This is a genomic window from Shewanella inventionis (assembly GCF_014641855.1).
GTDB classification, from domain to species: domain Bacteria; phylum Pseudomonadota; class Gammaproteobacteria; order Enterobacterales; family Shewanellaceae; genus Shewanella; species Shewanella inventionis.
Window position 1 is genome coordinate 921 of record NZ_BMII01000012.1, and the last position, 57,671, is coordinate 58,591.

The following is a 57,671-nucleotide window of genomic DNA, read 5'->3' on the forward strand; positions in this document are numbered from 1 at the left end:
TTATATGTACTGTAGTCTTATATGTACTGTAGTCTTATATGTACTGTAGTCTTATATGTACTGTAGTCTTATATGTACTGTAGTCTTATATGTACTGTAGTCTTATATGTACTGTAGTCTTATATGTACTGTAGTCTTATATGTATAGTAACGATGTTTTAGCAATCTAGATTAAAAGCTTTAGTCCTATACATACGTAAGCTAATTTCTGACAGACTTCAACTGGTTTTATACAGACGTTAACTCTAGTAGATAAACGATTTTAAACAGATGTTAACTATAGTACATAAACCGTTTTTGGGATCGCAAAGTCGAAATTTACAAAAAAGCACCATCGAATAAATAGTGCTGCTTATACAACCCAACAGGTATTTGCTGCGCGATACTATTGATGATTATCTTTTGGTGGACTGGCTTGGGTTTTGTCTTCACCAAGAGGGGTTACAGTGTCTTGCTGGAGTTCTGCTTTATCAGCATCAACTGATTCATCCCCCACAATATGCTCAACCTTTAACTTTTTAATGGTCTTGATAGTGATAAATGGCCCAGACAATGCGTATAGGTAAAACCCTAAACATAAAATGATTGCGGGCTCCACTGAAACAACAACAAACACCCCAACGAGTAACAACATAACGATAAAGTTTACTTTACCTCGCCAGTCTACTTCTTTAAAAGAGTGATATCTAAAGTTGCTCACCATTAATAAGCCGCTTACCGCTGTTATTAGTGCTGCGAGATAACTAATATCAGTAGGGTCGATTTCGTACTTGCTACCACTCCAAATACTACCAGCAATTAACGCTGCAGCGGCTGGACTTGCAAGCCCTTGGAAAAAACGTTTATCTGCAACACCAACTTGCGTGTTGAAGCGAGCCAATCTCAATGCAGCAGATGCGCAATAGATAAACGCTGCGAGCCAACCTATTTTACCTAAATCTTGTAAAGCCCAATTGTAAACGAGTATCGCTGGAGCCATTCCAAACGACACCATGTCTGCCATGCTGTCGTATTCGGCACCAAAGTCACTTTGGGTATTAGTGAGCCTTGCGACTCTTCCGTCTAGTCCATCACAAATCATCGCAATAAAGATTGCTATTGCGGCTGATTCAAAGTGACCATTCATAGATGAAATCACGGCATAAAACCCAGAAAAGAGCCCTGCCGTGGTAAATAAGTTAGGTAATAGGTAAATACCTTTATTTTTTACTGTTTGATTTGATGAATTTTGCATACACTTTAAACAATATTGTTTTAGATGTTGGATTTATATTCAAGATAGCATATTTTGGAATAATCAAGCATAGCGTCATTTAGCTTTGGGAACTCACATGAACATTTTTCGTTTAGTTATTAGTTTAGTCATCATCGTATTTAGTAGTGTGTTATCAGCGGCAACTATTTATACGTGGGTTGATAAATCAGGTGTTGTACATTACAGCCAACAACCACCTAAAGATGTTGATGCAAAAAAGATTTATACTGAAGATATGGAACCGGCAAAAATCGGGACAAATACACCGCAGAGAAAAACAGCGCAAAAGCCTGAAGAATCTGAACTAGCCAAGTCAGCTAAAATGATTAACGAAAAAGATAAGCAACAGGCTAAAGAAATTTGCGACAGTGCAAAACACAGTTTGAATGTACTTAATACCCATACAAGTCTTAGTCAGCAAAATAAACAAACTGGCGAAACGACGAAGATGACAGAAGAGCAACGCCAAGCTGCTATCGCAGAAAATAATGAGCGGGTTAAATTGTTTTGTAAATAAACGAAATATTTACCCTGTTAGGCATAAATAAAAAAGGGAGCACTAGCTCCCTTTTGTGTTGTTAGTGTTTGTTATTGTTCAAACGTCAATTGGCCATCGACGACATCGACATTAATCATTTTACCTGGCAGTAATTGTCCACGAAGGAGTTTTTGCGCCAATGGATTTTCAACCTCTTGCTGTAAGGCACGTTTTAATGGCCGCGCACCATAAACAGGATCAAACCCGGCTTCGGCGATTAGCGATAACGCCGCATCAGTTAACTGAATATCAAACTCTTTTTCTACCAAGCGTTTACGCAATAGTTCAAGTTGAATACTGGCGATATGTTTAATGTTCTCGGCATCCAAAGGATGGAACACCACAGATTCATCCACACGGTTTAAAAACTCTGGACGGAAGTTTTGCATCACCACCTCCATCACGCTTTGCTTCATTTCATCATAACTAGCACGACCAAAGCTTTCTTGGATACGATCTGAACCTAAGTTAGATGTCATGATGATAACGGTGTTTTTAAAATCAACCGTACGGCCTTGACCATCGGTTAACCTGCCGTCATCTAGCACTTGCAGTAAAATGTTAAACACATCTGGGTGCGCTTTTTCGACCTCATCGAGCAAAATAACCGAGTAAGGTTTACGACGAACCGCTTCTGTTAGATAGCCGCCTTCTTCATACCCGACATACCCGGGAGGTGCGCCGACTAAGCGTGACACGGTATGTTTTTCCATAAACTCGGACATATCGATACGCACCAATGCCGATTCGGTATCAAACAAAAACTTAGCCAGTGATTTACAGAGCTCTGTTTTACCGACACCCGTTGGCCCAAGGAATAAAAATGAACCAATCGGGCGCTGTGGATCTGCAAGACCTGCACGGCTACGACGAATGGCATTCGACACTGCATCAACGGCTTCATGTTGTCCAATAACCCGCTCGTGTAATGCATCTTCCATGTGCAAGAGTTTTTCGCGCTCACCTTCAAGCATTTTTGAAACGGGAATGCCTGTTGCTTTTGACAACACTTCTGCAATTTCGATATCAGTAACCTTATTACGTAATAAGGTCATATCTTGCATTTCAGCTTGTGACGCTAAATCGAGCTGCTTTTCAAGCTCGGGAATACGACCATACTGTAACTCAGACATGCGAGTTAAATCGCCTGCACGTCTTGCCACTTCTAAATCGAGGCGAGCTTGCTCAAGGTCTGCTTTAATATGCTGCGTACCTGCAAGAGCGGCTTTTTCGGTATGCCAAATTTCATTGAGCTCTGCTGCGTGACTTTCTACTTCTTTCAACTCTTGTTGTAAAAAGTCTAAACGTTTACGGCTGGCGTCATCGGTTTCTTTACTGAGCGCTTGCTCTTCAAGCTTTAACTGAATAGCACGACGCTCTAATTTGTCTAACGCCTCTGGCTTAGAGTCTATTTGCATACGAATACTCGATGCCGCTTCATCAATTAAGTCGATAGCTTTATCGGGTAACTTTCTGTCTGAAATATAACGATGTGACATGGTTGCTGCGGCAACAATGGCAGGATCGGTAATTTCAACATGATGATGCAACTCATAGCGCTCTTTTAACCCACGTAAAATAGCGATGGTGTCTTCTACACTGGGCTCATCAACAATCACTTTTTGGAAGCGGCGCTCAAGTGCTGCGTCTTTTTCAATGTATTGACGATATTCATCCAACGTTGTGGCGCCAACACAATGTAAGTCACCACGGGCTAAAGCAGGTTTTAACATGTTGCCAGCATCCATGGCGCCTTCACCTTTACCAGCACCCACCATGGTGTGCAGCTCATCAATAAACAAGATGACCTGCCCTTCTTCTTGCGACAATTCGTTTAATACTGCTTTTAAACGTTCTTCAAACTCACCGCGATATTTGGCGCCGGCGATTAGCGAGCCCATGTCGAGTGATAACACTCGCTTGTTTTTAATGCCCTCTGGCACCTCGCCATTAATGATACGTTGAGCAAGTCCTTCAACAATGGCCGTTTTACCGACACCTGGCTCACCAATTAATACCGGGTTGTTTTTACTGCGACGTTGCAAAACTTGAATGGTGCGGCGAATTTCATCGTCACGACCAATCACGGGATCCAGTTTGCCTTGCTCTGCACGTTCGGTTAAATCGACGGTAAATTTTTTCAACGCCTGGCGCTGATCTTCAGCATTTGGATCATCAACTTTTTGACCACCACGCATGTCCTCAATGGTTTTTTCCATGAGTTCTTTGCTAGCACCCGACTCTTTTAACGCTTTTGACAGTGCATCGTTGTTTTCTAGAGCGGCAAGCACAAACAATTCAGACGAAATGTATTTGTCTTTACGTTTTTGGGCGAGCTTGTCGCATAAATTCAGTAGACGGATTAATCCCTGAGACAATTGAACATCGCCACCGGTACCATCGACTTGTGGTAAACGCTCTAACTCTTGAGTCACTGCAGAGCGAAGCGCGCTAACGCGAATGCCTGCTTGAGTTAATAATGGATGAATAGAGCCAGAATCTTGATTTAATAGCGCCATCATTAAGTGAATGGGTTCGATAAATTGATGATCGCGCCCCAAGGCTAATGATTGGGCATCAGAAATGGCAATTTGAAACTTATTAGTCATACGATCGAGTCTCATATAACCTCCTAGGATCTGATACTTATGTAAAGGGTAATTAATTCAGAAATGAATAATTTGTTATCTTAAAGATGGGGGCAATAAATATGATTTCAAGCTTAAAACTTAATCTAGATCAAAAAATCGTTCGTTTTTTGAACTTTACAAATCAGTTAAGATTTTAACCAAATAAGCGACGCCATTCGACCAGTGTGATGATCGCGACGGTAAGAAAAATAATCAGGATTGGTAAAGGTACACACGTTTGCATTAAATACTTGTGTTACACCAAGGTGCGACAAACGAAGCATCGCAATACCCGGTAAATCGGCAAGGTACTTGTTATTATGAGGCATAAAATATTGCGCGGCTTGAGGGTGTTTTTGCATAAAAGCATCGCGTACTTCTGCACCAACTTCAAAAGCCTGTGGCCCAATCGCTGGGCCTAAATACGCCATCAGCTCATTAGGAGGCGTGTTAAATAGTGCAACTGTTTGTTCAATAACACCCGCACACAACCCACGCCAGCCAGCATGTGCTGCTGCAACTTCAGTACCTTGTTGATTGCATAACAACACAGGCAAACAGTCTGCAGTCATTACAGCACAAACATCACCGGCTTTATTGCTATAACTTGCGTCGGCTTTAATAGGTAAATCAAAGGTTGGCTCATGCGGTTTTAGATGCGCCATATTCACTACATCTACACCATGCACTTGCTCGAGCCACAATGGCTCTGCAGGTAAAGATAACCGCTGGCGTAAAGAAGCACGATTAGCCAAAACATGCTGTTGATTATCACCAACATGTAACCCTAAATTTAAACTGTCAAATGGCGGTAAACTCATACCACCATGACGATCAGTCATCGCTATTGCGACATTGTCAGGTAAGGGCCAATCGTGCTGGAACATTACAAATACTCAATAGGGTTTAATTGAGTATCAACGCGTAACGCTTTGGTCAGTTCAACCATGTCATCAGGAATTGGCGCATGCCAAGTCATGATTTCGCATGTAAATGGATGCGCTAGCTCTAAACGAACTGCGTGTAATGCCTGACGGTTAAAGCCTTTGAGTAATTCAAAAAACTCTGGGCTAGCATTTTTTGGCGGTCTTGGGCGGCCACCATAAACAGGATCGCCAACCAACACATGACCAATATGCGCCATGTGTACACGAATTTGGTGAGTACGGCCGGTTTCTAGGCGTAAACGTAAACGCGTATGAGCACGGAACTTTTCAGCCACACGATAGTGCGTTACTGATGGGCGACCACCATGAATTACCGCCATTTGCGTACGTCGTGTAGCATGACGTTCAATCGGCTCATCAACAGTGCCACCAGCCGTCATCGTACCCAGCACAATGGCTTCGTATTCACGCACGATGTCACGCGCTTGTAATGCTGCAACCAAATGAGTTTGCGCTTCAACGGTTTTAGCCACAACCATTAACCCGGTTGTGTCTTTATCTAAACGGTGCACGATACCCGCTCTTGGTACATGCTCAATATCTGGGCAATGATGCAACAACGCATTCATTAACGTGCCATCGGCATTACCCGCACCTGGATGAACAACCAAACCAGCTTGCTTATTCACAACAATGATATGGTCATCTTCGTATACAATATTTAAATCGATATTTTGTGCCTTAGCACGTACTTCTTCTTCAAGTGTTGCAGCAACTTCTATCAATTGAGACTCGAAAACCTTTTCCCGAGGCTTATCAACTGTGATACCGTCAACAGTAACTGCACCAGATAGGATCCATTCCTTGATGCGTGTGCGCGAGTAGTCAGGGAACAAACCTGCTAGTGCTTGGTCTAATCTCAGACCGGTTTGTGTTGCTGTTATCTCGCTTTTTAGATTAATCTCTTGTGTCATAGGAACCGTACCCCAGTTTAGGGGTCCAAAGTGAATGTGCTATCTGTTACAATCGGATGTTTTCTATTTTACCGTGAAATGGAAAAATTCTTAACAACAACTTAAAAAGAATTGAATTCAAGTATGTATAAATTTGCCCAAGGTGCCGCCCTAGTATTACTTTCACTGGCTATAACAGCCTGTAGCAGCAGTCCAGAAGAAGATGAATTCACAAGAAAAGCATCACCTGATCAGCTGTATACCCAAGCAAGAACGTCAATGGAATTAGGGAATTACTCTAAAGCCGTACGTTCACTTGAAGCATTAGACTCGCGTTATCCATTTGGCCCGCACAAAACTCAAGTTCAATTAGACTTGATTTATGCGTATTACAAAATGGACGATGCAGCCTCTGGAATTGCCAACATTGATCGCTTTTTACGCCTCAATCCAACGCATCCAAATATTGATTACGTGCATTATATGCGTGGTTTAACCAATATGCAGGCAGATAATTATTTATTTCACGATTTAATGAATATCGATCGTACTGATCGCGACCCTAAAAATGCACAAGATGCATTTAAAGATTTTGATCGCTTAATTAAATCTTACCCAGATAGTAAATATGCCGTCGATGCACAACATCGTATGCAGTTTTTGAAAAACCGTTTAGCACAGTATTCTATTCAGGTAGCCGAGTATTATATCAAAATGAATGCTTGGAGTGCAGCTGCCGTTCGCGCTCAAACTGTAATGGAAAAGTTTCCAGGCACACCTGCTACAGAGCGTGCATTAGAAATTATGTCTGAAGCCTACGGCGAATTAGGCCAAGACAAGCTACAACAGCATGTAAAAATGGTGATGAAAGCCAACTTCCCTAATAATGAAACACTCACTAACTAGTGATGACACAATATTGAATAAAACGCTCTTCGGAGCGTTTTTTATTTGCAAACACGGCGAAACCATTAAATGAATCGCGAAACACATCTCGCTAAAAATGGATAAATTAACGCCGATACGGGCAAAATACGTTCAAACGAATCGAATTTTAAGATAAATAGTAAAAACAAGTTGACTCAACAGGCCAAAACCCTTTAAATTGCGTCCGTCGCCCGAATAGCTCAGTCGGTAGAGCAGAGGATTGAAAATCCTCGTGTCCCTGGTTCGATTCCGGGTTCGGGCACCATATTTAGATTGGTGGCTAACGCGACTAATAAAAGATTTACAAAAAGGCCTCGCATTGCGAGGCCTTTTTGTTTTCGGCTTTCAGTAAGTCATACCAATCAGGTATAAATAAGTGATCAGAGATTGCCTAGGAAAAATCGCTTAGAATAAGGCAGAAATTTTGAAGTTAGTAGTTCTACCTTCAAAATTTCTAACAATGTTATTAGCGATGTTAACCAGTAAGAATGATCACATTCTTGTGCTGGTTGGTATCATATCAAGATAAGACTTCACAAGCTTTAAATCGGCTCTATGTAATCCACCATAAGCTGCACAGTTTGATTTCCACGAAATTCATTTACATCTAATTTATATACAATTCTAGCTTGCTGTATCGTGGCATCTGGCCAAATGGCAAGATCGATATTAAATGCAATACCATCTAACATTAATGAACCACATGGCGTTTCAACCAGTAATTTAAGATGCTTTTCACCCACAATGCGCTGCTGAACGATATTGAAAACACCATCAAATAGCGGCTCTTCAAAAGACTGCCCCCAAGGGCCAGCATTGCGCAAAATAAACGCCGTATCAAGACAGAGCAACTCCGGAGGCAACTCGCCATCTGACATTAACTCTCCGGTCAATTGCTCGTAATCTAAAATGTCTCGTACTGCATTATCATATGCCTGCTTAAACTGCTCAAAAGCATTAGCGTTAAGCGATAATCCAGCCGCCATAGCATGGCCACCAAATTTAATGATCATACCAGGATACTGGCTATTAATGCGCTCAAGTAAATCTCGCATGTGCAAGCCTTTAATGGAGCGGGCAGAGCCTTTAATTTCGCCGTCACCTGCATCAGCAAATGCAATGACTGGACGGTGATAACGATCTTTAATCCGCGATGCCAAAATACCAATCACCCCTTGATGCCAATCATCTTGAAAAATAGCAATGCCCCAGGGTAAATCTTCTTCGTTAAGCGACACTTTTTGTAAACTGTTAAGTGCTTCTTGCTGCATGCCGGTTTCAAGTTCACGACGCTCTTGATTTAATCCGTCAAGCTCGGCCGCCATTCTTCTAGCTAGCATAATGTCTTCACACAATAGCGTTTCAACACCTAGCGCCATTTCATCTAAACGTCCTGCAGCATTTAACCTGGGGCCAACGGCAAAACCAAAATCTGCTGCAACGATTTTCTCAGGGTTTCGTTTAGCCACCTCTAACAATGCGGTAATACCAACTCGACAACGGCCACTTCTTACTCTCTGTAAGCCCGCATTCACTAAAATGCGATTATTGGCATCAAGTGAAACCACATCAGCAACTGTCCCTAACGCCACAATATCCAATAAAGAACCAAGGTTAGGTTCGCTAATGTGATGTTGTTGATACCAATCTCGCTTACGTAACTCTGCCCGCAAAGCTGACATTAAATAAAAAGCCACGCCAACACCTGCAATCGATTTACTGGCAAACTCGCAACCAGGCTGATTTGGATTCACAATCACATCAGCATTAGGCAACGTAGCGCCGGGTAAATGATGGTCGGTGACCACAACTTGCATACCTAACAACTTGGCAGCAGCAACCCCCTCAATAGATGAAATACCATTATCGACAGTAATCAATACATCTGCGGATTTAGAATAGGCAACCGCAACAATCTCAGGGCTGAGGCCATAGCCATAGTCAAAGCGATTAGGGATTAAGTAATCCACCTTGTTCGCGCCCATCATCTTTAATGCCAGCATACAAACGCTGGTTGATGTCGCGCCATCGGCATCAAAATCACCAACGATTAATATCGACTTATCTGCTGCCATTGCGTCGGCAACTAATGCTGCGGCCTCTGACAAGCCTTTCATGGTATCTGGGCGCAATAATTGGGTTAATGCTAACTCGCAATCATTTTCACGCACACCTCGACGGGCATAAAGCTGCTTTAAAAAAGGCGGGATTGTGGCAGGTAAATGTGAATCATCAACCTGAGGACGACGGACTATTTTGTGTGACAAAAGGCAACCTTAATCTAACAGTAATTGGTTCGCTCAGCTCAAAAATCAAATGATAATCCAATAACAAGCTGGTTTGTTTGGCTCACTTAATTTACCTGACTTGAGGTACAAATAAAAAGGTGAGCCTGAGCTCACCTTAGATTTTACGCTGTAAATATTGTATTGACGATAATGAATTATAAATTTGATTCAATCGTGCGTAATAGATCTGCAGGAGATTGATAACCTGGCACCATGGTGCCATTTTCTAGTATCAGTGCTGGCGTACCATTAATGCCAAAAGACATACCTAATTGATACTGCTTGGTAATATCAACATCACAGCTTGCCGCTTTAACATTGCCACCATTTTTGGCCTCTGTCATCGCTTTTAATGGATCTTTTGCACACCACACAGCTTGCATTTCATCGGCATTTGCAGAAGGTATTCCAGCTCGTGGGTATGCTAAGTAGCGCACTGTTATGCCTAAATCGTTATAACCTTGCATTTGATTGTGCAGCTTACGACAGTAGCCACAATCAACGTCAGTAAACACTGTCACAACGTGTTTCTCATCTTTTGCCTTGTACACTAGCATGTCTTTTTCTATAGGCTTAAGCATTGCTAAACGAGGTCCGGCAAGTGCCGCTTCAGTTAAGTTTTTCATGCCCTGCTTCATATCATATAAATTACCATGAAATAGCTTGCTGCCATCTTTAGTCACATATAACACACCACGATCAGTAAAGACTTGATACAAACCATCTACAGGAGAAGGTTGGATCAATGAGACATTCACCCCTAAGGTATCGCTTAGAGTTTGTTTTAACACTGATTCATTTGATACATCGGTTGCTGGTGCAGCAAACACGGTAGGAGCAATAACAAGACTGGCAACGAGGGCAAATGCTTTGGTTAACTTCATGATAATTCCTAAATTACACGGGTTCAAAATGAATAGACCCGACTTCGTAAGCAAAACTTACAGATTTAATTCCTGTAACGCAACTAATACCGAGCATCTTAAATGTAAGGATTTGAAAGCTCACCGCAACTACTATCCACGGGGATGATGCTGGCTATGCAATTGTTGTAATCGCACTTTAGCCACATGGGTATATATTTGCGTTGTAGACAAATCACTGTGGCCCAATAACAATTGTACCACACGTAAATCCGCACCATGATTGAGCAAATGAGTCGCAAAAGCATGGCGCAGTGTATGTGGGGACAAATGACAAGTAATCCCAGCCCTTGCAGCATAAAGCTTAATACGATGCCAAAAGGTTTGCCTGGTCATCATTTGCCCACGACGTGATGGAAACACCACATCTGACTGCTTCATGTTTAATAACTCACCACGAGCAAAACGCATATATCGCTCAACTTCGGCAACCGCCAACTCGCCAAGCGGAACCAATCGCTCTTTCCCGCCTTTTCCCACCACCCGAACCAACCCTTGTCGCAGACTGATTTGCTCCATTGTTAAACTCACTAATTCGGTTACGCGTAATCCCGTCGCATACAAGAGTTCCAACATAGCTTTATCGCGACATTCTAGCGGATCGTCACTATTAGGTTCAGCCAACAAACTGTCAATTTGAGCTTCAGACAACGAGTCGGGTAACTGGCGCGACAATTTGGGAGATTTAATCAGTGCAGTGGGGTCATGGCTCACAAGTTTATTTACCAATAAATAAGCATAAAAACGCCGTAAACTGCTCATCATCCTGGCTGTACTGCTTTTGGCAAAGTGTTGTTCAAAACGGATGCTTAAATAATCGCGTAGCATGTCTTGGTTAACCGTAAGTAACTCCCCACCTTGAGACAACACAAAGCGCTCTACATGCTGCAAGTCAGTTCGATAAGAAGCCAAGGTATTATCACTTAAGCCTTTTGTTGACCAAAGGTCGTCCAAAAACTGGTTAATTAGCGGATTGGGTTGATAAGCAGGTTTTGTCAAAATAAATTCTCAATCACTCATAAAAAACGACGTTAGATAAAATATCATAACGTCGTTTGTTTTACTGTTAATTAGCGCCTGTTGAGCACTCAACCTGATGTTGAAACCCAAATAAGCCTTAACGTAAGCAGAGCGGTGACTTGCTTAAACTATGCTGTAACCGCTTTATTTTTAGGAATAAACAAACACACAATAGCAGTAACAACTGTGGGTAGTAACCACGCCACACCTTCTTTATGTAAGGGCATAAAATCAAGAAAGCTCATGTCCATACCCGCGGTTTGCAAACCATCAAAAATACCAAAAAACAGCGCTACACTTAAAATCACTCGATGCGAAAAAGCAGGACGAGCAAAACGCTCAGTTAAAAATGTCACTAACACTAAAGCAATCGCAACCGGGTAAATGGTCATCAATACCGGAATACTAATACTGATTAACTGCGCTAAACCAACGTTCGCCACAGTGGCACAAATGCAGCTAAGTACTACAACTAGCAATTTATATGACAAACTTGGCATAAGTTCATTGAAAAACTCAGCACATGCAGTGACTAAGCCCACCGCCGTGGTTAAACACGCTAAGGTCACAACTGTTGACAACAATAGCGTACCTAAGCTGCCAAAATGATGTGTTACATAGTTTGTTAAAATTTGGCCACCATTATCAGCGCCAATGGCAAAGTCACCGGCCGATGCACCAAGATAAAATAACGATACATAAACAAATGCTAGGCCACCTGCGGCAATAAAAGCTGCACGAACTAAATACTTAGTTTGATCAGCAGCGTCATTTACCCCTTTCTTACGCAGCAAATCAATAATCAACATACCAAACATCAAAGATGCCAGTGTGTCCATGGTGTTATAGCCTTCAATAATCCCTTTAGTCAGCGGGCTATTGATGTACTCTCCAACGGGCTGATTGACTTCAAACCCAGGTAAAATGATGACTGAACTGGCTAATCCAACTAATAATAATATTAATACCGGCGTGAGCACCTTACCCACGTTATCCAATAACTTGCCTGGGAATAATGACAAAAACATCACGATAGCGAAAAACACTAAAGTGTAAATAAGCTGCGCGATGTTAAACTCTTTACCACCAAGCATCATCAACGCATCAGGATTACTGATAAACGGCCGAGCGCCAATTTCAAATGCCACCAACCCCGTTCGTGGTGCCGCAAATGCTGGCCCAATAATAATGTAAATTGCAATTGCCAACGCAGTGGCGGCAAAAGCGGGCAATAACGCCATCACTTTACCGTTTGCTTTAGCAACGGCAATTAAGCCAATTAATGGCATACCTACTGCGGTAATCAAAAAGCCCAGCATGGCAAACGACATGTTCTCGCCTGCCAACATGCCAGCAAATGGAGGAAAAATTAAGTTACCTGCGCCCAAAAAAAACGCAAAGGTCATAAACCCTAACCCTACGGTATCGGTCACACTCATCTTGGTTGTTTGCACTACTCGCCTCTTTTTATTGTTATGTTTTTTAACAAACCTAATTGATTACGGCATAATTAGCTACTATTGACCAGAATGCTGCCAATTTTTGTAAAGTTAAAAATACACTCGTAAATTGTAAATTTTGCTTTAACCGTTAACAAAAATGAGTACAAAGCCCGGTTTTATTCGCTACATCCTTGTCAAAATAGCTGAACTTAGACTTTTTACTCAGTTTTACTGATTAAAATCGGCCAAACTAATATCAAACAACGCCAAACCACACAAGCTTTAGCCCGCAAAAAAATAAAAAAAAGCGTTTTATGATTAAATTATGTCAACCCTTGTGTACATATTAGCCAAGTCATTATATTTAGTTCATTTTTGTATAACAAAATATCAACCATTTATCGTAGAAAATATTTAACCGACGACATCATTGATTAAAGCGATTATGATCTCAGCTAACTTATTTAATAACCTGCCATCACAACAACTTTATGCCTTTTACGTTTAAACAATTTCATATCGATGACGCAGCTTGTGGGATGGCAGTAAGTACAGATGCCGTTATTCTTGGGGCCTGGGCTGAATTAACTCAAGCTGAGCATATATTAGATATTGGTGCAGGCAGTGGCTTACTCAGTTTAATGGCGGCACAACGCAGCCTTGATCACGCTAACATTACTGCTGTTGAAATTGACAATGCGGCAGCCCACGCTTGCAAACATAACATTGAACAAAGCCCTTGGCCTGAAAAAGTCCGGTTATTTCACGGAGCTATTCAAGACTTTCAGCAGCAGTTTAATGACAGTACTAAGCCTTTATTTGACCACATTATTTGTAATCCACCTTATTTTGAGCAAGGTACTCAAGCCAAAAATGCGGCTCGAGCAGATGCCAGACACACCAATACCTTGTCATTTTCAGCATTACAGCAAGCAATAAGTCAACTGTTAGCACCTAAAGGCAATACCAGTATCATTTTGCCACAACAAAGTTTAGCCAGCTTTATATCGCAACTGGACGGCCATAAATTGTATGTGGCAAAACACTTAGAAATCATCAGCGTAGAGGGCAAGGTGCCTAATCGTTCGATTTTGGTTATTCAACACACACCATTAACCGCAGATCAGCAACACCAAAATAAACTCTGCCAAACTGAATACCTGCAAATGGCGATTCGCAATAAACAAGGCGAGTATAGCCAGACGATGATAGAATTATGCCGCCCTTTTTACTTAAAGCTTTAGCCTGCTCATTAGGTCAGCTATAATACTCAACTATTTTTCAGCGAGACCAGTGCATGCAATTTGAAGATTTCCAGCTAGACCCTAGCTTATTAGAGTCACTCAAGGCCATGGGACACAACAGCCCAACCACGATTCAACAACAAACTATTCCATTGGCCATGGATCAGCGGGATATTTTAGCGCGTGCGCCAACTGGCACCGGTAAAACTGCCAGTTTTTTACTGCCTGCATTACAGCATTTAATTGACTTTCCTCGTCGCTTTGAAGGTCAGGCACGTATTTTGGTTTTAACACCAACGCGAGAACTTGCCAGTCAAATTCACCGTTATGCCTGCCACTTAGCCACAGGGCTTGATTTCAATATTGCCATCATTACCGGTGGTGTACCTTACGGCCCGCAAGAAGAAGCGCTAGAAGATAACATCGACTTGCTTATCGCCACTCCTGGGCGGTTGATGGAATACCTAGATAAAGATAAATTCGATGCAACTGAAGTTGAAATTTTAATCATCGATGAAGCTGACCGTATGCTCGATATGGGCTTTTCATCTGTGGTGCAAACCATTGCGATTGAGGCTCAAGGTCGTAAGCAAAACATGTTGTTTTCGGCCACGCTAGAAGGTAATGGCGTAAACCGTTTTGCCAGAGAGCTGCTAAACGATCCTGTGATGATTGATGTTGAATCCCCAAGAAGCGAAAAAGCCAAAGTGCATCAATGGATCCACCTTGCTGATGACAGTGCACACAAATTTGCTTTGCTTTGCCACATTCTGCGTCAAGAAAACGTTAAGCGTGCCATCGTGTTTGTTAAAACCCGTGAAATCGTGGCCAGCTTAGAAGGGCAATTACTTAAAGCCAATATTCCATGTGCTTTTATGCGTGGTGATATGGAACAGAAAAAACGCTTTCAAGCCTTAGGTCGTTTTTCAAAAGGCGAAGTCAACGTATTGTTAGCAACAGACGTAGCGGCTCGCGGTATTGATATCGATGATATTACTCATGTAATTAACTTTGACATGCCCCGCTCAGCCGATGCGTACGTTCACCGCATTGGTCGTACCGCACGAGCTGGCGCAAAAGGGACAGCAATATCTTTAGTTGAAGCTCACGACATGCGTATAGTGTCTAAAATTGAACGTTACATCGAACTGCCACTTAAGCGTCGTGTGATTGAAGAACTTCGTCCAAAGCACAAAGAAGCAAAAGTGCCGGGCAAGAAAAAGGCAAATGCCAAAGACGCAAAAGTAAAGTCAAAGAAATTTAAGAAAAAGTAATTTTAAAATTTATCCATAAAAAGCGAATTATTGATTAATTCGCTTTTTTTATCGCTAAAGCAATATAAATCACAATTAACTAGATGTCATACGGCTAAAAACGTCAAGAAATGTAAAGATCTGCGCAAAAAACACCCAGTAAAATCACCTGCATAACCACATGATAAATAGAACTAAATCTACAAAAGGCAAACTTGCCCTCGACAACAAACATGCACAAAAGCAGCATTAAATAATTTCAGCATTAAAAATGCCAAGTTGAAACATTTTATTTACATCAATCTATTTAGATCAACCCCAGAGTCTGTTAATTTAGAGGCAATGAGTAATAAAAATAATCTGAATTAACAAGTTAGCCAACGTAGTTAACTGTCTTTAGCATTAAAAAAGCATGGATACGCAATAAAAATGATGAAAAAAATAAAAATCATACTAAGAAGATTGTCACCCCTCCTAATTGTTATTGTATTTGCCGGTTTAGCCAAAGTGCTAATAAACAGCCAAGAAGCACCTGAGCAAAAAGATGAGCCAATCAGCGTGCCCATTATTGATGTTCAAACTGTCGTGCCACAAACCTTATCACTAAATTTGCCATCTTATGGTGTAGTTAATCCAAAATATAAAACGCAATTAGTGACCGAAGTGCAAGGCCGCATGATTAACATATCGCCACAGTTTGTTGCTGGGGGAGTCGTTAAACAAGGCGAACAATTGGCCATTATCGAACCCTCAGATTATGAAGCCGATCTTATCCAAGCAGAAGCGACATTGGCACAAGCAACTGCTGCATTAAATGAAGAAAAAGCCCGTGGCGAAGTCGCCAAGATTGAATTTAAAGGGTTCACTAACGGTGTTCCTCCAGAGCTTGGATTACGTATTCCGCAGCTCAAGAAAGAGCAAGCCAATGTGAAATATGCCCAAGCCGCATTAGCGCGAGCCAAACGAAACTTAGAACGTACCGTTATTCGAGCACCGTTTGATGGCATCATCAAAGCGCGCAATGTCGACTTAGGTCAATACGTTACCTTAGGTACCAATCTTGGGGAGCTTTACGACACCAGTATTGCCGAAATAAGACTACCATTGGCAAATGAAGACCTCGCCTATTTAGAATCGGTCGATAATCCAGACACCAATGTAACACTCACCGCTCAACTTGCAGGTAAACAAGTCACCTGGCAGGGTAATATTGTTCGCAGCGAAAATGTCATCGATGAACAAACCCGCATGGTTTACCTGGTGGCTGAAATTCGCGACCCTTATCTTCGTAACACCAAAACCTCTGGTCAATTACCCTTAAAATACGGCAGCTTTGTTAATGCGGTTATTACCGGTAAAACAGTTGATGAGGTTGTTAAACTCCCTCGTCACGTAGTACGTAATGGTCAAGTCGCTGTCGTCAGTGACGACAATATAATTGAAATGCGCACAGTCAATGTGATCCGTTCAGACGTGAGTTCTATCTATATTCAAGGCAGCTTTAAAGCAAATGAGCGCGTATCGATCACCAGCGTCAACAGCTTAAACTCTGGTCAAGCTATTAAAGTGTTGGGTGAAAAGGCTAAAAAGCCAAACGAGCCAGTTGATACCGACGCCCAAGCAGCGACAAAAGCAGGTGAATAACATGACCACAAATAAAGGAGTTATCGCCTGGTTTGCCAGCAATAGCGTTGCCGCTAACCTACTTATGATCATTTTAATCATTGGCGGCCTGTTTAGTGCTGTCATGATTAATAAAGAAATATTTCCAAGCTTCGAATTAAACCTAATCAATGTCAATGTGGCCTATCCAGGGGCTGCGCCACAAGAAATTGAAGAAGGGATAAATATTAAAATTGAAGAAGCCATTCAAGACATCAGTGGCATTGACAAAGTCACCTCGGTTGCCAGTGACAGCGTGGGCTCGGTGACCATTGAAGTTGAAGACGGCTATGACGTCCAGCAGGTGCTCGATGAAGCCAAACTGCGCATTGACGCTATTGCCACTTTCCCTGACAACATTGAAAAACCCAATATTTACCAAGTAAAACCTGAAAACAGCGTTATTTGGGTGTCTGTCTATGGTGACATGAACCTTCATAACATGAAGGAAATGGCCAAGACAATTCGCGATGAGATCACAGATTTACCCGCGGTCACACGAGCCAAAGTCAATGGCGTGCGTGACTATGAAATCGGTATCGAACTGTCTGAAGATAAATTACGCGAGTATGGTATTACCTTTACCCAGGTGGCTCTGGCGGTACAAAACTCATCCATCGATTTACCCGGTGGAGCCATTAGAGCACAAGACGGTGATATTTTATTACGCACTAAAGGCCAAGCCTATACCGCTGACGATTTTGCGCAAATTGTGGTCGACACTCGCCCTGATGGTAGCCGTATCATGCTGCCTCAAGTGGCAACCATAAATGATGATTTTGAAGAGCGCTTAGAGTACACCCGCTTTAACGGCAAACCCGCAGCAGTGATTGAGATCGCCAGTATTGATGATCAAAATGCCTTAGATATCGCCTCGCAAGTGAAAGACTATGTGGCCAAACGTAAACTCACCCTACCGAGTAATATTCAACTCGATACCTGGGGTGACTTAACTCACTACCTGCAAGGTCGATTAAACATGATGCTGTCAAACATGTTTTATGGTGCGCTGCTGGTATTTATTATTTTGGCCTTATTTTTAGACCTTAAGCTCGCATTTTGGGTCATGATGGGGTTACCAGTGTGCTTTTTAGGCACCATGCTGTTAATGCCACTTGAACCGTTTAATATGTCAATCAACATGCTGACCCTGTTTGCCTTTATTTTGGTACTGGGGATAGTGGTCGACGATGCCATTGTCATAGGCGAAAGCGCATATACCGAGCTTGAAGAAAATGGCCACTCGTTAAACAATGTCATTAAAGGCGTGCACAGAGTAGCCATGCCAGCCACATTTGGCGTGCTTACAACCATTGCCGCATTTATTCCAATGATCATGGTTTCTGGTCCCATGGGGATCATTTGGAAATCCATCGGTATGGTGGTCATTTTGTGTCTTGCATTTTCGTTAGTAGAATCAAAACTGATTTTACCCGCGCATTTGGCCAAGATGAAAATCACCAAACGCAGCCAGCCTACTAACATATTTTCACGGATAAAATTGGCCATCAATGAATGGTTACAGCACTTTATTCACCACACTTATCGCCACTTTTTAGAGCGTTGTATAAAACAACGCTACAGCGTGGTCGCTTTGTTTATTGGGGTGCTCATATTATCGGTCGCCCTTGTACTAAGCGGAAAAGTCCGTTGGATTTTTTTCCCCGATATTCCATCAGACTTTATTCAAGTACAAATAGAAATGGATGAAGGCAGCTCCGAACAAAATACCTTACATGTGCTCCAGCAAGTTGAAGATGCGTTATATCAAATGAACGAAAAACTTGAAGAGCAATATGGTTACCCAATGGTAAAACACAGCTACATTGAACTTAGCTCCCGTAGTAGTGCATTTGTGTTTACAGAATTGATCAAAGGCGAAGATCGGGACCTAGACGGTGTTGAAATTGCCGAGCAATGGCGAGCACAAATACCAGAATTATTGTCAGTCAAAAAACTAAACATCAATGCCAGTACCAACGATGCCGGCGGGGATTTGTCGTTTAGACTAACCGCTACCGACCTAGATCAATTATCAGAAGCATCGAAAGCACTTAAAACAAAACTTGCCACCTACGAAGGTGTGTACGACATTACTGACAACTTCTCATCAGGCTCAAACGAGATACGTTTAAAGATACGCCCAGAAGCACAAGCTCAGGGCCTCAGCTTGTCTGATTTAGCCCGCCAAGTGCGTTATGGTTTCTATGGCTATGAGGCTCAGCGTATTTTGCGCAACAAAGAAGAAGTGAAAGTCATGGTTCGTTATCCACTTGAGCAACGTCGGACGGTGGGCGATCTTGAAAATATGCTTATCCGAACACCATCAGGCGCTGCGGTACCATTCTCAACCGTTGCAGATATCGAGTTAGGTGAATCTTATGCATCTATTACCCGGGTAGATGGCCGCAGAGCCATTACCATTTCAGCCAATGTGAATAAAAACAATGTGGAACCCTCAAAGATTGTTGCCGAAATTCAGGACGAGTTTTTACCTGAATTAACAGCAAGGTTTCCTAAAGTGGCTTCAGCTTTAGATGGCGGCAGCTTAGACGAGCAAAATGCAATGATAGGCTTGGCCCAAGGCTTTTTCTTTGCCATGTTTACTATTTATGCCTTGATGGCGATCCCATTAAAATCTTACACACAACCCCTGATCATTATGTCAGTCATTCCATTTGGCATGATTGGCGCCTTATTTGGCCACTACATTCTTGGTTTATCTATGAGTGTATTGAGCTTGTGCGGCATCGTGGCGTTGGCGGGGGTAGTGGTAAACGACTCGTTGATTTTAGTCGACTTTGTTAACCGCGCACGTGAAGAAGGTAAGTCTCTTTTGCAATCGGCAATTGACTCTGGTTGTTATCGCTTTAGAGCCATTATTTTAACGTCACTCACCACTTTTGTCGGCTTAGTCCCTATTATTATGGAAAAAAGCTTACAAGCTAAAATTGTCATCCCTATGGCAACCTCATTGGCTTTTGGTATCTTGTTCTCAACCTTAGTGACATTAATTTTAGTGCCGATTTTGTATATCATTCTCGATGATATCAAACGCACACTAAAGCGCTTGTTTATATGGTGGTGGCAGCCAAAAACAGTTGAAAACACATTGAGTACTGACAAACAGAGCTAGTTAACTAGGGCATGTTTACCACCGACAAACAGAGCTGAATAAGCTCTGTTTTTTTATGCTGTTCTGCGAGCGGCGCAACATCCTTAGTTAGCCCATTGGACTAAAATAGCCTTTATTCATCCAACAACACCACTTTACCGATGACAGAAATAAGTTCTACGTCGCCAACATTAGTTTATGATATCGGCAAACATCGTTATCTTAATATCACTGCAAGATGCACCTTGAGGTGCCAGTTTTGCCCTAAACATAATGGCTCGAAACAAGTGCACGACTACGATTTGTCACTCAATAAATCCATTACGGCGATGGATATCATTCCGTTACTTGGTGATGTAAAAGAGGTAGAAGAATATGTATTTTGTGGCTTTGGCGAGCCAACTCTTAATTTAGACTGTCTCTTACAAGTTGCTCATGCTATCAAAGCACAAGGAGGACGAGTTCGCTTAAACACTGATGGGTTAGGTAATCTGTTTCATCGGCGTAATATTTTGCCACAACTTAGCCAATGTATAGACAGCTTATCGATTTCGCTCAATGCCGACACGCCAGAGGGCTACCAGCGCCATTGCCGCCCAAAGCTTGCACACTCTTATGAAGCACTGCTTGAATTTATCCACCAAGCACCGCAATTTATCAAAGAGGTACAAGTGAGTGCAATTAACGGTTTAGCCGATGTCGACATCGCACGCTGCATGGTCATTGCCGAAAAAAATGGTTGTCAATTTAAGCAACGTGAATTAGATAAAATTGGCTAAACAATTATCCCCTCTAGACGTTTTGCCAATGTGTGCTTCATGCTAGTATTGCCATTAAGTGAATGCTAAAAAAGTGGCACAATGTCTAAACGTAAAGCAGTGAGTTCTCCCAACTCGTTATTAATCTCATCGCAAGCAGCACGTTGGTCTCAACAACATATTTTATCGCTGTTAAGCCAAGTGCTTATATTATTAATTACCATTTTTATCGCCACTCATATGGTGATTTACTTAGGTGAGCGTCGCTTGCAAGAAGACTGGGCAGATCAGCGCTACAGCGAATTACAAACCGTGGCGTCACTGGCATCAGACAAAGCCGCTTTTTTGCAGTTTAGAACTCAAACATTCGCTAAAGCAGAATTATTACGCCAATACTTGCAACACCCCTCAAAACCTCAACAACAAAAAGTGGCCGAAAGCTGGGATTCTTTAACTCAAAACATTCCTGAACTGCTTGGATTATCTTTATTTGATCCGCAAGGAAAACTGCGCTTTTCAACTACCAACAGTTTCGATAATATGCAAATACCCGCAACATTAATGGGCTCAGCTCGCAACATGGGAGGAAACGATATCTATACATCGCCAATGTCTTTCACCCCAATTGACGGCATACTTGAACCTTATTTTTATCAACTCTCATGGATAGAAAACCCTGATCAGAGTATTAAAGGCTACTTAGTCACTTACAATTCAATCACCAAATTACTTGAATCCATTAAACCCGCTTTCTTTAACCAAAACTCACCATTGCTTCTACTCGACACTCAAGGCTTTTTGTACGCAGGCGCCAACCAACCTGAGCCATTGACCAATATGCCAGACAATTTAGGCTCAAGTTTAAAGCAAACCTATCCTGAACTTTGGAAAGACATGGCCATGAATAACTATGGTCAGTTTTATAGTACCGATGCGACTTTTGTTTATTTAAAAGTGGAATTAACCAACCAATACGAAACCAAAAGAGAGTACTTTTTACTGTCTTATATTCGCCATAATGATATTGCTGAGCGTTATCTTGAATGGCGAATGGTCATTCTCATTGCCGGCGTGCTCTTAGCCTTGTTAGCTACCGCGTTAATTGTATTACGCCATTTATTTGTGCTTGAACGCCGAGCAAAACATAACAGTTTACAGCTCAGTCATGGGCTATTTAACAGTGAAATGAGCTGCCTAATTGTTAATGACAAAGGGCGGATTAACAGTGCCAATCTCAATGCGTCAAAAGCACTTGCATTACCAATAGATAACCTGATTGATCGTAGCGTTCAGCGAGTATTGCAACTCGATAACGAGCGCTTTAAGCAAATCGAAGAAGCATTAACTCACCATCAACAATGGCGTGGTGAAATCAACATTGAAAATGATCACAACATTACATTACAGACTCATATTCGCAGTGAAGTGTGCCCTTACAGCAAAGAACATTATTGGCTAGTCACATTAGAAGACATCACCATACTCTATGACAGCCAGCGTCAGGCTTATTTGTATCAATTACTCAGCGACAGCGCGGTCGCCACAGCACTAACAGATGCCAGTGGCAAATTAATCAAGTGCAACAGTAAATTTGATCATTTAATGTCGTTAAATGGTGAAACTGACATTGCTATCACTGAATTATTAGGTGATGAACTTAAAAACCAATGGCAAAACATATGTGCTCAAATAAGTTTGCAAGGAGAATGGACAGCGCAAATCATGCCATTTACCCAGAGCCGATACAGCCATTGCCTAAAAACCACGTTAGCAGGTCAGCTCGCTTACGACGGGGAGATTGAATTTCTCATTTGCACTTTTGAAGAAACCCTCCCAACCATTGCACTCAACAATCACAGCAATGTGTTTGGTCATCGAAGTGCAATTGTGCTGCGCATTAATGAGCTAGAAAACCACTTTAACCAATTAAGTGAACAAACTAAAATGCAGTCCAGTTTAATGGTTATGGACATTAATCCTAATGCGATTTTTAGCCATATGGGCAACATGAGCCAATTAGAAAAACGTCAAAAAGACATAGAATTACAATTGTTAATCGAACTACCACTAAACTATCAAATATCCCAATGGCAAGTTGGTAAGTTAGTTATATTATTGCCGGAGACCGACGCAAATAGCGCACATCAATATGCGATGAAAATTATCCACTGTTTAGAGGTTAATGATTTATCAGAAGGGATTAATATTGGTATTGCCGGTTATGTTTCACCACAAACGCTTGAGCAATATTTGGCAAATGCCGAAATAGCCCTCAAGCGAGCTAAACAGTCAGTTGACCAAAATATTTGCCAAGCGTTTACACGAATAAACCACACGGACCATTTAAACTAACAACCGGTTAATGTTAATAGGTGGGTGTAATCAAATCGGCGCAATCAAGGCTCTACTTGATGATGGTCAACAACTTGAGTCTCTTCAGTTAAGTTGCTCTCTGATTCTAATGTAAATGGTTGAATATTATCGGGCAGTTTACTCTCAATAATTTCAACAATGTTAGAACGATTCATAGTCACTTTAAAACGTGCATATTCAGGTTGCTGCTTGCCATCTCGTAATACTGCGACAAGGTTAACCTGATAGCGACGCTCAACCGACTCATTACTAATATTACCGTCTGACTCTTTATAAATTTTGGCTTTACCGCGCTCCAAATGACGAGCAAAAGGCACTAGGCTAAAGTTAACTTGCTCTTGTATTTGTGAATACCCCGCTTCAAATGGCTTGTTTGCAACCTTAGTCGCGATACGATAATGCAGTACAGTTGAGTCAACTTTATTTTGGCTATGACGCTGCTTCATGATCTCAGCAACTGTCTTAGGAATGTCTTGTGTACGCATAAACTCTAGCCAGACTAACTGTTTAGCCACGATTGCCTGAGTGGTCGTGTCGCGTAAAATACGACTCCAACGCGGACGACCTCTTTGAATAAAACGCCACATGGCATTACGAAAGTCTTCTTTAAAGATTTCCCTAAACCCGTAAATCACCGCAAGTGTTAATAATAACGTTAACGTAAGCCCATTAAAAAAGCCTTGAGCCTTAATAATTAATGCCGACACAACTAGCATCACCAAACCCGTTGCAAGGCCAGTGACAAACTTCTTTAAGCCTACGCCAAGCGGCTTTAACTCTTCTTTTAGCACAACGCCTTGTTGAATTAAGCGCCGTAACAGCAACATTTTATTGGATATCCGATTCGCATCCTGTTGAGTTTGCAACGAATTGTACTTACATACCTGTTCGCGGTAATGGTTTTCACTACGACATAAACTCAACACCTTGTCTCTCACCTCACTAAAATCAGCGCTACGAGGTGAATAGGCGAGCGTTTTAAGTAATTGTTGCTCGCAAAACCAAGACAGGTAGTTATCTGCATGCTCAAAATAAGACTTCCACTTGGGATCGCTAGGCTCATTACGACGAAACTTTTTGAGCAATTGAATCACCAAATCGGACAGTTCGTCTAAAGCAGGATAAAACTCGTTTGCATCACTTTTTTGGCGCAGTTCTTTACCGTCGGTTTCAATCGCAACAGCAAATTGATAGGCAAATAAATTAAGGTATAAGCGAAACTCTTCAAGGGTGCGTTTATTTAAACTGATAAAGCGAGATTGCACTAACGGCAGATGTAAACCTTTAGAATAATAAGACCGACGCCCAAGAATGCCACTATGATAATACTCTTCTTCATCGAGCGTGTGAGAACCTATTCCCATCTCTGTCGGTAAATAGAAATACAAATCAAAGGTACGCTGATCCCCTGGAGCCATTTGGTGACTAAATTTAATTGATAATGCTTCTTCTTGTTTTACTTTAACTTTTGCCACAGTTTTTTGTTTACTACCGTTTGAAATGTTCACTATGTTATGGATAGTAACCTAAAAGGCAATTAATTCAATATTACAGATGTCATGTCAGCTCAATTGACCTGACATGACCAAAGGCTGTTGCTGGACATAAAAGTCAACAACACACGAGAATGAGGCGAATCAACATGGCGGATTTGCACGTCAAGCAAAACAGGAGCATTAAGCTTAATACTCTGTTCGACATACGATAATTCATTAAGTAAATAAGGATGCAATCGACTATCATCTTGCCATTGCACTGAGTTAGCCTTAAGTGCTAATTGGTAACTTAATGCCCTTAAATCTCGCCTAGTCACCTTGCCTTGCATCACAATAAACTCTGTTACACCTGTGCCAGACTCAAGCAGATAATGCAAAGCGGCCTGTTGATGTTCAATATTAACGAGTAAGGTTAACTTATCAGGTATTGGGTGTTCACTATTGAATTGAGGAGCAGAAAAATAGCCATCTGCACTGCAACTTAACAGCCATACATCACTAGGTATAGCTAATTGCTCAATTGTTATTGCACCAGTGAACAGCAGCAACATCACCCCAATAACACTCGCTAACTTACCGCGCCTGGATTGTAAAAATCGACGTAGTCTTCTTCGCCATCGCCTTACGCGTAAAGGTAACTTAACCACAAATATTCACCTTATGCAGCCATGCCTGGGTAATAAAAGGCGAATGCATATCACTGACGCTAATTTTTACGTTTTTATAATGCCAATTGGTTTCAGTAAACTCAGTCAACAATAGGCTCACATAATGACGATCAGCAGAAATGGCAGCATCAATAGAATCCCAACGCACGTGATGACATAAACGCAGTTGGGTAGATAAGCATTCAGCATGCAACATCGCATCTTGAGGGGATTTACCATCATAAATCGATAGCTGAATGACTTTACCGCTGGCTGCAATAATTTGGCGCAAAACATCAGCTTTTGTAAACATTGGAGGGATGATATGCGACCATAAGAACAACAACAACGCGAGCAATGCGCCAATAATGATTCCGTATTGCCCCCATGATAATAATCGATTGGGTAACGCGAGGATATTAGGATGTTTGGTCTGATTGATAGGGTATAAAATAACACCCTGATCCGGAATATATTCAATTAAATTAAGGTGGCTGACACATAAATAATCGATGATATGATGAATAATGCTGGTTAATTCACCTTGAGTCAGTTGATGCGCCACTTGGCCTGATACAATGACGGTTTCTAACATAGTCAATGGCACAACCTGTCCACGATGCAGAACTAACTGAGTGAGCACCCAATATTCATTATCGTTTAAATGCCACTGAGTCGATCTCGTCTGATCCACCAACAAGCGTCGCTCATTATCAAACCAACAACATCCTATTTGCATGTCCTTTCTCAGCGTTGCTACTGATAAAAAAAGTATACTCCTAAAGCAATAGGCTTTTAGATAAATAACCTTAAAGAACCCAATAAAATAACAGTTCCGTGAACTTTGGCTCGAATAGCGCTTTTTTTTGAACCAGATATCAATGCACAAATGCAAATATAGCGAGCGCTAATACACTTATACTAGTCAAGAAAATAAGTGTTCAGAGATTGCGAAGGAACAATCGCTTAGATTAAGGCAGAAATTGCAGTAAGTTAGTTGTTCTACCCTCAACATTTCTAACGACGTTATTATTACAGGCATAAAAAAAGCTGGCTAAGCCAGCTTTCTACGCACATTCGCATCAACTAAAATGAGTAAAGCAGTGTCATGTTAGTTTCTGTGTCGGTGCTTTCTTTTGCGTCTAACGGATCGCTGTTGTAACGCACAATCACAGCAAACTTCATCGCCAGTGCACCAATAATATTTGCGGTTAATGATGTTTCAGAACGAGCATCTAATTTTTCACCCCAGTCAGCAACAAACTTTTGTTGAAACTTTGATGATTCGCCGACCTTAGTTTGAAAATCAACCACAGCATGCACTACCACGCTGCTGTCGCTGTCGTAACCTTCAGACACAGATAATTCATCGTCAAGTTGTTGATAAATATAACCAGGACCGGCCTCTGCTTTTAACGACATTCTGTCAGTATCAATAAAGCGATGACCATAACCGGCGGAGGTTGTAGAGGTAAAATCGTAACCGGTAAAAGGATCGACTTCGTAGTTAGTGTTAGCAAACAAATAGCTAATATCATCAATTTGATAATCACCTTGCACGCCTAAAAAATAGCGCTTTGCGGTGACTTCATCTGTGTCTTCTTTGTATAGCCCTTCAGCGACATATTGGTTTTCCCAATCACCTAGCTCTTGTTTTAAGGCTAAACGCGCTTTAAATGATGAGGTGTCAGTATTACCCGTTGTTAACGTTGCACCTAATTCAGCTTCACCAGCAAATGTGGCATCGCCTTCTACAAACTCACTTCCAGCATGTGCTGCAAATGGCATGGCCAGAGTAATAGCTGCAGTCAATAGCAGTTTCTTCATGTCATTTTGTCCTTTAATTACGATTTACAAAAACGTTAAGATGGCTACCTTATTAAAACTGCCTGCATTCTAACACTTAAGCAACTGTATTGAAAAAATTGTGACCAAAATCAACATTAAACAAAATACATTAACCCTGAACGTGTGATTAAATGCTCACTATGTTGGTCAATGAGTTAGCCCATTACAAACCAGTCTAGGCGATTAAGCTTTTGGTTTGCCAACGTCCACTACGCCAGCGCCATAGCATTGCCAAGCCTCTCACCCACTCGTCTAATGCTAAGGCAGCCCAAACACCTAATAAGCCAAACTCGAAATGAATACCCAGTAAATACGCACCCGGAACCGCAATACACCACATTGAGAACAAACCCATAAAAAACGGAAATTTAGCATCGCCACTGGCTCTTAAAGCATTTATCACAACAAGATTAAATGTCCGCCCAGGCTCCATCACTAAGGTCAAAATAAATAACTGGCCAACCAGCAAAGCAATGTCTTTTTCATCCGTAAATAAGCCCACAAGATTTGGGCCCCATATCGCCACGAATAACGCGACGACAGTGGTTACAATTAAGCCCAATTTTAATGCGCGATACATTTGATGCTCAGCAGCTTTTAGCTTTTTAGCGCCCACCATATGGCCAATAATAATTTCGTTGCCAATACCAATAGACAAACCAAACAATAAAATGAACATACAGATTTGAAAATACAATGACTGTGCAGCCAGTGCTTTGTCGCCCATTAGGCCAACAAAAGACGTCACCACCATAAATTGCAGCATCCAAGACACGTTTTCGCCTGCTGCGGGTAAACCAATATGGAACACTTTTTTTAGCATCTTAAGTTCTGGGCGTACAATACTCGGAATGTGTATCTTTATCCCAGTGTAACGCACAAACAAAATCGCCATAATCGTCATGCCAACCAGGCGCCCTGCAACGGTACTAATGGCAATACCGGCAACCCCCATTTGAGGAATGCCAAACCAGCCGTAAAGCAATAACAAATTACCCACAAAAGTAATCACGTTCATCGACAACGTGACCCACATGGCTTGCTGAGTAAAACCATGCGCTCGCATGCCTGCGGCTAAACACATTGCCATCGCTTCAGGAATAAGGCACAAACCAACAATTTGCAGATAAAGTTTACCATCAGCCATTAATTCTGCTGGTAAGTTCATCAAGTTAAGTATTAAGGTTGACCCGGTTAAAATACCTGTGGCGGCCACTAATCCCACCAAAAAGTTAAACCCAATTGAAGAATACACCACCGAACTTGCAGCAGATTTATTTTGCGAGCCTAAATATTGAGTAATCACCACACTTGCGCCGATACTGACGAAACTAAATAACGTAATAGCCAGTTCAAACACCATATTCCCAACCGATAAGGCGGCAACCCCTTGGTATGACACATGGCTGATCATAAAGGTGTTAATGGCTGCGGTTAAAAAATGCAGGGCAAAATCAACGAATAACGGCCAAGTCAATGAAAATAGAGATAAAGGCTTGTCTGAATTGGAATGCATTACGTGTTCTACTGTGAAATTAAAATTGCGATTAAAATAGGGTTATATCAATAAAACATGACATTTTAAGGGCGCAGATCATGCGTGATGACGTTTAAAAAAACAACATTTTTCGTAATTTATTTACAAAAAAAATGGCCTGCTAAAATCAGCAGGCCATTTGATAATAAAATGCGTTAGCTTGGTTTACATGATTTTTGGATCAAGCTCACCCGATTGATACGCTTTATACATTGCTTGCAAAGACTTAGGCTTAATTTTTGATGCCATACCCGCACAGCCAAAGGCTTCATAACGAGTAGTACAAATATCAGCCATCGCTTCCATTGATGCTTTTAAGAATTTACGTGGATCAAATTCAGCTGGGTTTTCCGCTAAAAATTTACGAATGGCACCCGTTGAGGCTAAACGTAAATCAGTGTCGATATTCACTTTGCGAACGCCGTGTTTAATGCCTTCAACGATTTCTTCTAATGGAACACCGTAAGTTTCAGGAATTGCACCACCATATTGGTTAATGATTTGTAGCCATTCTTGCGGAACTGATGATGAGCCGTGCATAACCAAATGCGTATTAGGGATACGAGCATGGATCTCTTTAATACGATCGATACGTAATACATCACCAGTCGGTTTACGGCTAAACTTGTACGCACCATGGCTAGTACCAATGGCAATAGCTAATGCATCAACATGGGTATCTGCAACAAAACGAGCAGCTTCTTCTGGCGTAGTGAGCAATTGATCATGGCTTAGCACACCTTCTGCGCCCACACCGTCTTCTTCACCTGCCATACCCGTTTCTAAACTGCCTAAACAACCAATTTCACCTTCAACAGACACACCACAAGCGTGTGCGAATGCAACAGTGCGACGTGTCACATCGACGTTATATTCATAAGATGCAGGTGTTTTACCATCAGACATTAATGAGCCATCCATCATAACTGATGACATGCCTAACTGAATTGAACGCTGACAAATATCAGGATCGGTGCCGTGGTCTTGGTGAATACACACAGGAATATCTGGATACTGCTCAAGTGCAGCAGCCATCAAATATTTTAAAAACTGTGGGCGAGCATATTTACGTGCACCAGCAGATGCTTGCACAATAACAGGGCTGTCTGTTGCTTCAGCCGCTTGCATAATTGCGCGCATTTGTTCAAGGTTATTCACGTTAAATGCAGGGACGCCATAACCATGCTCAGCAGCATGATCAAGCAATTGTCGTAGAGAGATAAGAGCCATTTTGTTCTCCATTAATAGGGTGATTACTCACCTAGGTCGCTATCGTTTGGACGGATTTTTAACGCTGATATAAGTTTATTCCATTAGCTTATAACAGCGTATTTTTATAATTATCTTATTTATAATATAAGTTATTCGTAGTCTAAGCGCCACGTTTTTCAAGCATTGCTACTGCCGGTAATTCTTTACCTTCTAAAAACTCAAGGAAAGCACCACCACCAGTAGAGATGTAAGACACTTTGTCAGCAATATTATATTTATCTACCGCAGCTAGCGTGTCGCCGCCACCAGCAATAGAAAATGCTTTAGACTCTGCAATTGCTTGCGCAATGCGTTTAGTGCCTTCACCAAATTGATCAAACTCGAATACGCCCACTGGGCCATTCCAGACTATCGTACCGGCTTGCTCAATTATTTTTGCCAGTGCTTCTGCGCTATCTGGGCCAATATCAAAAATCATATCGCCGTCAGTCACATCCGCTACTGATTTAAGCGTTGCCGCAGCGGTTGGACTAAACTCACTTGCCACAACCACATCTGTGGGTACCGGAATATCACCACCACGGCTTTTAGCATTTGCCACAAGACGCTTTGCTTCTTCAACTAAGTCGGCTTCATATAATGACTTACCCACTTTAAAACCTGCTGCTGCGATAAAAGTATTGGCAATACCACCACCCACAACAAGCTGATCTACCTTAGTTGATAGACTTTCAAGTACAGTTAACTTAGTTGATACTTTTGAACCACCCACAATCGCCACCATTGGGCGAGCTGGGTTATCAAGCGCCTTACCTAATGCATCAAGCTCTTGCGCCAACAACGGACCTGCACAGGCAACAGGTGCATACACACCCACGCCGTGAGTAGAGGCTTGAGCACGATGTGCCGTACCAAATGCGTCCATTACATAAACGTCACACAACGCAGCCATCTTTTTAGACAGCGCTTCATCGTTTTTACCTTCGCCTACATTAAAACGAACGTTTTCAAATACGACAACTTCACCAACCTTAACATCAACACCATCAAGGTAATCGCTGACTAAACGCACTGAACAATCTAGCGCATTAGCCAAATAATCGACAACAGGTTGCATTGAATACTCAGCATTAAACTCGCCTTCAGTTGGGCGACCTAAATGCGACATTACCATCACGGCAGCGCCTTTTTTCAATGCAAGTTGGATCGTTGGAAGGGAGGCGCGTAAACGTGCATCACTGGTGACAACGCCGTCGCTGACAGGCACGTTTAAATCTTCACGAATAAGCACACGCTTATTTTGTAGATCTAAATCTGTCATGTTAATAATTGCCATAATTAGCATTTCCTTTTTAAGTTAAAAACAAATCTTTTTATCGAGCTAGATGCCTGTAATAAGCAAAATGCCTAACACTCACCAACTCATGTAACCGGCATATTGCCCATTACGAAAATCATTTGACCTTATTGGTCGGCTTGCTTGGCCTGGATCATGGCCAAACTGGTATCTAACATGCGGTTAGCAAAACCCCATTCGTTGTCGCACCATAATAATAATTTGACCAAATGGCCGGCGCTAACTCGAGTTTGGGTACCATCAACAATACTTGAGCGTGGATCGTGGTTAAAGTCACACGACACCAACGGCTCGTCAGTATAACCTAAAATACCATTAAAACTGCCGTTTGACGCACGTTGTAATACATTGTTGATTTGTTCAATATCGACTTTTTTATTAAGGGTGACAGATAAGTCTATCGCGGTCACATTGATAGTCGGTACGCGCACAGAAATTGCTTCAAATTTATCTTTCATGTGCGGCAAAATGCGCTCAATTCCTCGGGCCAATTTAGTATCAACAGGAATAATAGACTGCCCAGCAGCACGAGTTCGGCGCAAGTCATCATGGTAAGCATCAATTACCTGTTGATCGTTCATCGCAGAGTGGATAGTGGTAATTGCACCACTTTTAACCTCAAAATGCCTGTCGAGCACATCAATAACAGGCACAATACAGTTAGTTGTGCATGACGCATTTGAAACGATTGTGTGATCAGGGCGCAATAAATCATGATTAACGCCATACACTATGGTGCCATCAACATCGGCAGATGAAGGGTGACTAATCAAGACTTGCTTAGCACCAGCGAAAATATGCGCCTCACATGCTTGTCGCTCAATTAAACTGCCCGTAGCCTCATACACAATATCAATATCAAGATCGCTCCAGGGTAATAAACTGGCATCGGCTTGATTAAGTAATTGGATACTGTCGTCGCCAATCAGTAACTTATCACCATTAAGTTTAACGGTATGATTAAAACGACCATGGGTGGTGTCATATTGCGTAAGGTGACAAATGGCTTCAGGCTTTGCCAACTCATTAATGGCCACAATCTGAATTTGCTGACGTTTTCCTGACTCGTACAATGCACGAAGAATTGAGCGGCCAATCCGGCCATAACCATTAATTGCAACTCGAATCATTTAGGGTCCAGAGTAATTAATCTAAGCACGTGTGTAGCTACTGCAAAAATAGCAATAAGCACTTGATTTACTATATAAAATTACGTGAAATTACAGGCATAAAAAAACGACCTACAATTGCATTGCAGGTCGTCATTATACAGATTAAACACCTAATAGATAAGTGTTTATCGCCAAGCTATTATCCTAAAGACTGGACAGTTTTTACTACATTATCAACAGTGAAGCCGAAATGTTTAAGCAAATCACCACCAGGGGCTGACTCACCAAAAGTAGTCATACCCACTACGCCGCCTTCAAATCCAACATACTTGTACCAAAAATCGGTATGAGCTGCTTCGATTGCAACGCGTTTAGTCACAGCTTTTGGTAATACAGACTCTTTATAAGCTGCATCTTGCTTGTCAAATTCAGTGGTCGATGGCATTGAAACCACACGCACTTTTTGACCAAGTTTAGTAAGTTCTGCAGCAGAGTCCATTGCTAATTGCACTTCGCTACCGGTAGCAATCAAAATCACTTCAGCGGTGCCTTCACAATCAGATAAAACATAACCACCTTTGGCAACGTTAGCTAATTGCTCAGCAGTACGCGCTTGTGCTTTAAGGCCCTGACGGCTAAAAATTAACGATGTTGGAGCATCACGGCGCTCAATTGCCGCTTTCCAAGATACCGCGGTTTCAGCCGCATCACATGGACGCCATACAGCCATTTTTGGCGTTAAGCGTAAGTTAGCAAGTTGCTCAACAGGTTGGTGTGTTGGGCCGTCTTCGCCTTGACCGATTGAGTCATGGGTGTAAACGAAAATGTTTTGAATACCCATTAATGCAGACATACGTACCGCATTACGAGCGTATTCCATAAACATCATGAACGTCGCGCCATAGTTAATAAAGCCACCATGCAAAGACGCACCGTTCATGATCCCGCTCATGCCAAACTCACGTACACCGTAATAGATGTAGTTACCAGCAGGATCGTCTTGAATACCTTTTGAACCAGACCAAAGCGTTAAGTTTGAACCCGCTAAGTCGGCGCTACCACCAAGTAACTCTGGCAACATAGCACCAAAGAAACCAATGGCGTTTTGTGATGCTTTACGGCTGGCAATACCTTCCGCTTTGTCTTGACACTCTTGGATATACGCTTGCGCTTTTGCTTCAAAGTCAGCAGGTAAATCACCTTTTAATACACGACGTTCGTATTCTGCGGCAAGCTCAGGAAATGCTGCTTGGTACGCCGCAAACTTGTCATTCCATGATGACTCGTTAGCAGCACCTTTTTGCTTAGCATCCCAACCTGCATAAACGTCAGACGGAATATCAAACGGCGCATGCGGCCAGTTTAAAAACTCGCGAGCGGCTGCAATTTCAGCATCACCTAATGGCGCACCGTGACAGTCATGACTACCAGACTTATTTGGTGAACCAAAACCAATAATGGTTTTGCAGCAAATCATTGATGGCTTGTCAGTCACTGACTTAGCTTCTTCAATGGCGGCACGGATTGCATCTGGGTTATGACCATCAACACCGGCAATCACATGCCAGCCGTATGATTCAAAACGCTTAGGCGTATCGTCGGTAAACCAACCTTCAACATGGCCATCGATAGAAATACCGTTGTCATCCCAAAATGCCACTAACTTACCTAGGCCTAAAGTGCCAGCTAATGAACAGGCTTCGTGAGAAATACCTTCCATTAAACAGCCATCGCCTAAGAAGCAATAAGTGTAGTGATCAACAATATCAAAACCTGGGCGGTTAAATTGTGCTGCTAAGGTTTTTTCAGCAATCGCCATACCTACAGCGTTACTGATCCCAGCACCTAATGGACCAGTGGTGGTTTCAACACCTGGTGTATAACCATACTCTGGGTGACCTGGCGTTTTTGAATGTAATTGACGGAATTGCTTTAGCTCTTCAATAGGTAATTCATAACCCGATAAATGCAGTAAAGAGTAGATAAGCATTGAACCGTGACCGTTTGATAAAATGAAACGATCGCGATCAGCCCACTTTGGGTTATTCGGGTTATGCTTTAGAAAATCATTCCATAGCACTTCAGCGATATCAGCCATACCCATTGGGGCACCTGGATGACCAGAATTAGCTTTTTGAACGGCATCCATACTAAGGGCGCGAATGGCATTAGCGAGTACTTTACGAGAAGACATGCTCTCTCCTGCTTGTTTGTGAGATCTAACGGCAATTGTGGATAGGCATTTTCCCCTACTAGGCGATAGGACGCAAATTAAAATTTTTCCGATTACTTTATAAAGCGTCATTTTTGCTAACAAGATCCATTAGCGCGCACATTTACCATAAATAGTTTGGCTTTATTTGTTGAATAACCACTTTTTCTATCTTCTTACTTGCAGTAATGATTTATTGACACTCAATAAAAAATCACCACAAACGCATTAAAGTGTGTGCTTTTATCTCAATAAAAAATGAACAAAACAAACAAAAATATTGTTCAAATTTGGCCAACACGCCCAGTGATAAATTAGATAAAAAATACAATAACTACTTAATAGTCATGATATTAACTGGTCATACAGCTAAACAAGGCTCGACACTGACAAAAATATTTCTGAACTAATGCACAATTATTAACTTAAATTCGTATTGGGGGGTGTTATCGAATTCGATTTCGACTAAAATAGACGTCTAGACGTATATTCAAATGCAACCAACGAGATTTTCCAATTATGGCAAAGCACTTGTTTACCTCTGAGTCGGTCTCAGAAGGTCATCCAGATAAAATCGCCGATCAGATTTCTGATGCGGTATTAGACGCAATCCTTGAGCAAGATCCAAAAGCTCGTGTTGCGTGCGAAACATATGTCAAAACAGGCATGGTATTAGTTGGCGGTGAAGTCACCACTTCTGCTTGGGTCGATATTGAAGAAATTACCCGTAAAACCGTACGTGAGATTGGCTATACCCATTCAGATATGGGATTTGATGCTGATTCATGCGCTGTATTAAACGCAATTGGTAAGCAATCTCCAGACATTAACCAAGGTGTTGACCGCGCAGATCCAGCAGAGCAAGGCGCAGGCGATCAGGGTTTAATGTTTGGTTATGCCAGCAATGAAACCGACGTATTAATGCCAGCACCTATTACTTATGCTCACAAATTAGTGAAACGTCAGTCAGAAGTGCGCAAAGACGGCACATTACCTTGGTTACGCCCAGATGCAAAAAGCCAAGTTACCTTTGCATACGATGAAGGCAAAATTATCGGTATTGATGCCATTGTGTTATCAACTCAACACCGTGAAGACGTCACTCAATCTGATTTGATTGAAGCCGTAATGGAAACCATCATTAAGCCAGTGCTACCTGCACAGTGGTTAAATAAAGACACAAAATACTTTATTAACCCTACCGGCCGCTTTGTGATTGGCGGCCCTGTTGGTGATTGCGGTCTAACGGGTCGTAAAATCATTGTAGACACCTACGGCGGTATGGCGCGTCACGGCGGCGGTGCCTTCTCTGGTAAAGACCCATCAAAAGTTGACCGCAGCGCAGCATATGCAGCCCGCTATGTAGCTAAAAACATTGTTGCCGCAGGTCTTGCTGATCGCTGTGAGCTTCAAGTGTCTTACGCTATTGGCGTAGCAGAGCCAACCTCTATCAGTATTGAAACCTTTGGTACTGGTAAAGTGTCTGAAGAAGTATTAATTAAATTAGTACGTCAACACTTCGAACTTCGCCCATACGGGTTAACAGCAATGCTAGATTTGGCCCGTCCAATCTACCAGCAAACAGCCGCATATGGTCACTTTGGTCGCGATGCGTTCCCATGGGAAGCAACAGACAAAGCTGAAGCATTACGTGCAGACGCAGGTTTATAATAAACCTTCCGTCTTTTACCAAAAAACCGCCTTATGGCGGTTTTTTGTTAGCATTAGAACACTCAATATTATGATATACATACGCTGGGTAGACACTAACTTACCCACTCAATATGAACAACATGCTACTTCACTGCAGCAAAAAAAGCAGTGGTCGGCAGTTAAGTTGTTTTACCGCCAACACATGGCTTATGCCAGAGTCTCACTCAAAGAGTCTGTTGCCGTTATTTATCAGCATAAAGCCACAACATTCAACACTCAAAGTCAGCTGGCAGACCAGCACAATATGGCAGATTCAACTGTAATATCAGACACTGAAGTTACAAAAACTGGTAACATCATTGCCGCAGTTAGAATAAAACATCTGGGTCAATATCAATTGATTAGTGGCTTACTTGTCGCACCAGAACAACGCAGAAAAGCCCTTGCAACAAAACTACTTAACTTTATAGCTCCTGCATTGACACCACAAAAATGCTTTTTATTTACCAATATCAGCCTGCAGCGACTGTATCAGCAACAGCAATTTCAATTAGTGAGCCAGCAAAATATGGCAAATCTACCCGCTGAGATTGCTCAACTTCACCAGCGCTACCACAACGATGATCGCCCACTGATTGTGATGCAATTACAATGTCCAAGCGATATCGCTTAACAGTGATCAAAATGCGCGCTTTCTACGCACATAAATCCAACTTGTTGCATCGTCATCACAGGAATAGAAACAGGTATTATCGATGCCATGTCGATTTGTTCTACATCTGTAAATAAACTAATCGATGCAGAATAGGCGCGCGTTAATCCACAAAATATCCATTGATTATTCCAGCAGACAAAATAACTACTGGCCATAACATTACAAGATCCTGGCGGCTGCACCTTTGCCTCGACACATTGGTAAGTTTCATTGGCATCAGACAACACAGCAACAACAAGTTTAATGTTATCAAATGCCGACAAAGTCAGTGTTAAGTAAGGCCTAAAAAGCGCATCAAAACCAGTTACCATCAAACACTCCTTACCACAATTATCCAGAACAATATCCTATAACACCCAAAGCTGGCTATGTTTGAGACACCAGTAACTTATAGTCGCGTTGCTCGAAACAAAAATGCTCAATAAGGTACATACCTGCTTTGTTTTTATGTGCAGCCAATGAACGCAGGTTATCGGCCGCAATGTAGGTCACTATAAATGGATAACGCTCTTTTAAAACCAATTTAAGCTCGTTAACCAAGGCTTCAAAAATACCTTTACCGCGATATGATTGACTAATCCACACAGGCCCATACTGGCAAGTATTGGTTGTTGATAACGATTGGCCATCAAAATCAGCAAATTTAATGCGCTGAATAATATAACGATACAAAGGTTGCGAGGCAAAAAAGGCCCATTTGGCAGCAATAACGTAACCGACAATCTCACCTTGATGTTCGGCAACGATTATCCAGTGCTGATTAATGAGTTGCTTAACTTCACCAACCGTCATTGGGTGAGCATGCAAATCACTGTGTCGGCCGCTGAGTTCGTCTGTAACATGAACACGTTCTAAAAAAGCAATGTCACTACTATCAGATAATACGGCTTTACGAATAATAAAAGACAATGATTATTCCTTTGAATTGTCTGAAGATGTTTGCTTTTGAGCCCACTCAATAACAAGTGCAACAGGTAATGGCGACATAATTAACGTACCAATACCAATGAGTAATGCAATCACCAACATACCACTGACCTGCTGTCCAAACGTGGTATTAAGGTATAAATACACGCCCACCAATAACATGATGATGCCAATTAGGTGTAACATTTTAAGTATTTTTAACATTGCAGTACTCATCAAGGGGTTAGATATTGTCGTTAAACAAACAAATAATCCATTATCCATCTTATTGTAAAAAACAAATAGTATAACGCTTTTAATTATGCACGCGTTAAGCGCTGTGCGCACAAGGCTAACTCATTTGCTTAACGCTATCGTTACTAATGGGCATAACACGCCAAAGTGTCAGTATAACATTCCACTTTTGAATTGAATTTTTATTCATAAAATCTGATTCTTTCTTGACTTAACAAGGAGATCTATTCAAAATGTGCAAGTTTTTTGAATAACAACTATAAGATGAAATATCATTATGCCAGCGACAAAAAATCAGGATGAGCTCGTCAAAACTTTTAAAGCGATTCTAAAAGAAGAGCGTTTTGGAAGCCAAAGCGAGATTGTTAATGCGCTACAAGCCGAAGGATTCGGTAATATCAATCAATCAAAAGTGTCTCGTATGCTTAGCAAATTTGGCGCGGTACGTACACGCAACGCTAAACAAGAGATGGTTTACTGTCTTCCCGCTGAGCTCGGTGTGCCAACTGCCGGTAGCCCATTAAAGAACTTAGTGCTCGACGTTGACCATAACCAGGCAATGATAGTGGTAAGAACCAGCCCAGGAGCTGCACAACTTATCGCCCGCTTGCTCGATTCTATAGGTAAACCTGAAGGCATTTTAGGCACGATTGCAGGTGATGACACGATTTTCATCTGCCCTGCCAGTATCAAAACCATTGATGATACATTAGAAACAGTTAAATCATTATTCAATTATAGCGAATAAAAATTCAAAACATTGAGCAACTCTCTCAATGTTGCAACATGAATTATCAAAAAAGCAATGCAATGGCATTGCTTTTTTGATCTCTTACTCTATCTACGCATCGTCAAATTGAGTTAAAAAATCAAGAGACGGCACAAAGAAAGACGAACCGGTTAATGCTTTAGTAAATAGCATCAAATGATCATGATTACCGTGTGCATCACCGTGCACCATACTACGCAACATTTTTTCAAAATGCTCTGGTGTACGACATACCGAAATAAACACCAACCCCTGCTCTTTTACCGACCCGTAAGGCATACTTTGGCGCAATATCTCTAACGATTTGCCTTGCTCATCTTTCAAGTTTACCCGTTTAGTGTGGCTTGTTAGCGGTTTATCTTCCGAGTTATATTCAATATCGTCAACCTTGGTTCGGCCGTAAATATCTTCTTGCTTTTTAAGAGGTAATCTATGCCACTTGCTCAGATTATGCTTATACTTTTGCACATGCACATAACTGCCAGAGGTAAACTCGGGGTCTTCATTACCCACTAATGCCACTTCTTGACGATGACGCCCTTTTGGGTTTTCAGTACCATCAACAAAACCGGTTAAGTCCCGACTGTCCATAAAACGGAAACCTCGTTCTTCATCAACCAATTCAACCAAGTCTTCAAACATCTGGTTAATTTCATTGGCCACTAAATGCAAAATATCGTAACGGTCACAACGGATATGAACAAAAATATCATATTCCATTGCGGGTGCATCTCTATTTCCCTCATTCATAGCAGGAAAAGGCTTTAACAGTGCTGGACGAGCTTCAGGGTAAAATGTATCCCAAAAGTTAGCACCAATTCCAACAAAACCATTAAAAGCACTGTCAGCATACTGATCGGTGAGTTCGTAAATATACTGCGCAACATTAGCAATCGATGGGCGTAGCTGCTCTTCAACGCCATCGATGGCATTAAACATCAAGTACACACTGTGTAAATTCCCTTCTGCGCAAATTCCTAACTGTTCACGAGGCATAACTTGGTTACCCATATATACTCACCTACCTTAATACTGTTTGTCGGCCTAAATGCTTATAACTTAACAAATTGATGATATTAGATTTGGTATTAATAAGCCAAATCACTTTAGCTTAAATGACGGCAAATTACTTGAAGAGTACTCACATTTATATTGATTAGCTAAATCCCCTATAAGTTCAGCATAAATTAATCACTAAAAACCACCAATGGATGTTCAACCACAGTCAGCGAGACTCGTTGCCCAGGAGTAAAGTTCATAACAGGGCTACTTACTTCTAAATTAACCCCGTTTTGATTGACTTTATAATGACATACCGTACCTAAAAATCGCCTATCGATAATCTTGGCCTCACCTTGATCATCGGCTTGCAACACCATTTGTTGCGGCCTTAATAGTAATTGTCCTGTTGCCCCCACAGCTTGATCTAATTCACAGCTACTCGTTAACGTCCCGAGCGGGCTTTCTAGCTGCAAGTGACTTTTAATGGTCACAGCAATATAGTTTGTGGTCCCAAGAAAGTCAGCAACATAACGACTACTAGGCTTGGCATATAAAGTCTCAGCATTACCATGCTGAACAATTTTGCCTTGTTCGAATAACGCCAGTTTATCGGCAAACACAAACGCTTCATCTTTGCTGTGAGTCACAAAAACAGCGCTGACATTACGTTGTTTTAAGATACTGCGGATCTCTAGCATCATCTCATGCCTCACTTGGGCATCGATATTTGAAAACGGCTCATCAAGCAGCATCAACTCAGGTTTATATGCCAGTGCTCTGGCAATGGATACGCGTTGCTGTTGGCCACCAGAAAGTTCATGGGGATAACGCTCAGACAAACCAACGAGTTTTACCAATTCAAGCATTTCATTAAGCCGAGTTTGACGCGCTGAGCGATCGAGCCCTTTAACACCAAATAAAATATTTTCGCCAACGGTTAGATGAGGAAATAATGCGTAGTCTTGAAAAATCATGCCTACACCACGCTGTTCACTGGCGACAAAAATACTGTCACCACTTAGCGCCTGGCCATTAATGCTGATACAGCCCTGGCTAATACCTTGCAAACCAGCAATGGCTTTTAACAATGTCGTTTTACCACAACCGCTTGGACCTAATAAGGCAACAATTTCACCTTGCTGCAGCGTTAAACTTAACTGATTAAGTATCACATGGCCTTGATAATCGCTGCTGACATTACTAATGGTTAACGTAGACATCTTAGTGTGACTGCTCCAAAGAACGATTCAAATAAATCAAAGGAATTAGCCCAACGATCACAATTACAATTGCAGCTAATGCACCATGCTCTAGCTTTTCATCAGACACAAATTGGAAAACATATGTTGCCAGGTTTTCAAAACCAATAGGGCGCAATAAGAGCGCTGCGGGTAACTCTTTCATACTTTCAATAAACACAAGTAATGCCCCAGCAAACATGCCTTTTTGCAATAATGGTAAATGCACTCGCCTTAATAATTGCCTTGGCGAATGCCCAAGTGTGATGCTTGCCATATCAAGTGACGGCGAAATTTGTTTATAACTGCTTTCTAAACTCCCTATTGCAATAGCAACAAAGCGCACACAAAAAGCAAATATCAGAGCAACAACACTGCCGGTAAATAATAAACCAGGGCCTTGTGAACCAAGCCATTGCATCACATCATTAATGGCAAAATCGATATAGGTCAACGGCACCAATACTCCGATGGCTAATACGGTTCCGGGCAGAGCATAACCTGTGCAACTGAGTCTCGATGCGAGGTGATCACTAGGGAGGGGGCTAACTCGCCTTAAAAACATTAATACAACCGCCAATAGCACGCAAATTACGCTGACAATTGCAGCAATATACAAGCTATTTAGGCTGTATTGCCAAAAGCGAATGTCCCAACTTTCATTGAAATAATCAACAGCATAGCGGCATAACACAATAAAAGGTAACAAAAAGGAAACAGTTAACAAGCTAAAACAATACGCCCAAGCTGCCCAAGCTTTAGTTGAGGTTAAACGATACCTGTCAGATTCATTTAGCCTAGCTTGTTTTTGAAAAAGCTGTTGTTTGCGTCTCGCAAAACGCTCGACACCGACCATGGCGAATACCACTAATAACATAATGGCAGACAACTTGGCCGCTGCGGTTAAACTGCCATACCCAAGCCAGGTATCGTAAACAGCGGTGGTTAATGTTGGGACAGCAAAGTAACTGACCGTTGCAAAATCAGCCGCAGTTTCCATGGCAACTAACGCGACACCCACAGCAAGCGCAGGCCGCGCCATTGGCAAAGCCAAATGCCAAAAACTCCGCCAAGGCCCGCAGCCCATGACTTTAGATGCATGTAACAAATTTGATGATTGCTCCATAAATGCTGTGCGGGCTAGTAAATAAATATATGGGAACAATACTAACGATAACACTATGGTTGCACCGCCTAGGCTACGAATGGCAGGAAAGTAATAATCGTGAGGCGATTGCCATTCAAACCAAGATCTAAAGGCACGCTGTACTGGACCTGCGTAATCGAGCATATCGGTGTAAACGTAAGCCACAATGTATGCTGGCATCGCTAAAGGCAATAGCAATAACCATTGAAAATAACGCCTTGCAGGGAACTCACAACGAGCTATCAGCCAAGCTGCTGGCACAGCGATGATCAGTGCACCAATGCCAACCAATAACATTAGCAATAGGCTATTGAAAATATAAGTGGGTAATACCGTGTTAAAAAGATGGGAGAATACCGCTTCGTCTGGCAATGTTGCCTGTACAATTAATGCCAACAGCGGTAGTAACAATAGTGCTGTAATCACATAACCAGTAAGCGACCAGCCTCTGGTTAACCCTAAAATCATAAAGTCTACCGAATTAATAACGGCACATTATTCCAATTAATAATGTGCCGACCACAAGATTACCTGTAAAAATTACAGATCAAATTTAACTTCATCAAGTAACTTCACAGCCGCTTGATGATGCTCTGCTAGTTTATAAATAGGTAAAGAGTCTGCTTTAAATTCACCCCAAGAAGCAACCAATTTAGAAGGCGCAACATCCGCTTTAACGGGATACTCCATATTAACCTCAGCATACATACCTTGGGCAACATTTGAAGTTAAAAACTCCATTAACTTAATGGCATTGTCTTTTTGAGGAGCATATTTTGCTAGAGCCATACCAGATACGTTAATGTGCGCGCCACGGTTTTGTTGGTTAGGGAAATTTATGTGTACCGCTTCAGCCCAACTCTTTTGGTTTTTATCCATCATCATGTTACCAAAGTAATAACTATTACCGATGGCGACATCACACAACCCTTCTTTAACTGCTAATACTTGGTCGCGGTCATTGCCTTGCGGCTTACGAGCTAAATTAGCTTTTACCCCTTCAAGCCATGTTTTAGTTTTAGCCTCGCCATCATGGGCAATCATTGAGGCAACTAGGGCAACGTTATAAGGATGTTTACCACTGCGCGTACAGATTTTACCTTTAAACTTATCAGAGGCTAAGTCTTGATAATCGATATCAATTTTACCGGTACGCTCTTTTGAAGAGTAAACGTTACGCACGCGCATCGTTAAGGCAAACCAGTCATTGTTTGGTGAACGATACTGGGCAGGAAGGTTTTCATCAATAATAGGGCTGCTGACTGAGCTAACAAGATCTTTTTCCACTAATTCCATTAGGCGTGAAAAATCAGAGGTTAACACCACATCAGCAGGAGATAAACGACCTTCTCGCGCAATACGCTCAGCAAGGCCATCTTTAGCAAATACCACGTTAACTTCAACACCGGTTTGCTCGGTAAACTTTTCTAAAATTGGCTCAACTAAAAATGCTTGGCGGTAAGAATAAACGGTTAAAGGATCTGCTGCGCTGGCCGAAAACGCCATGCTAGCTAACCCGAACAATACAACGTTATTGAGCAATCTCATTGTGACTCTCTCCTGTGACAAAGACTCATTAAGCCCTTTAAAATGTAAGTGATAATAATTATCAATTACATACATGATAAATAAACGTCACATTATGAGCAAGCGCTGTTTTATTTTTTTATCATTCAAGTTAACAAGGTGTACACGGGCAGCTATTGATACAGTGATAAAATGTGCATTTACCAATATTTTTCAACCGTAATTTGCCCTGGTGCTCGGCGTAAATTTTTTGATAAACCTTTTTCAATTAACACCGCTTGAGCATCACTAATCATACCCGGATTGCCACAAATCATTACTTGTGAGTGATCTACGCTAATCTCCAAGCCTGCTTTTTGTTCAATCAGGCCGTGGCTTAATCCGTCTGGGATCCGACAAGATAAGGCGTCAGGAAATGCTTCGCGAGTGACAATAGGAACAAAGACAAACTGCTGAGGATAGGATGTTTGCAAGTGTTTTATGGTATCAAGATACGCTAAATCCTCTGCCAAGCGGACCCCATAAACAAGCACCACTTTCTCAAAACGCTCCCAAGGTTCACTTGTAGCTAACATTGAAATAAATGGTCCAACAGCCGTTCCTGTCGACAAAAACCACAAATGTTTACCTTGCAATGCGCCATGAGGAATTTCATCTAAGGTCATAAACCCAGAAGCTTTTGGGGTTATTTCGATAGTATCACCTGGAATAAGGCTCTGTAGATCAGGCGATAGCTGGCCATCTTCAACTGCAACCGCGAGCACTTCAACATAATCACTACCGGGTGGATTAACTAACGAATAAGCACGAGCAACTCGCTTACCATCACGCATCTGGCTTAACTTAATAAATTGTCCTGCGGTAAATGGCTCGATATCGGCTTTAATACGCAAAGAAAACAATTTGTTGTTCCAGTCAATTCGTTTTAATACAGTACCGTTAATCCACATGGCGAGTATCCTTCTAGATTTGGCGATAAATAACAATACCAATCTATACAGATATTTGCTTAATTAACAGTCTAAGTTTATTTATGATATTTATCGCAACTTCTCAATGAAGGCGTAATACCACAGCGTAAAATTAAGCCTCTTGGGTTTCTGTATTAGCATCTAGTCTGTCTTGCGCAAACTGAGCTAGTTTTTGCTGAATTAATTCATAGGTTTGGTCAACACCAGCGGCAATATCACCTTCTAAAACCTTTAAACCTGACAAAATATCACTGGCTTCTTTAAAGCCTTGATCAATAGCATCGCCAATTTTCACCATAAAGGAGTTCACCTGCTCATCAAACCCCATTGATTGGTTTTGTTGCTGATGAGTCGAAAAAAACTGTGTCGCAAAACTCACGATACGATCAGCAGTAGCTTCTGGTGAGTAATCAATGCCTTCCTCTGCATTTTTTTGTACTGCATTTTCACCCATAGTAGGCGCAAGCTCTTCATTTATCGCTTCAATAGCAGCACGATAAAGCAGTGCCATCGATTTATCTCCTGCGGCAATGCTCACTTCTTCTTGTGCAGCTAAAATGCTGTTATTCATCATTTGGCGGCTAATCTGGCTGTTAGTCAATTTGGGCTCAACTGAAGTGTTTTTTACCGCTTGTTGATTACTGATGTTTTGAGTACTACTTGATGTATTCATACTCGTGTTATTCGTAGTCTTAATGTCCATAGCCTTAGCTCATTTAAAATAACCGGTAGCTTAATTATCGACCAAAAGAGCAATTTCTAAAGTGCTTCGGCCAGTTTTCCTAAGATAAATTTAGTCTACTGATTAATATCATCAATTTAACTTGCCCAAATTTATCTCTGCTAATATGTTAATCAGCATACCTTAATTAAAGGACTACAGCATGGCGCAACAACATTGGTTTATGTGGGGAATAGACATTTTTTCAGCACTGTTTTTAGTGTTGTTTTGGGTGTTACTTATTGCCGTGGTTTACATGTATATCGCCGATAAAATACAAACAAAGCAGGCAATCAGGCATAACTACCCCGTTGTTGGTCGCTTTCGTTATTTGTTCGAAAAACAAGGTGAGTTTTTTAGGCAATACTTTTTCTCACATGACCGTGAAGAGCTGCCATTTAATCGTGCTGAACGCAGCTGGGTTTATCGTGCCGCCAAAAATGTTGATCGTACCATCGCTTTTGGCTCAACTCAGGCCTTAGATAAACCTGGCACGGTTATGTTTATGAACTCCGCCTTCCCCATTAGTGATCATGACAAACATAAAACCGTGGCCGTTACCATTGGACCTGATTGCAAACACCCCTACATCACAGACAAAATTTGCCATATTTCAGCCATGAGCTTTGGGGCATTATCACGCCCGGCGGTGACAGCCCTCTCTCATGGCGCGGCTCAAGCCGGTTGTTGGCTAAACACAGGAGAAGGTGGATTAAGCCCTTACCACTTAAAAGGTCACTGTGATTTAGTTTTTCAAATCGGTACCGCAAAATATGGCGTACGCGATGATCAAGGCCATTTAGACCCACAAAAATTAGCTGACATCGCAGCTCATCCTGAAGTCAAAATGTTTGAAATCAAATTAAGCCAGGGTGCAAAACCGGGTAAAGGAGGCATTTTGCCCTCTGTAAAAGTCACCGAAGAAATTGCCGCCATCAGGGGGATCCCTGTCGGACAAGATTCGATTAGCCCAAATGGTCATCTGGAGTTGAATTGCGTAGCCGATATTATCGACATGATAAATCAAGTCCGTGACACCACAGGTAAACCGACAGGCATCAAAGCAGTATTGGGGGATATAGCTTGGGTAAATGAATTGTGTGATGAAATTGAACGTCGTGGTGTTGAGTCTGCCCCCGACTTTTTTACGCTGGACAGTTCAGATGGTGGTACAGGCGCGGCGCCACAAGCCTTGATGGATAATGTTGGGCTACCGTTAAAACAAAGCTTGCCATTGTTGGTTGATTTATTAAATGAACGCGGTTTAAAACAGCGGATCAAAATAATCGCAACGGGTAAATTAGTCATGCCCTCTTACGTTGCATGGGCGTTGGCAACGGGAGCTGATTTTATTGCATCAGCTAGGGGCAATATGTTTGCGTTAGGCTGTATTCAATCATTGCAGTGCAATAAAGACACCTGCCCAACAGGGATCACAACCCATAATACCCGTTTACAACAAGGATTAGATCCTAAAGATAAATCAACACGCGTTGCTAACTACAATCATTTTCTTCATTATGATTTAACCATGATAGCCCACTCTTGTGGGGTGACAGATCCCAGACACTTAACCCGGCATCATGCACGAATAGTTCAAACCACGGGGGTGGCCGTCACACTTGATAAACACTATCGCCATATGCAATAAATTAACAAGGAGTTATACTAATTAGGTAGTGCTAATCTAATGTTTTGCTGCAGGTTCACTTTGCCGAAAATAACAATAAGGTGTAGAATGATTGTTGATGTTGATCACATTAATTCTAACCAATGTGATTTAGGGACATTTGCAAGCCAAGGATCATATGTTAAAAGTTACATCAGAAAATATACCTGTGAATGAAAAAAGTCTCAGCGTGAGTTGTAAAAATTGCGATCGCATGATTGAGATCGAAGGCGAGTTAGTGTGTTTTGAACACGGTAAAATTAAACGCTTAATCCCTGATAACTCACCAAGATCTTTGATTAAAATGGTGTGTATTGGTTGGCGAAAAAAATAATTTTCTCGTTATCAACGCCAACCGTTTTTGCGTGTTTTTGCGTATTGTTCCCTCGTAATTAACTTTGAACCTATTTCATCGATTTATTTCATTGCACCATGATAACCCTACAGCCTAATACACCAAAATAGGTAGTGGTGATATTGCTATTAATACCGAAAAACAAGGCTCATCAGAGCGATAGCTGTCTCAAAAAATCAAATGCTTTGCTTGAATTACAAAGGACGAGTCTCGATTGAGACGCGTAAAACAAAAAACACCACTTAACATCTGCGTTGTTACTTAACAACACTTTCATTTTGCTGCTTATCAATAGCCTTCGCTAAAGTCAAACCACGAGTCGTTACTCTAACTCCAGCACACAAATCATTGTAAACAAGCTCAATCGCATCGTCTGACATATTTCGCGTTTTTAGCATTGCCATAATCGCAAACCAATCAGTTGTTACCTGATGCCGGGTGCCTTCAAGCGCCGCAATCAACGCAATATTATGCACAAGTCACCTCCATACATCGTTTTGTACCTTAAATTAATCACTGCAGCGACGAGTAATACCAATCAGGATAAATAAGTGATCATAGCTTACGTAAAAAATCGCTTAAAATAAGCCAGAAATCGCAGCGAGCGAGTGTTCTACCTTCAACATTTCTAACGAAGTAATAAGCGATGTTAACCAGTAAGAATGAACACATTCTTGTGCTGATTGGTATAAATTAGCTAAACATATACCAGTATAGCAAGTATGTTACCTTACTCATATTGCTGATAATAAGAATTTAAATCTTAGCGTCTTTCAAAAATGGGGGTTATTCGGCCTAGGCTCTCAATAACAAACGCCTTGCAATCAGTAAGGTTGCCTTAAATAAACTTGCAATAGGCTAACTATTGATGCCCCTGTATTGTGAGTCAAACACATGGCAAGCTTGAAAGCAGATCATGGTTAAGAGATTGATTTTTATGGCTAACAAAACATTTTCCCAAAGTTCAGCTAAACACTTAAAATAGCTCATAAAAAGCAAAGAGATAATTGCAATTAAGCCGAAAGTGGCCAGCAATTATCTCTCCCTCAAAAACCATGTTAAGCAAACTAATCAATATTGGCTTTAGCCGAATCACTTTGCTCATGCTGAATATGCCACAAGCGAGCATACAGACCTTGTTGAGCCAGTAAACTAGCATGAGTTCCATGCTCAACAATACTTCCTCGACTAAGGACCACTATTTCATCGGCATCGATAATAGTCGACAATCGATGTGCAACGACTAAACTCGTGTGCCCTTTGGCTGCATCACGCAGTGCACTTAAAATAGCCTGCTCTGAGTGAGAATCTAATGATGAAGTCGCCTCATCAAACACCAAAATAGGGGCACCTTTTAAAACTGCTCGAGCAATGGCAACCCGCTGTTTTTCTCCCCCAGACAATTTTAATCCCCTCTCACCAACTTTGGTGTCACCTTTATCGGGTAAAGAGTCGATAAAATCACTTAAATGGGCTAATTGAGTGGCTTGTTTAATTTCATCTTCTGTTGCATCAGGTCGACCGTAACGAATGTTCTCATAGATAGAGTCATTAAAAAGAACCGTGTCTTGAGGCACTACTGCAATCGCTTTGCGTAACGCCAATTGAGTCAGTTGCCTTACATCAATACCGTCAATGGTTATGGCACCACTATTGACGTCATAAAAACGAAATAACAGTTTAATAATCGTCGACTTGCCAGCTCCACTGTCACCGACCACTGCAATTTTTTTACCTGCGGGAACCTCAAAGCTCACCTTATTTAAAATAGGTCGTTTATCATATTGAAAGCTTACATCATCAAATTTTATGACTCCCACTGTTGGGCTTAATGATGAGGCGTCATCTCGATCCTCGACTTGCGGGACATTTGCCATAATGTCAAACATACGCTCAATATTAGCCAGCGCGCCACGTATTTCTCGGTAAACAAATCCTAAAAAATTGAGTGGAATAAATAACTGCATCATAAACGCATTAATCAAAACAAAATCACCAATGGTCATCATATCTAGACTCACCTGATGTGCAGCTAACGCCATCATTGCCGTCATCGCAATGGCAATAATCAGCGCCTGGCCACCATTTAGAGCAAGTAAAGACAAACGGTTTTTACGCTTAGCAACTTCCCACTGGGCTAAAGCATCATCGTAACGTGTTGATTCATATTCTTCGTTATTAAAATACTTAACGGTTTCATAATTTAATAAGCTGTCTATTGCACGAGTATTCGCTAACGAGTCAGCCTTAGCGGCATCGCGCACATAACCCGTTCGCCACTCAGTCGCCCTAATTGAGTAACCAATGTAAGCCATCACAGACACTAGCGTAATAAGCGCAAAATAGATGCCGTAGTTGAAAAAGAAAATCCCCACAACCAGGGTAATTTCAAGCAACGTAGGTACAATATTAAACACCATAAAGCGCATTAAAAAGCTCACACCGCTCGTTCCTCGCTCAATATCACGAGACAAACCACCAGTGCGGCGATCGAGATGAAAATCGAGATCTAATCTGTGTAAATGATCAAAGACTGCAAGACCAAGACGCCGAATCGCCCGTTCTGTAACACGGCCAAATAAGGTGTCACGAACCTCACCAATAATGACATTCAAAAAGCGCACTGCACCATAGGCAATAACCAGACCAAATGGCACAACTAAAATGGGTTCTACGGTTGATTTATCTAAGGTGTCAACCAAGTCTTTAAGGATAAATGGCAGGCTTACACTGGCTATTTTAGCAATAATCAAACACAACATTGCCAACAACACTCGGCCTTTAAACTCGATCAAATATGGCCACAACAATCGCAAAACATGCCAGTTTAATTTACCTACTGGGCCTTCGAAATATGCAGAAGGTCTCATCGTTACTCCAAGGCTCACTGCATCTTAGCAGTTATGGTTATCAGATTAATTACATTGTCTTATGAGAAGTCATTCTCTTATTAGACATTGGTCACATTCTACTTTATTAAAGCAAAAGACTCAGTATGCAATGTAATGTCACATACACAGCAGTACAACTTTAGACTTACTTTTTATGGATATGTATAATACATAACAACTACTTTTTAGTTTTTTTTCATCATTTGATGCTTTTAAACTCTAATTAGAGTTATTTCTGGAGATTTTATTTGATACTCTTCGGGTATAAAAAAGCGACTGTTTGCTTATTAGCAAACAACGATTTACAGTTTAAAGGATGCTTTATGTTGGATAGCACAAAAGGTCGTCAGTACCCACCATTACAACTAATACAAACTTGGGTATGGATGATGATCGAATCAGGGAATCCTGAATTACAAGATAAAGGCCGCAATAATCTTATTTCAGCCTTTGGAACCTTGGCAAAGGCTAATGAATATTTGGCCGAGCAGCTAAAAAAATAAGGCGCATTTGCGCCTTATTTTTTACCTAAATATCAGGCGTTTCTTCGCTGGATAACACTTTGATTTAATGTCGCCAGTAAGGTTTCAGTATCTTGCCAACCAATACATGCGTCGGTAATACTTTGCCCATAACATAACTCAACACCTTCAACTAAATCCTGGCGACCCTCAACTAAATGGCTTTCTACCATCACACCAAAAATTGAACGATTACCTGCAGATATTTGCCCAGCAACATCATCGGCGACTAACATCTGTTTCTTAAAGTCTTTACTGCTATTTGCATGACTAAAATCAATCATAATATTGTCTGCAAGACCAGACTTAACCAGCTGTGCAGAAATATCTTTCACATGTTCAGAGCTGTAATTTGGCTCTCTGCCTCCACGCAAAATAATATGGCAGTCTGGATTGCCTTTAGTTGATACAATTGCAGAGTGACCAAACTTAGTCACAGATAAAAAATGATGCGGCGCATTGGCAGCTCCAATCGCATCGATAGCGACTTTGATTGTGCCATCAGTGCCGTTTTTAAACCCCACAGGGCAAGACAAACCAGAAGAAAGCTCACGATGAACCTGAGACTCAGTAGTTCGTGCACCAATGGCGCCCCAACACATCATGTCTGCAACATATTGCGGGGTAATCATGTCTAAAAACTCGCCAGCTGTTGGCATACCATGTTCATTTAAATCTACAAGCAATTTACGGGCAGTTCTTAGACCGTCGTTTAACTGAAAGCTATTATCCATGTACGGATCATTGATTAAACCTTTCCAACCAACGGTAGTGCGAGGTTTTTCAAAATAGACTCGCATTACAATTTCTAATTGCCCTTTATATTGTTCACGCAATGCGACTAAACGCTGTCCGTATTCGAGAGCCGCAACAGGATCGTGAATAGAACAAGGACCAATAATGACCAACAACCTATCATCTTTACGAGTTAAAATTTGGTGGATATTGTTGCGAGCATTAAACACGGTTGCAGATGCATTTTCAGTTGCCGGAAATCGTTCTAAAATCGCAATAGGAGGCAGCAATTCTTTTATTTCGTCGATACGAATATCGTCATTTTGATAATACATAGTGGTTACAACTCCGGCAAACTACAATAACTCTGAATCCAATAGTTTGAAAACAGAAGATTTAATTCATAAATTGATATAAAAATGATTTGGCTACATCAGGAAAATGAACATGAATCTTCAATTTAACCAGTATCCATCGACAAATCAATCAAGTATTATTCATCACTGCCGATAACATGTAAGTGTGACTTAAATCGAGTATCCTTGATTTAAGAGTTCAATTTAACAGTCTTAGTGGGCCGCTCGATTTAGTGTCGACGGTAAATTCTTCGACACATGGCATATGTCATTTTTATCAACCCAATTTGCGTGCAACAAGGAAGTGAGCTACTCAATATACAAATAGCATCAGAAGGAAGTTAACGTTTGAAGTTTTGCCTTATTTTGTTACTCATTACACTTAGCTCGCCATTTGTTCAAGCCAAGACAAAGGTAAAAAATGAGGTCCTGTTATCAGAAAATACGCATCCATTAGTTGAACAGCATGCAGCACATTTTCAGCCGTTGCCATTTCCAGAACACATACAAATCAGTTTTTCTACAAGCAACAGTATTGCCCCCTATTTTTTTGAAGACAAACCACAGGGTGTGCAATATGAGTTATTAGTTGCAGCACTCAATCTCAGCGGGATCGCAATCCAAGAACTAGTACATGCGCCCAATTTACGAGCACAGCGCCTATTAAATACCAAAAAGGTCGATTGCATGATCAACACGCCCGACAACGTTGAAGGGATGTTTTATACACAAAGTTTAATTGAATACCAAAATAGCGTGTTTTCGCTGACAAAAAACCATTTAAAGATTAACGAAATCCAAGATCTCAAGACAATTTCTATCCTAGGGTTTCAAAACGCTAGACAATATTTAGGAGACGAATTTAAAGCCATTGCAACTGAGAATGCCAATTACAGCGAAATTTCAAACCAAAAAAGCCAAGTCGTTATGCTATTTAATGGCTATGTAGAATCGATTGTGCTCGAGCGACGCATTTTTGAATATTATCGCTATCAACTTAGACACAAACTCAACACCGCATTAGCTGTGACAGAAGTGGCACTGTTTGCCCCCGCTGAACGAAAAATTGCATGTCATAACCAGCAAACAGCAGCAATTGTCGACCAGGCAATAACAGTCTTAAAGCAATCCTATCAATATCAAGAGATCCTCAGTTTGGCTGAGCAACATAATTACCAACCCAATCAGCAATTCAACCAATTAACTCGATAATGGCTGTTAGCGCCGCATTGCCTGAAGTTTGCTCTGGTAGCGCTGCTTATTACTGACATCGCTTAATGCCAAGGCTCGTTTCAGATTTTTCTCTGCAAGGCGTTGCTCACCTGTAGCCCAATAAGCCCTCGATAATCCAAAATAAAACTCATGACGATAATCGGCTTTTTCAACAGCACGTTTATACCACACTAATGCATCCTGATACTGCTTATCAAAATAGGCTTGTTGAGCCATATCAAAATAATAAAAAGGATTATTTATTCGCGCCAGTTCAAGCACTCTATGCACTTGAGCCCATTCTTCTAAACGATCTTGCTCACCTAAAATGAGCGCCAAATTATACAAAGTAGATAAATCATTAGGGTCAACTTGTAACGCCGCACGATAAGCCTGCTCAGCTTCTTTACTGTAACCATTATGACGATAAATCACTGCAAGAGTATTAATCGCAGCTACATATTGAGGATCTAACTTAATGGCTTTTTTGACCAACGCATATGCACTGTCATAATCATTTTGAACCAATGCTTCGGCTGCAACATTGTTATAATACATTGCACTGAGTTGACGCTTGTTCACCTGTTTTTTCTTATACGCTCTTACCGATCGCTCTGGTAAAAAATCAACCAATAACTCTGAACCTCTCAAGAGTACAGTATGGGTATTTTCTGGCGGCATTAAACTTAAATTAACATGGCCATTCACCAAGAAAAATCCACCTCTGCGGTCCCAAACCGGCTCAACATCAATGTCATAAAATTCTACCGGCACATTAAGTACATCAGCCAAAGCAGCAGATAACACGACCAATGACATACAATTACCTTGTCGATTTAACGCGGTTTCACTGGCTGGACGAGTATAGTGATCACGGTACTCAAATCCACCAGCCTGGGCACCGATATACTGAGCTAGCCATTCATTAGCCAGCATATTTTGGCTTCTCAGAGTATTATCAGCCAAATATTGACGCCTAAACTTTGATACGAATGTTTCAGGTAATTGATATATATCATCGGTATCGATAGTCGATACCGGAGTAAAGTAATTATCGTAAAACAAGGTATTCACATCTATGCGCTGCACTTGAGATTGCGTGGATTGACAACCAGTCATGCAGATTAAAGCCGCAATGAAAAATATGGCAATTCTAAGTCCGTTTGGGAGTAGGCATAACGCCGTATTTGCAGTCCTGCTTGGGTGATTAAGCAACATAATTCAACCCTCAGTTAGAAACAAGCTATCTTAAAGCATAGTCAATAGACTGGTATTCAGCCACAAATGCACTGTTTTGGGGAGTATTAAGCAGGAGTAAAGAGGCCAACATAGCTAATGTTCTTGAGTCGGGTCTATCTCAATAAATAACTGCTGGTCTTGATATTGATAAGGGCGATATTGATGCTGACCGCAATTGAAGTACAAAAAAGCCCCTTTAACAGCAATACAGCTTAGGGGTAAAGATTGCAAAATGGATAACTGTTGTTGCTGACGCACAAGCTCTTGCCACTCATGTTGTTGCTGCAATTCGTCGCGAACTGCAAACGCATCAAACGGTTGCGATGATTTACGCACAACAACGCTGCCAGCTTCAGCTTGAGAGCTCATAAATAGCCCTATAATCAAAATAATCAATCCCAAACGATGTGACATCCCCCCCCTCCTAACATAGAATAAACACTTATGACATTATACCATCTGCACAGTAATGCGCGTGTTGCCACAAATACTCTTTAGTTTAGATAGGTATCAATTGAGATAACAACGGCGAATCGATACCCATTAGCACAAACGATGAGAGTTGACTTGAACAGAGCAGAGTTTCAAAACAGCAAAAAAAACAGAACCCAAAGGTTCTGTTTTTTTAGATTATCGCAAAGATGAGATTATCCAGCAGATTTAACACTCACAAATTCAGGGTAAGCATCAACACCGCAATCTGACACATCCATACCATTGTATTCTTCTTCCTCTGAAACTCGAATACCCATGGTCATTTTTAATACAAACCAAACAAGTAATGATGCTGCAAATACCCAGATAAAGATAACTGCTGCGCCATAAAGCTGACTGCCAAAGCTTGCATCTGCGTTAGATAGCGGAACTAACATTAGGCCTAAGAAACCTGCAACACCGTGTACAGAAATCGCACCCACTGGGTCATCAATTTTAATGCGGTCAAATGCAATGATAGAGAATATAACCACCGCACCGGCAACCAATCCAATCACGGCAGCCATTAAGAATGAAGGCGATAATGGATCAGCGGTAATGGCAACTAAACCAGCTAACGCGCCGTTTAAAATCATGGTTAAGTCGGCTTTACCCCAAACAACCTTACACACAATCAGCGCAGAGATCGCACCAAAAGCCGCTGCAGAGTTAGTGTTTACAAAGATTTTAGCCACTGCAGTTGCGTTTTCGGCATCAGAGACCAATAACTGAGAACCACCGTTAAACCCAAACCAACCCATCCATAAAATAAACATACCTAGCGTTGCCATTGGTAGGTTTGAACCAGGAATAGGGTTTACTTGGCCGTTAGCACCGTATTTTCCCTTACGAGCACCCAGTAACAACACACCTGAAATTGCAGCAGCTGCACCAGCCATGTGCACAATACCACTACCAGCAAAGTCAAAGAAACCGGCTTCTGATAAAAACCCGCCACCCCATGTCCAATAACCTTCAACAGGATAAATAACCGCAGTCATAACCACTGAGAATGCTAAGAAAGACCAAAGCTTCATACGCTCTGCAACTGCTCCAGAGACAATTGACATTGCAGTAGCAACAAACACAACCTGGAAGAAGAAGTCTGACTCTAGCGCATGGTCTGCGTCACTGGCTTGTGAGCCAATTAAAGAACCAAACGAGGGTAAAATACCGCCTTCAGTATTGTCCACATACATAATGTTGTAACCGACAAGCAAAAACATGGCGCAAGCGATCGAATATAAACATACGTTTTTAGTTAAAATTTCAGTGGTATTTTTTGAACGAACAAGACCTGCTTCTAACATCGCAAAGCCCGCTGCCATCCACATGACCAACGCGCCTGAAATCAAGAAATAAAACGTATCAAGTGCGAAACGTAATTCAGTGACTGTGAGTCCTAATTTTGTTAACTCTTCCATAATCGCCCCCTATAACGCTTCGTTATCAAGTTCACCCGTGCGAATACGGATGGCTTGTTCTAATTCAGTCACAAAAATCTTACCATCACCAATTTTGCCGGTATGGGCAGCGGTTGTGATAGCTTCAATTAACATTTCTAAGTTTTCAGCTTTGGTGGCAATTTCCAATTTTACTTTTGGTAAAAAATCCACTTGATACTCTGCACCACGATAAAGCTCTGTGTGCCCCTTTTGACGTCCAAAGCCTTTAACTTCAGTAACAGTCATACCCTCAATGCCCATGCCTGCTATGGCTTCACGGACATCATCCAATTTAAATGGCTTGATGATAGCGCTGACGAGTTTCATCTCGACCTCCAAAAGTGTGAAAAAATGTAGTTGTTATTGATTTGTGTATTAGCTAATTCAATCATCAGGCCACTTTTATTAATATATTGTTTTTAAATAAAAAACTATAAAACAGCTCTTTGAGTGTGTGCATAAAAGCACCAATACCGTGCATTTAAAAAACAACTACGCCTTATTTTGGTGCGATATAAAAATGGTTAAATGCCGCGTCAGCAATAAGGTTGGTAAAGCAGGATTAATTGAGTAAAGACGAGAAAACAAAAAAACCGCCCTATAAAGAGCGGTTTTGATTGGGGATAATTTATGAAATAAACAATCTAACTTTTATTTCGTAAACCTTATTACTTGTAGGTAGCTTCGCGTTTTTTGGCTTCTTCTTTCCACTTAGGTACAAGTGTCTTTTTGAATTCAGCTTTTTCAGCATTCATAGTTTTCATATCCATGCCAAGTGCTGCTTGCGCTTTAGCTTTAGTTGATGTGTCTGGGTAAGCGATTGGTTGCTTAACACCTTTGACTGCTAATAGCTGAGCTAACTTAACACGTGCATCTGCAGCTTTATCAACCGAAGTACCTAGAATACGAAGTGCTTCATCTGGAGCATGAGCGGTTACACCGTGTGATGCAGTCGCATAATCCCAACGCCATTGTGAATGACGAATATCCATAAGGATTGGCTTCATTTCAGCTTCAGTAGCACCGGCATCCCAAGCAGCTTTCGCTTCAAAGTGAGCTTTCACTAATTGTGCTTCAGCACGTGCTTTTAGCTCTTGAACCTTAGCTTTACGTTTATGAGTAATGTCTACTAAGAATTCTTTACTTTGTGTATGGCACGTTGCACAGGTTTCTTCGAAGCG

General features: G+C 41.5%; 49 protein-coding genes and 1 tRNA gene (1 of these 50 only partly in view). 16 read left to right on the forward strand and 34 right to left on the reverse strand.

Going from position 1 to position 57,671, the window contains the following annotated elements; translation table 11 throughout:
* Positions 1-385 precede the first annotated feature (385 nt).
* Positions 386-1,234: a CDP-diacylglycerol--serine O-phosphatidyltransferase gene (pssA, locus tag IEW93_RS08200; protein WP_188738805.1), complete on the reverse strand. Its 849-nt coding sequence runs from the start codon at positions 1,232-1,234 to the stop codon at positions 386-388.
* Positions 1,235-1,331: 97 nt separating this feature from the next.
* On the opposite strand from pssA, the gene IEW93_RS08205 reads away from it, so the two are divergent.
* On the forward strand, positions 1,332-1,772 hold the full coding sequence (locus tag IEW93_RS08205; protein WP_188738806.1) for a DUF4124 domain-containing protein: 441 nt from the start codon (positions 1,332-1,334) through the stop codon (positions 1,770-1,772).
* Between the two features lie 71 nt (positions 1,773-1,843).
* Here the strand turns inward: IEW93_RS08205 and clpB are convergent, their stop codons facing one another.
* From clpB to rluD, 3 genes are all read right to left on the reverse strand, one after another.
* Complete coding sequence (gene clpB / locus IEW93_RS08210) at positions 1,844-4,417, reverse strand: ATP-dependent chaperone ClpB (protein WP_188738807.1); 2,574 nt, start codon at positions 4,415-4,417, stop codon at positions 1,844-1,846.
* A gap of 152 nt (positions 4,418-4,569) precedes the next feature.
* Positions 4,570-5,310 carry a peptidoglycan editing factor PgeF gene (pgeF, locus tag IEW93_RS08215; RefSeq protein WP_188738808.1) on the reverse strand — a complete coding sequence of 247 codons (741 nt, stop codon included), beginning with the start codon at positions 5,308-5,310 and terminating at the stop codon, positions 4,570-4,572.
* A complete protein-coding gene (gene rluD / locus IEW93_RS08220) occupies positions 5,310-6,284 on the reverse strand; it encodes a 23S rRNA pseudouridine(1911/1915/1917) synthase RluD (protein ID WP_188738810.1) in 975 nt (324 codons plus the stop codon). Before rluD ends, pgeF begins: the two co-directional genes overlap by 1 nt.
* A gap of 123 nt (positions 6,285-6,407) precedes the next feature.
* Between rluD and IEW93_RS08225 the strand changes: the two genes are divergently transcribed.
* Together IEW93_RS08225 and IEW93_RS08230 are read left to right on the forward strand one after the other, a co-directional pair.
* Positions 6,408-7,169 carry an outer membrane protein assembly factor BamD gene (locus IEW93_RS08225; protein ID WP_188738811.1) on the forward strand — a complete coding sequence of 254 codons (762 nt, stop codon included), beginning with the start codon at positions 6,408-6,410 and terminating at the stop codon, positions 7,167-7,169.
* 210 nt (positions 7,170-7,379) lie between these two features.
* Positions 7,380-7,455 (forward strand) — tRNA-Phe (locus IEW93_RS08230).
* Positions 7,456-7,732: 277 nt separating this feature from the next.
* Here the strand turns inward: IEW93_RS08230 and recJ are convergent.
* The 4 genes from recJ to brnQ all read right to left on the reverse strand — a co-directional run bounded on the left by recJ (position 7,733) and on the right by brnQ (position 12,875).
* Entirely contained in the window at positions 7,733-9,457 is a 1,725-nt protein-coding gene (gene recJ / locus IEW93_RS08235) for a single-stranded-DNA-specific exonuclease RecJ (protein ID WP_188738813.1), read from the reverse strand.
* A gap of 176 nt (positions 9,458-9,633) precedes the next feature.
* The gene (dsbC, locus tag IEW93_RS08240) at positions 9,634-10,362 is read right to left on the reverse strand and encodes a bifunctional protein-disulfide isomerase/oxidoreductase DsbC (protein WP_188738816.1); all 729 of its coding nucleotides are present in this window, start codon (positions 10,360-10,362) and stop codon (positions 9,634-9,636) included.
* Between the two features lie 132 nt (positions 10,363-10,494).
* Positions 10,495-11,400: a site-specific tyrosine recombinase XerD gene (xerD, locus tag IEW93_RS08245; RefSeq protein ID WP_188738818.1), complete on the reverse strand. Its 906-nt coding sequence runs from the start codon at positions 11,398-11,400 to the stop codon at positions 10,495-10,497.
* Between the two features lie 149 nt (positions 11,401-11,549).
* Positions 11,550-12,875 (reverse strand): branched-chain amino acid transport system II carrier protein, encoded by a 1,326-nt coding sequence (gene brnQ / locus IEW93_RS08250; RefSeq protein ID WP_188738820.1) that lies wholly within the window; start codon positions 12,873-12,875, stop codon positions 11,550-11,552.
* Positions 12,876-13,354: 479 nt separating this feature from the next.
* On the opposite strand from brnQ, the gene IEW93_RS08255 reads away from it, so the two are divergent.
* The 6 genes from IEW93_RS08255 to IEW93_RS08280 all read left to right on the forward strand — a co-directional run bounded on the left by IEW93_RS08255 (position 13,355) and on the right by IEW93_RS08280 (position 23,247).
* A complete protein-coding gene (locus IEW93_RS08255) occupies positions 13,355-14,107 on the forward strand; it encodes a tRNA1(Val) (adenine(37)-N6)-methyltransferase (protein WP_188738822.1) in 753 nt (250 codons plus the stop codon).
* 53 nt (positions 14,108-14,160) lie between these two features.
* The gene (srmB, locus tag IEW93_RS08260; protein WP_188738824.1) at positions 14,161-15,381 is read left to right on the forward strand and encodes an ATP-dependent RNA helicase SrmB; all 1,221 of its coding nucleotides are present in this window, start codon (positions 14,161-14,163) and stop codon (positions 15,379-15,381) included.
* A gap of 408 nt (positions 15,382-15,789) precedes the next feature.
* Positions 15,790-17,004 (forward strand): efflux RND transporter periplasmic adaptor subunit, encoded by a 1,215-nt coding sequence (locus IEW93_RS08265; RefSeq protein ID WP_188738827.1) that lies wholly within the window; start codon positions 15,790-15,792, stop codon positions 17,002-17,004.
* 1 nt (position 17,005) lies between these two features.
* Entirely contained in the window at positions 17,006-20,158 is a 3,153-nt protein-coding gene (locus IEW93_RS08270; RefSeq protein WP_188738828.1) for an efflux RND transporter permease subunit, read from the forward strand.
* A 140-nt stretch (positions 20,159-20,298) separates the two neighbouring features.
* Entirely contained in the window at positions 20,299-20,916 is a 618-nt protein-coding gene (locus IEW93_RS08275) for a TatD family nuclease-associated radical SAM protein (RefSeq protein ID WP_188738831.1), read from the forward strand.
* Positions 20,917-20,997: 81 nt separating this feature from the next.
* Positions 20,998-23,247, forward strand: a complete 2,250-nt coding sequence (locus IEW93_RS08280; RefSeq protein WP_188738834.1) for a PAS domain-containing protein — start codon at positions 20,998-21,000, stop codon at positions 23,245-23,247.
* Between the two features lie 44 nt (positions 23,248-23,291).
* Here the strand turns inward: IEW93_RS08280 and IEW93_RS08285 are convergent, their stop codons facing one another.
* From IEW93_RS08285 to tkt, 9 genes are all read right to left on the reverse strand, one after another.
* Positions 23,292-24,743 (reverse strand): hypothetical protein, encoded by a 1,452-nt coding sequence (locus IEW93_RS08285; RefSeq protein WP_188738836.1) that lies wholly within the window; start codon positions 24,741-24,743, stop codon positions 23,292-23,294.
* Between the two features lie 92 nt (positions 24,744-24,835).
* Positions 24,836-25,411, reverse strand: a complete 576-nt coding sequence (locus tag IEW93_RS08290; protein ID WP_188738838.1) for a hypothetical protein — start codon at positions 25,409-25,411, stop codon at positions 24,836-24,838.
* Positions 25,404-26,105: a hypothetical protein gene (locus IEW93_RS08295; protein ID WP_188738840.1), complete on the reverse strand. Its 702-nt coding sequence runs from the start codon at positions 26,103-26,105 to the stop codon at positions 25,404-25,406. Before IEW93_RS08295 ends, IEW93_RS08290 begins: the two co-directional genes overlap by 8 nt.
* A 392-nt stretch (positions 26,106-26,497) precedes the next feature.
* Positions 26,498-27,238, reverse strand: coding sequence for a DUF481 domain-containing protein (locus IEW93_RS08300; protein ID WP_188738842.1), 741 nt, complete (start codon positions 27,236-27,238; stop codon positions 26,498-26,500).
* A 196-nt stretch (positions 27,239-27,434) separates the two neighbouring features.
* Entirely contained in the window at positions 27,435-28,775 is a 1,341-nt protein-coding gene (locus IEW93_RS08305; RefSeq protein ID WP_188738844.1) for an MATE family efflux transporter, read from the reverse strand.
* 186 nt (positions 28,776-28,961) lie between these two features.
* Positions 28,962-30,026 carry a class II fructose-bisphosphate aldolase gene (gene fba, locus IEW93_RS08310; protein WP_188738846.1) on the reverse strand — a complete coding sequence of 355 codons (1,065 nt, stop codon included), beginning with the start codon at positions 30,024-30,026 and terminating at the stop codon, positions 28,962-28,964.
* Between the two features lie 142 nt (positions 30,027-30,168).
* Positions 30,169-31,344: a phosphoglycerate kinase gene (locus IEW93_RS08315; protein WP_188738848.1), complete on the reverse strand. Its 1,176-nt coding sequence runs from the start codon at positions 31,342-31,344 to the stop codon at positions 30,169-30,171.
* Between the two features lie 128 nt (positions 31,345-31,472).
* A complete protein-coding gene (gene epd / locus IEW93_RS08320) occupies positions 31,473-32,495 on the reverse strand; it encodes an erythrose-4-phosphate dehydrogenase (RefSeq protein ID WP_188738850.1) in 1,023 nt (340 codons plus the stop codon).
* 181 nt (positions 32,496-32,676) lie between these two features.
* Positions 32,677-34,671, reverse strand: coding sequence for a transketolase (gene tkt / locus IEW93_RS08325; RefSeq protein WP_188738852.1), 1,995 nt, complete (start codon positions 34,669-34,671; stop codon positions 32,677-32,679).
* Between the two features lie 537 nt (positions 34,672-35,208).
* Here tkt and metK point away from each other — a divergent pair.
* Positions 35,209-36,360: a methionine adenosyltransferase gene (gene metK, locus IEW93_RS08330; protein WP_188738854.1), complete on the forward strand. Its 1,152-nt coding sequence runs from the start codon at positions 35,209-35,211 to the stop codon at positions 36,358-36,360.
* A 70-nt stretch (positions 36,361-36,430) separates the two neighbouring features.
* Entirely contained in the window at positions 36,431-37,015 is a 585-nt protein-coding gene (locus tag IEW93_RS08335; protein ID WP_188738856.1) for a GNAT family N-acetyltransferase, read from the forward strand.
* On the opposite strand, the gene IEW93_RS08340 is transcribed toward IEW93_RS08335, so the two are convergent.
* From IEW93_RS08340 to IEW93_RS08350, 3 genes are read right to left on the reverse strand one after another with little or no spacing between them, the layout of a single operon-like run.
* Complete coding sequence (locus IEW93_RS08340; protein WP_188738859.1) at positions 37,012-37,368, reverse strand: hypothetical protein; 357 nt, start codon at positions 37,366-37,368, stop codon at positions 37,012-37,014. The two genes, IEW93_RS08335 and IEW93_RS08340, sit on opposite strands and share 4 nt — an antisense overlap.
* Positions 37,369-37,423: 55 nt before the next feature.
* On the reverse strand, positions 37,424-37,966 hold the full coding sequence (locus IEW93_RS08345; RefSeq protein WP_188738861.1) for a GNAT family N-acetyltransferase: 543 nt from the start codon (positions 37,964-37,966) through the stop codon (positions 37,424-37,426).
* 3 nt (positions 37,967-37,969) lie between these two features.
* Positions 37,970-38,188: a hypothetical protein gene (locus IEW93_RS08350; protein ID WP_188738863.1), complete on the reverse strand. Its 219-nt coding sequence runs from the start codon at positions 38,186-38,188 to the stop codon at positions 37,970-37,972.
* Positions 38,189-38,495: 307 nt separating this feature from the next.
* On the opposite strand from IEW93_RS08350, the gene argR reads away from it, so the two are divergent.
* A complete protein-coding gene (gene argR, locus IEW93_RS08355) occupies positions 38,496-38,966 on the forward strand; it encodes a transcriptional regulator ArgR (RefSeq protein WP_188738865.1) in 471 nt (156 codons plus the stop codon).
* Between the two features lie 93 nt (positions 38,967-39,059).
* On the opposite strand, the gene IEW93_RS08360 is transcribed toward argR, so the two are convergent.
* The 6 genes from IEW93_RS08360 to IEW93_RS08385 form a co-directional block, all read right to left on the reverse strand.
* Complete coding sequence (locus IEW93_RS08360) at positions 39,060-39,998, reverse strand: Dyp-type peroxidase (RefSeq protein WP_188738867.1); 939 nt, start codon at positions 39,996-39,998, stop codon at positions 39,060-39,062.
* 176 nt (positions 39,999-40,174) lie between these two features.
* Complete coding sequence (locus IEW93_RS08365) at positions 40,175-41,209, reverse strand: ABC transporter ATP-binding protein (protein WP_188738869.1); 1,035 nt, start codon at positions 41,207-41,209, stop codon at positions 40,175-40,177.
* A 1-nt stretch (position 41,210) separates the two neighbouring features.
* Entirely contained in the window at positions 41,211-42,842 is a 1,632-nt protein-coding gene (locus IEW93_RS08370) for an ABC transporter permease (RefSeq protein WP_188738871.1), read from the reverse strand.
* Between the two features lie 72 nt (positions 42,843-42,914).
* Entirely contained in the window at positions 42,915-43,922 is a 1,008-nt protein-coding gene (locus IEW93_RS08375) for an extracellular solute-binding protein (RefSeq protein ID WP_188738873.1), read from the reverse strand.
* Between the two features lie 179 nt (positions 43,923-44,101).
* The gene (locus tag IEW93_RS08380; protein WP_188738875.1) at positions 44,102-44,851 is read right to left on the reverse strand and encodes a ferredoxin--NADP reductase; all 750 of its coding nucleotides are present in this window, start codon (positions 44,849-44,851) and stop codon (positions 44,102-44,104) included.
* A gap of 133 nt (positions 44,852-44,984) precedes the next feature.
* Complete coding sequence (locus IEW93_RS08385; RefSeq protein ID WP_188738877.1) at positions 44,985-45,575, reverse strand: DUF5610 domain-containing protein; 591 nt, start codon at positions 45,573-45,575, stop codon at positions 44,985-44,987.
* 181 nt (positions 45,576-45,756) lie between these two features.
* Here IEW93_RS08385 and IEW93_RS08390 point away from each other — a divergent pair, with 181 nt between their 5' ends.
* Together IEW93_RS08390 and IEW93_RS08395 are read left to right on the forward strand one after the other, a co-directional pair.
* On the forward strand, positions 45,757-47,244 hold the full coding sequence (locus IEW93_RS08390; RefSeq protein ID WP_188738878.1) for an FMN-binding glutamate synthase family protein: 1,488 nt from the start codon (positions 45,757-45,759) through the stop codon (positions 47,242-47,244).
* 157 nt (positions 47,245-47,401) lie between these two features.
* On the forward strand, positions 47,402-47,596 hold the full coding sequence (locus tag IEW93_RS08395) for a hypothetical protein (RefSeq protein ID WP_188738880.1): 195 nt from the start codon (positions 47,402-47,404) through the stop codon (positions 47,594-47,596).
* 278 nt (positions 47,597-47,874) lie between these two features.
* On the opposite strand, the gene IEW93_RS08400 is transcribed toward IEW93_RS08395, so the two are convergent.
* Positions 47,875-48,093, reverse strand: a complete 219-nt coding sequence (locus IEW93_RS08400; protein WP_188738882.1) for a hypothetical protein — start codon at positions 48,091-48,093, stop codon at positions 47,875-47,877.
* Between the two features lie 591 nt (positions 48,094-48,684).
* The gene (locus tag IEW93_RS08405) at positions 48,685-50,487 is read right to left on the reverse strand and encodes an ABCB family ABC transporter ATP-binding protein/permease (RefSeq protein ID WP_188738884.1); all 1,803 of its coding nucleotides are present in this window, start codon (positions 50,485-50,487) and stop codon (positions 48,685-48,687) included.
* Positions 50,488-50,831: 344 nt separating this feature from the next.
* On the opposite strand from IEW93_RS08405, the gene IEW93_RS08410 reads away from it, so the two are divergent.
* Positions 50,832-51,011, forward strand: coding sequence for a hypothetical protein (locus IEW93_RS08410; protein ID WP_188738886.1), 180 nt, complete (start codon positions 50,832-50,834; stop codon positions 51,009-51,011).
* 32 nt (positions 51,012-51,043) lie between these two features.
* Here the strand turns inward: IEW93_RS08410 and aroG are convergent, their stop codons facing one another.
* Positions 51,044-52,099, reverse strand: coding sequence for a 3-deoxy-7-phosphoheptulonate synthase AroG (aroG, locus tag IEW93_RS08415; protein WP_188738888.1), 1,056 nt, complete (start codon positions 52,097-52,099; stop codon positions 51,044-51,046).
* Between the two features lie 369 nt (positions 52,100-52,468).
* On the opposite strand from aroG, the gene IEW93_RS08420 reads away from it, so the two are divergent.
* Entirely contained in the window at positions 52,469-53,332 is an 864-nt protein-coding gene (locus tag IEW93_RS08420) for a substrate-binding periplasmic protein (protein ID WP_223418760.1), read from the forward strand.
* 6 nt (positions 53,333-53,338) lie between these two features.
* Here IEW93_RS08420 and IEW93_RS08425 read toward each other — a convergent pair whose 3' ends face one another.
* From IEW93_RS08425 to nrfA, 5 genes are all read right to left on the reverse strand, one after another.
* Entirely contained in the window at positions 53,339-54,451 is a 1,113-nt protein-coding gene (locus tag IEW93_RS08425; RefSeq protein WP_229706657.1) for a tetratricopeptide repeat protein, read from the reverse strand.
* 213 nt (positions 54,452-54,664) lie between these two features.
* Complete coding sequence (locus tag IEW93_RS08430) at positions 54,665-54,985, reverse strand: hypothetical protein (protein ID WP_188738890.1); 321 nt, start codon at positions 54,983-54,985, stop codon at positions 54,665-54,667.
* Positions 54,986-55,218: 233 nt separating this feature from the next.
* Positions 55,219-56,469 (reverse strand): ammonium transporter AmtB, encoded by a 1,251-nt coding sequence (gene amtB / locus IEW93_RS08435; RefSeq protein ID WP_188738891.1) that lies wholly within the window; start codon positions 56,467-56,469, stop codon positions 55,219-55,221.
* Positions 56,470-56,478: 9 nt separating this feature from the next.
* The gene (locus tag IEW93_RS08440) at positions 56,479-56,817 is read right to left on the reverse strand and encodes a P-II family nitrogen regulator (RefSeq protein WP_160053502.1); all 339 of its coding nucleotides are present in this window, start codon (positions 56,815-56,817) and stop codon (positions 56,479-56,481) included.
* Positions 56,818-57,158: 341 nt separating this feature from the next.
* Positions 57,159-57,671 carry the 3' end of an ammonia-forming nitrite reductase cytochrome c552 subunit gene (nrfA, locus tag IEW93_RS08445; protein WP_373284895.1) on the reverse strand. 885 nt of this gene lie beyond the right edge of the window, so the window shows 513 of its 1,398 coding nt (coding positions 886-1,398); its start codon lies off the right edge, out of view; its stop codon occupies positions 57,159-57,161.

Excerpts from the sequence above, each read along its gene's own strand:
- pssA (WP_188738805.1), bottom strand. The coding sequence starts at position 1,234 with ATGCAAAATTCATCAAATCAAACAGTAAAAAATAAAGGTATTTACCTA.
- IEW93_RS08205 (WP_188738806.1), top strand. The coding sequence starts at position 1,332 with ATGAACATTTTTCGTTTAGTTATTAGTTTAGTCATCATCGTATTTAGT.
- clpB (WP_188738807.1), bottom strand. The coding sequence starts at position 4,417 with ATGAGACTCGATCGTATGACTAATAAGTTTCAAATTGCCATTTCTGAT.
- pgeF (WP_188738808.1), bottom strand. The coding sequence starts at position 5,310 with ATGTTCCAGCACGATTGGCCCTTACCTGACAATGTCGCAATAGCGATG.
- rluD (WP_188738810.1), bottom strand. The coding sequence starts at position 6,284 with ATGACACAAGAGATTAATCTAAAAAGCGAGATAACAGCAACACAAACC.
- IEW93_RS08225 (WP_188738811.1), top strand. The coding sequence starts at position 6,408 with ATGTATAAATTTGCCCAAGGTGCCGCCCTAGTATTACTTTCACTGGCT.
- dsbC (WP_188738816.1), bottom strand. The coding sequence starts at position 10,362 with ATGAAGTTAACCAAAGCATTTGCCCTCGTTGCCAGTCTTGTTATTGCT.
- IEW93_RS08255 (WP_188738822.1), top strand. The coding sequence starts at position 13,355 with ATGCCTTTTACGTTTAAACAATTTCATATCGATGACGCAGCTTGTGGG.
- srmB (WP_188738824.1), top strand. The coding sequence starts at position 14,161 with ATGCAATTTGAAGATTTCCAGCTAGACCCTAGCTTATTAGAGTCACTC.
- IEW93_RS08265 (WP_188738827.1), top strand. The coding sequence starts at position 15,790 with ATGATGAAAAAAATAAAAATCATACTAAGAAGATTGTCACCCCTCCTA.
- IEW93_RS08270 (WP_188738828.1), top strand. The coding sequence starts at position 17,006 with ATGACCACAAATAAAGGAGTTATCGCCTGGTTTGCCAGCAATAGCGTT.
- IEW93_RS08275 (WP_188738831.1), top strand. The coding sequence starts at position 20,299 with ATGACAGAAATAAGTTCTACGTCGCCAACATTAGTTTATGATATCGGC.
- IEW93_RS08280 (WP_188738834.1), top strand. The coding sequence starts at position 20,998 with ATGTCTAAACGTAAAGCAGTGAGTTCTCCCAACTCGTTATTAATCTCA.
- IEW93_RS08300 (WP_188738842.1), bottom strand. The coding sequence starts at position 27,238 with ATGAAGAAACTGCTATTGACTGCAGCTATTACTCTGGCCATGCCATTT.
- IEW93_RS08305 (WP_188738844.1), bottom strand. The coding sequence starts at position 28,775 with ATGCATTCCAATTCAGACAAGCCTTTATCTCTATTTTCATTGACTTGG.
- fba (WP_188738846.1), bottom strand. The coding sequence starts at position 30,026 with ATGGCTCTTATCTCTCTACGACAATTGCTTGATCATGCTGCTGAGCAT.
- IEW93_RS08315 (WP_188738848.1), bottom strand. The coding sequence starts at position 31,344 with ATGGCAATTATTAACATGACAGATTTAGATCTACAAAATAAGCGTGTG.
- epd (WP_188738850.1), bottom strand. The coding sequence starts at position 32,495 with ATGATTCGAGTTGCAATTAATGGTTATGGCCGGATTGGCCGCTCAATT.
- tkt (WP_188738852.1), bottom strand. The coding sequence starts at position 34,671 with ATGTCTTCTCGTAAAGTACTCGCTAATGCCATTCGCGCCCTTAGTATG.
- metK (WP_188738854.1), top strand. The coding sequence starts at position 35,209 with ATGGCAAAGCACTTGTTTACCTCTGAGTCGGTCTCAGAAGGTCATCCA.
- IEW93_RS08335 (WP_188738856.1), top strand. The coding sequence starts at position 36,431 with ATGATATACATACGCTGGGTAGACACTAACTTACCCACTCAATATGAA.
- IEW93_RS08340 (WP_188738859.1), bottom strand. The coding sequence starts at position 37,368 with ATGGTAACTGGTTTTGATGCGCTTTTTAGGCCTTACTTAACACTGACT.
- IEW93_RS08350 (WP_188738863.1), bottom strand. The coding sequence starts at position 38,188 with ATGTTAAAAATACTTAAAATGTTACACCTAATTGGCATCATCATGTTA.
- argR (WP_188738865.1), top strand. The coding sequence starts at position 38,496 with ATGCCAGCGACAAAAAATCAGGATGAGCTCGTCAAAACTTTTAAAGCG.
- IEW93_RS08360 (WP_188738867.1), bottom strand. The coding sequence starts at position 39,998 with ATGGGTAACCAAGTTATGCCTCGTGAACAGTTAGGAATTTGCGCAGAA.
- IEW93_RS08365 (WP_188738869.1), bottom strand. The coding sequence starts at position 41,209 with ATGTCTACGTTAACCATTAGTAATGTCAGCAGCGATTATCAAGGCCAT.
- IEW93_RS08370 (WP_188738871.1), bottom strand. The coding sequence starts at position 42,842 with ATGATTTTAGGGTTAACCAGAGGCTGGTCGCTTACTGGTTATGTGATT.
- IEW93_RS08375 (WP_188738873.1), bottom strand. The coding sequence starts at position 43,922 with ATGAGATTGCTCAATAACGTTGTATTGTTCGGGTTAGCTAGCATGGCG.
- IEW93_RS08380 (WP_188738875.1), bottom strand. The coding sequence starts at position 44,851 with ATGTGGATTAACGGTACTGTATTAAAACGAATTGACTGGAACAACAAA.
- IEW93_RS08385 (WP_188738877.1), bottom strand. The coding sequence starts at position 45,575 with ATGGACATTAAGACTACGAATAACACGAGTATGAATACATCAAGTAGT.
- IEW93_RS08390 (WP_188738878.1), top strand. The coding sequence starts at position 45,757 with ATGGCGCAACAACATTGGTTTATGTGGGGAATAGACATTTTTTCAGCA.
- IEW93_RS08395 (WP_188738880.1), top strand. The coding sequence starts at position 47,402 with ATGTTAAAAGTTACATCAGAAAATATACCTGTGAATGAAAAAAGTCTC.
- IEW93_RS08405 (WP_188738884.1), bottom strand. The coding sequence starts at position 50,487 with ATGAGACCTTCTGCATATTTCGAAGGCCCAGTAGGTAAATTAAACTGG.
- IEW93_RS08410 (WP_188738886.1), top strand. The coding sequence starts at position 50,832 with ATGTTGGATAGCACAAAAGGTCGTCAGTACCCACCATTACAACTAATA.
- aroG (WP_188738888.1), bottom strand. The coding sequence starts at position 52,099 with ATGTATTATCAAAATGACGATATTCGTATCGACGAAATAAAAGAATTG.
- IEW93_RS08425 (WP_229706657.1), bottom strand. The coding sequence starts at position 54,451 with ATGACTGGTTGTCAATCCACGCAATCTCAAGTGCAGCGCATAGATGTG.
- IEW93_RS08430 (WP_188738890.1), bottom strand. The coding sequence starts at position 54,985 with ATGTCACATCGTTTGGGATTGATTATTTTGATTATAGGGCTATTTATG.
- amtB (WP_188738891.1), bottom strand. The coding sequence starts at position 56,469 with ATGGAAGAGTTAACAAAATTAGGACTCACAGTCACTGAATTACGTTTC.
- IEW93_RS08440 (WP_160053502.1), bottom strand. The coding sequence starts at position 56,817 with ATGAAACTCGTCAGCGCTATCATCAAGCCATTTAAATTGGATGATGTC.